The sequence below is a fragment of the Brevibacillus reuszeri genome (genome assembly GCF_001187725.1).
GTDB lineage: Bacteria > Bacillota > Bacilli > Brevibacillales > Brevibacillaceae > Brevibacillus > Brevibacillus reuszeri.
The window spans coordinates 1-57671 of sequence record NZ_LGIQ01000020.1; the positions used below are offsets into that span (position 1 = coordinate 1).

Annotated in this window: 48 protein-coding genes, 9 tRNA genes and 1 pseudogene (1 of these 58 running past the window's edge); 5 read left to right on the forward strand and 53 right to left on the reverse strand. The window is 47.8% G+C overall.

Annotation, left to right across the window (positions count from 1 at the left end; translation table 11 throughout):
• Nucleotides 1–250: 250 nt before the first annotated feature.
• The 9 genes from ADS79_RS33405 to ADS79_RS33450 all read right to left on the reverse strand — a co-directional run bounded on the left by ADS79_RS33405 (nt 251) and on the right by ADS79_RS33450 (nt 1407).
• A tRNA-Pro gene (locus tag ADS79_RS33405) sits at nt 251–327 on the reverse strand.
• Nucleotides 328–414: 87 nt separating this feature from the next.
• Nucleotides 415–488 (reverse strand) — tRNA-Arg (locus ADS79_RS33410).
• Nucleotides 489–621: 133 nt separating this feature from the next.
• Nucleotides 622–708: transfer RNA gene (locus tag ADS79_RS33420), tRNA-Leu, on the reverse strand.
• Between the two features lie 22 nt (nt 709–730).
• A tRNA-Lys gene (locus ADS79_RS33425) sits at nt 731–806 on the reverse strand.
• A gap of 43 nt (nt 807–849) precedes the next feature.
• Nucleotides 850–926 (reverse strand) — tRNA-Asp (locus ADS79_RS33430).
• A 5-nt stretch (nt 927–931) separates the two neighbouring features.
• A tRNA-Met gene (locus tag ADS79_RS33435) sits at nt 932–1008 on the reverse strand.
• Nucleotides 1009–1037: 29 nt separating this feature from the next.
• Nucleotides 1038–1113, reverse strand: a tRNA-Val gene (locus ADS79_RS33440).
• Between the two features lie 112 nt (nt 1114–1225).
• Nucleotides 1226–1302: transfer RNA gene (locus ADS79_RS33445), tRNA-Glu, on the reverse strand.
• A 12-nt stretch (nt 1303–1314) separates the two neighbouring features.
• A tRNA-Ser gene (locus tag ADS79_RS33450) sits at nt 1315–1407 on the reverse strand.
• 434 nt (nt 1408–1841) lie between these two features.
• On the opposite strand from ADS79_RS33450, the gene ADS79_RS33455 reads away from it, so the two are divergent.
• Nucleotides 1842–2261, forward strand: a complete 420-nt coding sequence (locus ADS79_RS33455; RefSeq protein ID WP_049742815.1) for a GNAT family N-acetyltransferase — start codon at nt 1842–1844, stop codon at nt 2259–2261.
• A 55-nt stretch (nt 2262–2316) separates the two neighbouring features.
• Here ADS79_RS33455 and ADS79_RS33460 read toward each other — a convergent pair whose 3' ends face one another.
• From ADS79_RS33460 to ADS79_RS33490, 7 genes are all read right to left on the reverse strand, one after another.
• Nucleotides 2317–3081: a type III pantothenate kinase gene (locus ADS79_RS33460; RefSeq protein ID WP_049742816.1), complete on the reverse strand. Its 765-nt coding sequence runs from the start codon at nt 3079–3081 to the stop codon at nt 2317–2319.
• 12 nt (nt 3082–3093) lie between these two features.
• On the reverse strand, nt 3094–3942 hold the full coding sequence (gene nadC / locus ADS79_RS33465) for a carboxylating nicotinate-nucleotide diphosphorylase (RefSeq protein WP_049742817.1): 849 nt from the start codon (nt 3940–3942) through the stop codon (nt 3094–3096).
• A complete protein-coding gene (gene nadB / locus ADS79_RS33470; RefSeq protein ID WP_049742818.1) occupies nt 3929–5551 on the reverse strand; it encodes an L-aspartate oxidase in 1623 nt (540 codons plus the stop codon). Before nadB ends, nadC begins: the two co-directional genes overlap by 14 nt.
• Nucleotides 5552–5690: 139 nt before the next feature.
• Nucleotides 5691–6116: a Fur family transcriptional regulator gene (locus tag ADS79_RS33475; RefSeq protein WP_049742819.1), complete on the reverse strand. Its 426-nt coding sequence runs from the start codon at nt 6114–6116 to the stop codon at nt 5691–5693.
• Between the two features lie 38 nt (nt 6117–6154).
• Nucleotides 6155–6994 (reverse strand): metal ABC transporter permease, encoded by an 840-nt coding sequence (locus ADS79_RS33480; protein ID WP_049742820.1) that lies wholly within the window; start codon nt 6992–6994, stop codon nt 6155–6157.
• Nucleotides 6995–7027: 33 nt separating this feature from the next.
• Nucleotides 7028–7798, reverse strand: coding sequence for a metal ABC transporter ATP-binding protein (locus ADS79_RS33485; protein WP_049742821.1), 771 nt, complete (start codon nt 7796–7798; stop codon nt 7028–7030).
• 150 nt (nt 7799–7948) lie between these two features.
• Nucleotides 7949–8926, reverse strand: a complete 978-nt coding sequence (locus tag ADS79_RS33490) for a metal ABC transporter substrate-binding protein (protein ID WP_049742822.1) — start codon at nt 8924–8926, stop codon at nt 7949–7951.
• A gap of 193 nt (nt 8927–9119) precedes the next feature.
• Here ADS79_RS33490 and ADS79_RS33495 point away from each other — a divergent pair, with 193 nt between their 5' ends.
• From ADS79_RS33495 to ADS79_RS33505, 3 genes are all read left to right on the forward strand, one after another.
• Nucleotides 9120–9608 carry a PCYCGC motif-containing (lipo)protein gene (locus ADS79_RS33495; RefSeq protein ID WP_049742910.1) on the forward strand — a complete coding sequence of 163 codons (489 nt, stop codon included), beginning with the start codon at nt 9120–9122 and terminating at the stop codon, nt 9606–9608.
• A gap of 150 nt (nt 9609–9758) precedes the next feature.
• A complete protein-coding gene (locus ADS79_RS33500; RefSeq protein ID WP_049742823.1) occupies nt 9759–10094 on the forward strand; it encodes a PadR family transcriptional regulator in 336 nt (111 codons plus the stop codon).
• The gene (locus tag ADS79_RS33505; protein ID WP_049742824.1) at nt 10091–11380 is read left to right on the forward strand and encodes an FtsW/RodA/SpoVE family cell cycle protein; all 1290 of its coding nucleotides are present in this window, start codon (nt 10091–10093) and stop codon (nt 11378–11380) included. Before ADS79_RS33500 ends, ADS79_RS33505 begins: the two co-directional genes overlap by 4 nt.
• Before the next feature lie 81 nt (nt 11381–11461).
• On the opposite strand, the gene nadA is transcribed toward ADS79_RS33505, so the two are convergent.
• From nadA to ADS79_RS33585, 16 genes are all read right to left on the reverse strand, one after another.
• Nucleotides 11462–12406: a quinolinate synthase NadA gene (nadA, locus tag ADS79_RS33510; protein ID WP_049742825.1), complete on the reverse strand. Its 945-nt coding sequence runs from the start codon at nt 12404–12406 to the stop codon at nt 11462–11464.
• 130 nt (nt 12407–12536) lie between these two features.
• Nucleotides 12537–13397, reverse strand: coding sequence for a Cof-type HAD-IIB family hydrolase (locus ADS79_RS33515; protein ID WP_049742826.1), 861 nt, complete (start codon nt 13395–13397; stop codon nt 12537–12539).
• A 73-nt stretch (nt 13398–13470) separates the two neighbouring features.
• On the reverse strand, nt 13471–15453 hold the full coding sequence (ftsH, locus tag ADS79_RS33520; RefSeq protein ID WP_049742827.1) for an ATP-dependent zinc metalloprotease FtsH: 1983 nt from the start codon (nt 15451–15453) through the stop codon (nt 13471–13473).
• A gap of 69 nt (nt 15454–15522) precedes the next feature.
• Nucleotides 15523–16062 (reverse strand): hypoxanthine phosphoribosyltransferase, encoded by a 540-nt coding sequence (hpt, locus tag ADS79_RS33525; protein ID WP_049742828.1) that lies wholly within the window; start codon nt 16060–16062, stop codon nt 15523–15525.
• On the reverse strand, nt 16059–17486 hold the full coding sequence (gene tilS / locus ADS79_RS33530; protein ID WP_049742829.1) for a tRNA lysidine(34) synthetase TilS: 1428 nt from the start codon (nt 17484–17486) through the stop codon (nt 16059–16061). The genes hpt and tilS overlap by 4 nt, the downstream gene beginning before the upstream one ends.
• On the reverse strand, nt 17458–17910 hold the full coding sequence (locus tag ADS79_RS33535) for a threonine/serine exporter family protein (protein ID WP_049742830.1): 453 nt from the start codon (nt 17908–17910) through the stop codon (nt 17458–17460). Before ADS79_RS33535 ends, tilS begins: the two co-directional genes overlap by 29 nt.
• Before the next feature lie 6 nt (nt 17911–17916).
• Nucleotides 17917–18666, reverse strand: coding sequence for a threonine/serine exporter family protein (locus tag ADS79_RS33540; RefSeq protein WP_049742831.1), 750 nt, complete (start codon nt 18664–18666; stop codon nt 17917–17919).
• Nucleotides 18667–18680: 14 nt separating this feature from the next.
• Complete coding sequence (locus tag ADS79_RS33545) at nt 18681–19637, reverse strand: serine/threonine protein kinase (protein WP_236700187.1); 957 nt, start codon at nt 19635–19637, stop codon at nt 18681–18683.
• Nucleotides 19597–20358, reverse strand: a complete 762-nt coding sequence (locus ADS79_RS33550; RefSeq protein WP_049742833.1) for a vWA domain-containing protein — start codon at nt 20356–20358, stop codon at nt 19597–19599. The genes ADS79_RS33545 and ADS79_RS33550 overlap by 41 nt, the downstream gene beginning before the upstream one ends.
• A 64-nt stretch (nt 20359–20422) precedes the next feature.
• Nucleotides 20423–22897, reverse strand: coding sequence for a stage II sporulation protein E (gene spoIIE, locus ADS79_RS33555; RefSeq protein WP_049742834.1), 2475 nt, complete (start codon nt 22895–22897; stop codon nt 20423–20425).
• A gap of 289 nt (nt 22898–23186) precedes the next feature.
• Entirely contained in the window at nt 23187–23552 is a 366-nt protein-coding gene (locus ADS79_RS33560; RefSeq protein WP_049742835.1) for a S1 RNA-binding domain-containing protein, read from the reverse strand.
• Between the two features lie 44 nt (nt 23553–23596).
• Entirely contained in the window at nt 23597–23905 is a 309-nt protein-coding gene (locus tag ADS79_RS33565) for a septum formation initiator family protein (RefSeq protein WP_049742836.1), read from the reverse strand.
• Between the two features lie 17 nt (nt 23906–23922).
• Entirely contained in the window at nt 23923–24495 is a 573-nt protein-coding gene (gene yabQ / locus ADS79_RS33570; RefSeq protein WP_049742837.1) for a spore cortex biosynthesis protein YabQ, read from the reverse strand.
• On the reverse strand, nt 24492–24776 hold the full coding sequence (gene yabP, locus ADS79_RS33575) for a sporulation protein YabP (protein WP_049742838.1): 285 nt from the start codon (nt 24774–24776) through the stop codon (nt 24492–24494). The genes yabQ and yabP overlap by 4 nt, the downstream gene beginning before the upstream one ends.
• A 102-nt stretch (nt 24777–24878) precedes the next feature.
• Complete coding sequence (locus tag ADS79_RS33580; RefSeq protein ID WP_049742839.1) at nt 24879–26918, reverse strand: copper amine oxidase N-terminal domain-containing protein; 2040 nt, start codon at nt 26916–26918, stop codon at nt 24879–24881.
• Nucleotides 26919–27058: 140 nt separating this feature from the next.
• The gene (locus ADS79_RS33585; RefSeq protein WP_049742840.1) at nt 27059–28852 is read right to left on the reverse strand and encodes an SgrR family transcriptional regulator; all 1794 of its coding nucleotides are present in this window, start codon (nt 28850–28852) and stop codon (nt 27059–27061) included.
• 103 nt (nt 28853–28955) lie between these two features.
• Here ADS79_RS33585 and ADS79_RS33590 point away from each other — a divergent pair, with 103 nt between their 5' ends.
• Complete coding sequence (locus ADS79_RS33590) at nt 28956–30242, forward strand: MDR family MFS transporter (protein WP_049742841.1); 1287 nt, start codon at nt 28956–28958, stop codon at nt 30240–30242.
• 26 nt (nt 30243–30268) lie between these two features.
• Here the strand turns inward: ADS79_RS33590 and ADS79_RS33595 are convergent, their stop codons facing one another.
• The 21 genes and pseudogenes from ADS79_RS33595 to glmU form a co-directional block, all read right to left on the reverse strand.
• Nucleotides 30269–32413: a GDYXXLXY domain-containing protein gene (locus ADS79_RS33595; protein ID WP_236700188.1), complete on the reverse strand. Its 2145-nt coding sequence runs from the start codon at nt 32411–32413 to the stop codon at nt 30269–30271.
• A gap of 71 nt (nt 32414–32484) precedes the next feature.
• Nucleotides 32485–34581: a sigma-54 interaction domain-containing protein gene (locus tag ADS79_RS33600; RefSeq protein WP_049742842.1), complete on the reverse strand. Its 2097-nt coding sequence runs from the start codon at nt 34579–34581 to the stop codon at nt 32485–32487.
• A 141-nt stretch (nt 34582–34722) separates the two neighbouring features.
• Nucleotides 34723–36129 carry an APC family permease gene (locus ADS79_RS33605; RefSeq protein WP_049742843.1) on the reverse strand — a complete coding sequence of 469 codons (1407 nt, stop codon included), beginning with the start codon at nt 36127–36129 and terminating at the stop codon, nt 34723–34725.
• A 119-nt stretch (nt 36130–36248) separates the two neighbouring features.
• The gene (locus tag ADS79_RS33610) at nt 36249–37700 is read right to left on the reverse strand and encodes an NAD-dependent succinate-semialdehyde dehydrogenase (protein WP_049742844.1); all 1452 of its coding nucleotides are present in this window, start codon (nt 37698–37700) and stop codon (nt 36249–36251) included.
• A gap of 12 nt (nt 37701–37712) precedes the next feature.
• Nucleotides 37713–39071 (reverse strand): glutamine synthetase family protein, encoded by a 1359-nt coding sequence (locus tag ADS79_RS33615; protein WP_049742845.1) that lies wholly within the window; start codon nt 39069–39071, stop codon nt 37713–37715.
• A 24-nt stretch (nt 39072–39095) separates the two neighbouring features.
• Nucleotides 39096–39857: an SDR family NAD(P)-dependent oxidoreductase gene (locus ADS79_RS33620; protein ID WP_049742846.1), complete on the reverse strand. Its 762-nt coding sequence runs from the start codon at nt 39855–39857 to the stop codon at nt 39096–39098.
• A gap of 1 nt (nt 39858) precedes the next feature.
• Nucleotides 39859–40965 (reverse strand): M20 family metallopeptidase, encoded by a 1107-nt coding sequence (locus tag ADS79_RS33625; protein ID WP_049742847.1) that lies wholly within the window; start codon nt 40963–40965, stop codon nt 39859–39861.
• Nucleotides 40966–41296: 331 nt separating this feature from the next.
• The gene (locus tag ADS79_RS33630) at nt 41297–41596 is read right to left on the reverse strand and encodes an RNA-binding S4 domain-containing protein (protein ID WP_049742848.1); all 300 of its coding nucleotides are present in this window, start codon (nt 41594–41596) and stop codon (nt 41297–41299) included.
• Nucleotides 41597–41599: 3 nt separating this feature from the next.
• Complete coding sequence (gene yabN / locus ADS79_RS33635) at nt 41600–43087, reverse strand: bifunctional methyltransferase/pyrophosphohydrolase YabN (RefSeq protein WP_049742849.1); 1488 nt, start codon at nt 43085–43087, stop codon at nt 41600–41602.
• Nucleotides 43088–43101: 14 nt separating this feature from the next.
• Nucleotides 43102–44766, reverse strand: a complete 1665-nt coding sequence (locus ADS79_RS33640) for a putative polysaccharide biosynthesis protein (RefSeq protein WP_049742850.1) — start codon at nt 44764–44766, stop codon at nt 43102–43104.
• Nucleotides 44767–45217: 451 nt separating this feature from the next.
• Nucleotides 45218–45418: pseudogene (locus ADS79_RS33645) on the reverse strand (transposase); the annotation flags it as partial.
• A gap of 260 nt (nt 45419–45678) precedes the next feature.
• The gene (locus tag ADS79_RS33650; RefSeq protein WP_141261123.1) at nt 45679–46371 is read right to left on the reverse strand and encodes a hypothetical protein; all 693 of its coding nucleotides are present in this window, start codon (nt 46369–46371) and stop codon (nt 45679–45681) included.
• 63 nt (nt 46372–46434) lie between these two features.
• Nucleotides 46435–47250, reverse strand: coding sequence for a M23 family metallopeptidase (locus ADS79_RS33655; protein WP_049742852.1), 816 nt, complete (start codon nt 47248–47250; stop codon nt 46435–46437).
• Between the two features lie 865 nt (nt 47251–48115).
• Nucleotides 48116–48658, reverse strand: a complete 543-nt coding sequence (gene spoVT / locus ADS79_RS33660; RefSeq protein WP_049742853.1) for a stage V sporulation protein T — start codon at nt 48656–48658, stop codon at nt 48116–48118.
• 243 nt (nt 48659–48901) lie between these two features.
• Nucleotides 48902–49972, reverse strand: coding sequence for a peptidylprolyl isomerase (locus ADS79_RS33665; protein WP_049742854.1), 1071 nt, complete (start codon nt 49970–49972; stop codon nt 48902–48904).
• Between the two features lie 31 nt (nt 49973–50003).
• Entirely contained in the window at nt 50004–53561 is a 3558-nt protein-coding gene (gene mfd / locus ADS79_RS33670; protein ID WP_049742855.1) for a transcription-repair coupling factor, read from the reverse strand.
• Between the two features lie 217 nt (nt 53562–53778).
• Nucleotides 53779–54009, reverse strand: coding sequence for an anti-sigma-F factor Fin (locus tag ADS79_RS33675; protein ID WP_049742856.1), 231 nt, complete (start codon nt 54007–54009; stop codon nt 53779–53781).
• A 106-nt stretch (nt 54010–54115) separates the two neighbouring features.
• Entirely contained in the window at nt 54116–54685 is a 570-nt protein-coding gene (pth, locus tag ADS79_RS33680) for an aminoacyl-tRNA hydrolase (RefSeq protein ID WP_049742857.1), read from the reverse strand.
• A gap of 100 nt (nt 54686–54785) precedes the next feature.
• Entirely contained in the window at nt 54786–55409 is a 624-nt protein-coding gene (locus ADS79_RS33685) for a 50S ribosomal protein L25 (protein ID WP_049742858.1), read from the reverse strand.
• A gap of 91 nt (nt 55410–55500) precedes the next feature.
• Complete coding sequence (locus ADS79_RS33690) at nt 55501–56451, reverse strand: ribose-phosphate diphosphokinase (protein WP_049742859.1); 951 nt, start codon at nt 56449–56451, stop codon at nt 55501–55503.
• Between the two features lie 22 nt (nt 56452–56473).
• Nucleotides 56474–57671, reverse strand: partial view of a bifunctional UDP-N-acetylglucosamine diphosphorylase/glucosamine-1-phosphate N-acetyltransferase GlmU gene (gene glmU / locus ADS79_RS33695; protein ID WP_049742860.1) — the 3' portion only. The gene runs 188 nt beyond the window's last position; the window shows 1198 of its 1386 coding nt (coding positions 189–1386); the start codon falls outside the window, past its right edge — the gene reads right to left on this strand; the stop codon is at nt 56474–56476.

A 57671-nucleotide genomic window follows, 5' to 3' on the forward strand; every position in this document is an offset into this window, starting at 1 on the left:
GGCAAATCATTTAATGATAGACTCATTAACGCTTTCGCTGTTCAGTTTTCAAAGAGCATTTTTAGTTCTGCTAAAACAGCAGGAATTTCATCTTATCACATCCGACACTCATTGTCAAACACTTTTTCGGATGTTTTTTGATCATCCGTTCCTTCCTTTCGGAATTCACAGAACCTAATCCTATCACTTTCACTTCAACATTGTCAACCTCTTTTTTAACTGAGACTAAACAATTTCAAAAGAAAGTTCATGGTCGGGAAGACAGGATTCGAACCTGCGACCCCTTGGTCCCAAGCCAAGTACTCTACCAAGCTGAGCTACTTCCCGATAATAAAATTTGTTTTGGTTGTGGGGCCCCCGAAAAGTACTCGGAATAGGCTACAACGCTCTTCTTCACTTTTTGGGGTGTAGAAGCGTGCCCTGAGAGATTCGAACTCCCGACCTTTTGATTCGTAGTCAAACGCTCTATCCAGCTGAGCTAAGGGCACATGTTATGGAGCGGACGAAGGGTCTCGAACCCTCGACCTTCGCCTTGGCAAGGCGACGCTCTACCAATTGAGCNTTCCCCGAAAAGTACTCGGAATAATACGCTACAAAGCATTACTTCACTTTTTGGGGTAATGGTGCGGTCAAGAGGACTTGAACCTCCACGGTGTTGCCACCACTGGCACCTGAAGCCAGCGCGTCTGCCAATTCCGCCATGACCGCATATTCACTTTAGGTTAAAAACTGGTGAGCCATGAAGGACTCGAACCTTCGACCCTCTGATTAAAAGTCAGATGCTCTACCAACTGAGCTAATGGCTCGTGCTATGTTGTATCCCGCCATTTCGAACCAGTAGGTTAAAAATGGCGGAGCTGACGGGACTCGAACCCGCGACCTCCGGTGTGACAGACCGGCGTGAACTCCAACTTCACCACAGCTCCATATTTGGTTGCGGGAGCAGGATTTGAACCTGCGACCTTCGGGTTATGAGCCCGACGAGCTACCGAGCTGCTCCATCCCGCGACGTTATTATCAACTTATTAGTAAATAAGTGGTGGAGGCTGACGGGATCGAACCGCCGACCCTCTGCTTGTAAGGCAGATGCTCTCCCAGCTGAGCTAAGCCTCCAAATGCCCCAAAAAGTGAAGTGCAGCGTTGCAGCAACACCGAGTACTTTTCGGGGACCCCAACAACTGAAAGATAAAGAAATCATTAGCTTCACTTTGTAGGGTTTTTTATATGGTGACCCGTAGGGGATTCGAACCCCTGTATGACAGCGTGAAAGGCTGCTGTGTTAAACCGCTTCACCAACGGGCCATGTAAGTGGTATGGCGGATGGAGTGGGATTTGAACCCACGAGACGGGTCGACCCCGCCTACACGATTTCCAATCGTGCTCCTTCGGCCGCTCGGACATCCATCCACAATCTATACAAAGTGGATCGAGTTGATCCAACTTATTGTTGCCTTCCAGATCTCAAATGTTATCACGTTTTCTTTTCAAAAGCAAGAGCTTTTTTAAATCTGTTTAAAAAGTTCATCGTGATAAAACTTCTCTGCTAGGCACAATAGCCATTGTATCCTCTCAAGTATCTGCTGTCAACGAAAAGATGATAAAAAAACCATACCTTTTTTACACGGCCTTAATAGCCACGAAATTATCATTACCAATGGTCCCGATAAATACCCGTGATTCTTTCCCTTACAAGTGCTCTTTTCCAGGATTATTCTCTTATCTAACCGCATATGGACTAACAAGGCAGACAAACATGGACTCCGCTAAAGGAGGTGATCCAGATCATTCTTGCCAGATCACCTAAACGCTATGATGATTAGCATAGGAAAGGAAGTGTTCTTATGACTCTTATCCGTAAAGCCACTCCACAAGACTCTACAGCCGTCTGTCGAATCGATGCCATGATTCTCGGCAATACAAGCCGCTCCACCGAGCTATGTACTGCCATCGCAGCTGGTCAATGCTACGTCGCTTCTTTTGATATGGATGTCATCGGTTTCGCTATTATGAATCAATCCTTTTTTAATCAAAGTTTTGTCTCACTAATCATGGTTCACCCACAGTATCAAAAGCACGGTGTTGGCGCCGATCTCCTTTTATATTTGGAATCGATCTGCCCCACCGACAAACTGTTTACCTCCACCAATCTCTCCAACAAGCGAATGCAGCGGCTTTGTAACAAGCTGGGCTATGATTACAGCGGAACAATTACGCATCTCGACCAGGCCGATCCGGAATTATTTTATTGCAAAACGGTCTAGAAAGTCCAAAAATAGCCGGAGCATATCGCGCCCCGGCTGTTTTTCATTTCAATCCCTATTGATTCCGCTCGTAGATCAAGCGAAGCCCTTTTAACGTAAGAATCGAATCAACCACATGGATACACTCGGTTTCATCGGAAACGATCGATGCCAATCCCCCGGTGGCTACTACCGTTGGTTTGGTCCCGAATTCGGCAATGATCCTGCGTACGATCCCCTCCACTTGCCCCACAAACCCATAGTAAATCCCCGACTGCATAGCAGTAGTGGTGTTTCGACCTACGACGCTGGCAGGCTTCGCAATCTCGATTCGTGGCAGCTTGTCTGCACGGCTGAACAACGCTTCCGTGGATATCCCGATCCCCGGCGCAATCGCTCCACCCAAGTATTGCCCCCGCTCATCTACATAGCAAAAGGTAGTCGCAGTCCCGAAATCCACAACGATCACAGGTGTCCCGTAATGATGGATAGCCGCAACCGAATTGACAATCCGGTCAGACCCTACTTCGCGGGGATATTCGTATTTAATATTCAGCCCCGTTTTGATACCTGGTCCGACAATCAGCGGTTTTTGCTGAAGATATTTGACACACGTCCGCTCAATCGTATCGTTTAACGGCGGCACTACTGAGGAAATGATGATCCCGCTCACCTGATCAAGCGACAGCTCAACACTGTCAAAAAGACTTTTTACTAGCATGCCATACTCGTCTTCCGTCTTTTGGCGATCGGTTGCAAACCGCCAATGATGCCGCAGTAAATCACGCTCATACAAACCCATGACCACGTTGGAATTGCCGATATCGATCACCAGTAACATAACAATGGCTCCTTACCGTTTCCGCGTATTCAAATCTAGACTGATATCAAACGCCTTCACCGAGTGCGTCAAGGCTCCAACGGAAATAATATCGACACCGGTTCTGGCAATCGCCCCAATCGTGTCCAGGTTCACCCCACCAGACGCTTCGACCAAAGCACGTCCGTCGATGAGCTGTACCGCTTCCACCATTTGCTCATTCGACATGTTGTCCAGCATAATGATATCCGCCCCAGCATCGAGCGCTTCTTGTACTTGCCCTAGTGACTCTGCCTCGACCTCAATGGTCATCGTGTGTGGAATGGCTGCACGAGCTGCCGCGACAGCCTGCGCAATACCACCGGCGCCTTTGATATGATTGTCCTTGATCATGACCGCGTCATACAAGGCGAATCGATGGTTATAGCCTCCACCGACGCGAACGGCGTACTTTTCCAAAAAGCGCAGTCCTGGTGTAGTTTTACGCGTATCGACGACCCGCGCATTTGTACCAGCTACCGCAGCCGTATACTCGCCCGTTTTCGTTGCAATGGCAGAAAGGCGTTGCAGCAAATTCAGTGCAAGACGCTCCCCGCTCAAAATGGAGCGAACCGAACCGCTCACCTCGGCGATTTGGTCGCCAACCTCTACACGCGTCCCCTCTTCCACTTTAGCTGTAAATACCAGATCAGGGTCCACCGTCCCGAACACCTGCTGGGCAATCGGCAATCCAGCTACAATCCCCGTCTCCTTGGCATACAAAATCCCGATTCCCTGTTCCGTCTCGGGGATCGTACTCATCGTGGTAACATCGCCAAAACCTACGTCCTCGTGCAGCCATTCCTCGATTTTTCGTCCCAACTCGCGCTTATTCCACATCATCCTGGTCACTCTCCTCCTGAACCCCTTCGTTCATTGCTTGTATCAAGTGCTTTCGCCAGATTAAATCGTCCTTGTTAGGGAAATCAATGCGGTAATGCCCACCCCGGCTTTCCTCGCGCATCAGTGCCGCTTTGGTTGTGAGCACCGCAGCATTTAACAAATTGAGGAATTCAAACGCCTCTTTTTCATCATTTTGAAAATGATAATACTGCTCCATCCGCTCCAGCTCTGCCAGAGCTTTGGTCAGCCCTTTTTCATGGCGTTTTACACTGACATGTCGGAGCATCAGCTTTTGCAGCTTGATTCGTTGCTGACGCGTATTAAATCTGCGAGGCTCGCGTCGTTCGGAAGTCACGGAAAGCTCATGAATGACCGGATGCTCTGGCAGCTCCTTGATTCGCTCCGAGATCCGATGCCCAAACACTACAGCTTCTGACAACGAATTGCTCGCCAATCGGTTCGCACCGTGTACACCCGTGCACGAAGCCTCACCGCAGGCAAACAGACGTTTCGTCGAGGTTTCGCCATGCAGATCCGTCTGGACTCCGCCCATGATGTAATGACAGGCAGGTGCTACGGGTATCCAGTCCGTCACCATGTCCAGGCCGTATTGCAGGCAAAAGTTATAAATCGTTGGAAAGCGATGCTTAATCAATTCCTCGGATTCATGCGTAATATCCAAATACACAAACGAGGCATTCGTCTGTTCCATCTCCGAAACGATCGCCCGCGCTACGATATCGCGAGGAGCCAGCTCCTTTTGCGGATGGTATTTTTCCATAAATCGCTCGCCATTACTATTCCGCAGAATGGCCCCTTCCCCGCGAACCGCCTCAGAAATAAGAAACCGCGGTGCTCCCGGATAGTAGAGCGCCGTAGGGTGAAACTGAATAAACTCAACATCCTTGATCCGCGCCCCAGCTCGATAGGCGATCCCGATTCCATCTGCTGTGGCAATATCCGGATTCGTCGTGTAGCGATAAAGCTGACCGGCTCCCCCTGTTGCGAGCACAGTCGCTTTTGCCTCCAGAAAAAACAGTTCTCCACCTGGCTTCTGTACGATCACTCCTACAGACTCGCCATCTTGCGTGATGACATCTATTGCAAAATGATGCTCCAGCACGTGAATGTTGGGCTGCTCCTTGACCCGAGCAGACAGGGCACGTACGATTTCTGCCCCTGTCGCATCCCCATTCGCATGCAAAATACGCCGCTTACTGTGCGCTCCCTCTTGGGTCAGCTCGTAGCGGCCTTGTTCATCTCGGTCAAATTCTGTTCCATATGCAATCAGTTCTTTCAAGCGGTCTGGACCTTCATGCACCAGTACTTCCACTGCCGAAAACGAGCTCAGACCCGCTCCAGCAATCAACGTATCTTGGCGATGAAGCGCAGGCGAATCCGACTTTGCCGTCACGGCCGCGATTCCACCTTGTGCCCAGCGCGTATTGCTATCATCCAATCCCTTTTTGCTAATTAATACGACATCAGCATATTCGCTTGTTTGCAGCGCCGTATACAAGCCGGCGATGCCTGCTCCAATGACGGCCACATCGGTTTTCATTCGCGGCAGAGCTTGCAAATCAAAGTCCACAATATAGCGGGGAATCATAAGTGTCCCTTCTCTCCATGTATTAAAAGGTTCAAGAAAAAACGGATGATTTCCCACTCATTATAGCAAATCAAAGCTGGAAGAAAACGAAAAAAGAGCATCTGCCAAAACAGATACTCCCTTTTGAAAAAACGTTCATTTAGTTTGTATGAGAAACGCAATCTTTGCATGTTCCATATACTTCGAATTTGTGGCCAGTCACCTCGAAATCATCAGGTACCGCAGCCATGATGTTCATTGGACAGCCTGGCAGCGACGAGGTTTTTCCACACTCCGTACAGATGACATGGTGATGATGATGACCGTCTGCCGAACAGGCCAATCGGAATTTACCTTCGCCATCCAGCTCCGTTTCCTCCAAGATCCCCAGCTCAACAAAAGTGGAGATGTTGCGATAAACGGTATCAAAACTGAGTGTAGGATACAGCTCCTTGATTCGCTCCATAATATCCTTGGCTGAGAGATATCGCTTTTCTGCGGCGCAGATGCGAATCATCTCCTCCCGCTTGCCGGTATATTTGAATCCATTGTCCTTCAATATTTGTAGCGCTTCTTCTACTTTCATCGACAAACACTCCTTCCTTTTGTCTTATCCAGATGATCTTATCGCAAAAGAACCCGTAGCTTTTTGGCCCCTAACACGACAAGCAAAATCAATACTGCCATCAATACAATTGTACCACCAGATGCCCAGTCCAGTAGATAGGCAAAATATAAACCACTTAATACCGAGATTTCGGCAAAAAGAATGGAGAAAAAGATCGTCTGGCGAAAGCTTCCCGCAATTTGCAAGCTAGCGGCAACCGGGAGCGTAATCAGTGCCGAGATCAAGAGTACACCGACAATGCGCATGGAAGCGGCAATCGTCAATGCTACCAATACCATAAACCATAAGTTGATGGAACGTCTAGCCACTCCTGACACCCGAGCGAACTCTTCGTCAAAGGAAACGGCAAACAATTCTTTGTAAATCAGTATAACTGTACCTAAAACAACTACTGCTACACCGACCAGTGCATACAGGTCTTCGATGGAGACCGTCACAATTTTACCAAATAAGTACGAGTACAAGTCGGCATTGAATCCATCCGCAACACTGATCAATACGGTGAAAAGCCCCAAGCCAGTCGACAATATAATCGGAATCGCCAAGTCCTGGTAAGCCTTGTACACCTTGCGCAGGCGCTCAATAAACAGCGAGCCTACTACAGCAAATAGCATGCCGAAGAACAACGGATTCACTGCCGAGAATAAAGCTACCTTCTTGGATACCAGCATCCCCGCCGCTACCCCGGAAAGCGTCACGTGCGACAAACCATCTGCCATCATGGACAAACGACGCACAATGAGAAATGTCCCGAGTACCGGACAAATGAGTCCAATTAAAATCCCTGAAAACAGGGTATACCGCAAAAAATCATACTGCCACCAATCAGCAAGCATGGTCATACTCCCTCTTTTAACGTGTTTACGGGCTTAGTGATGATGAGACAACAGCTTCATCGAGCCCCCGTACATGCTTTCCAAAATCTTTTCCTGGTTATGCTCAAAGTCATGTGCGGTTCCATGGAAGTGAATTTTCTTCTGCACACAGGCAACCTTGTTCACCCACTGGGTCATCACACCGACATCATGGCTGACAATCATCATCGTCAATCCATTTTCTTCCTTCAAAGAGCGCAGCAAGCCGTAAAACTGCTCGATCGATTCCTGATCGACACCCACAGTCGGCTCATCCAAAATCAACAGCTCCGGCTCAGCCACCAGGGCACGCGCAATAAATACACGCTGCAGCTGACCACCAGACAGGCTGCCAATCCGCTGATCGAGCTTTGCTGTTAAGCCCACTCGCTCTACGGCATTCTTCACACTCTCGTGATGACGAGCAGTCAATCTGCGAAACAGCCCTACCTTGCCGACGAGACCCGAAGCCACGACCTCGCGCACTGTCGCAGGGAATCCGCCCGCACCATGTGCCACCTGCTGTGCGACGTAACCAATGCGGTTCCACTCCCGGAATCTGGCTAAAGGCTGTCCAAAAAGCTCTACAGTTCCTTTGGTTGGCGACAGCAAGCCGAGAATCAGCTTCATCAAGGTGGACTTCCCTGATCCATTCGGACCGACGATGCCCACAAAATCCCCACGCTCCAGCGTGAAGCCGACCTCATCAAGAACTACTTTGTCTTCATATTGAAAGGAAACTCCTGTGAGCTTGACGACAGGCATTCCTTGCGTTATCCGTTCCATGAATCAATCATTCCTTAAATCGGATTTGTTCTGATTTGATTTCATCCTACTACGATTTGCAACCAATCACAAGCCTATCTTGGGCAAAAAACACTTGGCGGCGATAAAAGAATGCCGCTCCTACTGAAGCGACATTCCTCTTTCGTTACTTTATTTTAATGCTGTCCGCAATGTTTCCAGATTATCACGCATAATCGACAAATAATCGCGATTTGCCTTGATGTCGTCCTGTGTCAAACCTTCCAACGGATTGAGTGTAGCTGTTTTCACTCCCGCTTCTTTGGCAATCACCTCAGCTACTTTTGGCGATACCAATGTCTCAAACAGGACGTAGGAAATGTTGTGCTCTTTGACATGCTCCACCAGGTTTTTCAACTGCGATGGAGATGGCTCATCGGCAGGATTTACTCCAGAAATCGCTACCTGTAAAAGTCCATAACGACTTGCCAAATATCCGAAGGCACTATGCGACACCATAAATTCTTTTTTGGATGTTTGGGTGACCATGTCTTTGAAATCTTTATCCAGCTGATCAAGATCGCTTGCGAGCTGTTCATAGTTCTTTTCATAATCGGCAGCGTGCGCTTGGTCTTTTTGCACCAGCGTTGTTTTAATTTTTTCTGCCTGTGCCTTTAGCTTGGTTGGGTCGAGCCACACGTGCGGATCGAATTCACCGTGGTCATGATCATGCGCCTCCTCGGCGTGCTCTTCGGCTTTCCCCTCTTCCTCGTGCTCATGGGCAGCTGCATGCAGCAAATCCATACCTTCTGTAGCATTGACGATGACGGTCTTGTTCTTGTCTAGATTCCCGACCGCCTTATCTACCCACACTTCTAAGCCGCTTCCATTGAATGCAAATATGTCAGCGCCAGCGAGTGCTACCATGTCTTTAGCGGTTGGCTCATAATCATGCGGCTCCACCCCTGCTGGAACGAGATTGGTCACGTCAATATGATCGCCGCCAATGCGCTTGGCTGCATACTCCAATGGATAAATCGTCGTATACACTTTTGGTTTTGCCGCGGTTTGACCGTTCGCTTGTGGCGTACTCGCTGCCTCTTTTGCTCCGCAGCCTGCCAAGCTCACCGCTGTCACTAAACTTATCATAGCCAAAAGGCTCTTTTTCATCTCTGGTCTCCTCCTACCCTAATTCAAAATCATTCCGATTTACATCGATCTCGTTTTTCATTATACGGACAGGTGCCCAAAAAGTAAATAGGATTTATTCCGATTTAATTGGAATATGTAAACTGGCTTTGGCATAGCTACACATTTCCTCCATAGGATTGTGATAATATAGGGGGTAGGGGGTATGTCCACAATGAAACGTAAATCATGGTTAGCCATTAGTATCGTCACCGCATCCCTTCTCACTGGTTGTGGCGCTACCGATAATGCCAGCAATGAACATGATCACACACAGCACGCCGCAAACGGTGATCTACAGGAGAAGACGGCTTCGATCGATCAGCTACCCAAATTTCTGGATAATCAGGACCCAGTCATCATCGAGTCCTACAAAATTGCTGGCGCCAATCGTGAATTGCTTACATCCATTCCTTGCTACTGCGGATGTGGAGAGAGTGCCGGACATCAGCACAACGGCAACTGCTTCATCAAAGAAGAGTTGTCCGATGGCGCCATCGTTTGGGACGATCATGGCACCCGCTGCGGAGTTTGTATGGAGATCGCTGTCATTTCCTCCAAGCTAAAACAAGCAGGGAAAACACCATTAGAGATTCGCAACTACATAGATAACACCTACAAAGAAGGCTATGGCAAACCGACACCTACACCTATGCCTTCGTAAACTCTCAGTCACTCTTAGAAAGGCTTCCGGTAATCGAATCGGGAGCTTTTTTTCGTATTGAAGCCAATATGCTTGTCAAACGATGCCATTTTGTTTTAGAATCATACCTAGATATTCTATGTATCGGATTTCTATGTATAGGAGGTCGCTATGAAAATTAACAAGGAATTGATGAAGGGCAGCACGGTCATCCTGATTTTGACCCTGCTGGAGCAAAAGCCGATGTACGGTTACGAGATGAGCAAGGCTATGGAGAAGAGCTCGAATGGGGTCCTCTCGCTCAAGGAAGGAACGCTCTATCCGATCCTCCACACGCTGGAATCAGACGGAATGGTCCATTCGTATTGGAGTGAGGGCGACGGGGAAAGGAAGCGGAAATACTACGAGATTACCCCAGAAGGCAAAAAACAGCTGCAGGATAAAAAACAGGAGTGGGTCACTTTTCGTACAGCCGTAGATCATGTACTGGGGGGCGGACAGGCATGAAGACAAAGGAAAAGATCAACCATTACATACAGCTTGTCTGTAAACAAATCCGCAATAAAGAAGTACATCCCTCGATTACGCTTGAACTGGAGAATCATATTGCCGACAAAATCGAAGACTTTCGCTCCATAGGGATGGGGGAAAAAGAATCAGTAGAAAAAGCGATAGCAGCCATGGGAGATCCCACTACATTAGGACGCCAGCTTCATCAGGCACATAAGCCTCGCATGGAGTGGGGAATATTTGGACTTGCAGCCGCTTTGATTGGGTTTGGACTGTTTTCCATGTATTCGATCAACATCTCCCGAGATGAAGGTGGGCTGCTTGAACGACAGCTGATCGGGGTGCTGCTTGGAAGCGTGGCTTTCATCGCGATCCTCTTTGCTGATTACACCAAACTCAAACGATACAGTAAGCATCTGTATCTTCTGACTCTGCTGCTTATGCTGTATACATGGCTAACAGGTACTGCTGTGAATGGGGAGCCCCAATTCATGCTTGGAAGCTCGCGTATCAATATTTTTGCCATCGCCCCGTTCCTTCTTATTGTGTCACTCGCAGGTATCTTATCCGAATGGAACTGGAAAGCACTATACTCTTTTATGAAAATCGTTGCTATTTTTGCTCTACCTCTACTCGTGCTGCTAGGAGGAAATAACACCTTTTCGCTCCTGTTGTATCTCGTTGGGTCTCTTGTGCTCATCCTCACTTCCAAGGCATACCGACGAATCATTCTATCTTTTTTAGCTATTTCGATTCCTATCGTTGCAAGCTTGTTTTATTTTTCTATGAGCCATCACCACTGGGAGAGACTTCACAGCTTTCTTGACCCTTATGCCGATCCAAACGGCAGAGGATACGTACTCGTACAATCCATGAAGGCTCTATCCTCCGCAGGACTCTGGGGCAATGGCTTCGGCTCACCCCTGGATGCACTCCCTGATATCGAATCTGACTTCATCTTCACCTATTTGGTGTACAGCTTTGGCTTGGTAGCCGGGGCGGCACTGGTGCTGATCGGAGTCATCCTGTTTGCCCGTCTGCTTCGCGCGACAAAACTGGTAAAGGACCGTTACGGCTTCCTGCTTCTGTCTGGCTGGATGGCCCTCTTTTTCACTCCGTTTTTCTGGAGTATTTTCATGACCATCGGACTTGTGCCACCTACCTCCGCTACCTTGCCATTCGTCAGCAACGGAATCGTGCACCTCGTCCTGCAAATGGCACTGATTGGGCTGGTTCTCAATGTTTATCGCCGCAAGGATATCATGCAGCTAACCAAACAATAGAGATATCGCATACAAAAAGGGAGTGGAGCCTGCAAGCGGCTCTACTCCCTGCTTTTTTCTATAGATGAACCTGTTACTTATTTACGCCGGAGCAACTTCCAGCATGCGCTCCAAAGAAGCACGCGCAGCATCTGCCACATCTTTTGGAACAAAAATCTCTGGCTTCATATTTTCCAGTGCTTCTACACATTTTTTCAGGTTGTTTACCTTCATGTTCGGGCAAACGAGATACTTGGAAGCAAAAATAAACTTTTTATCCGGGCTGTCTTTTTCCAGCATATAACGGGTGCCATCCTCAGTACCGATGATAAATTCCTTGTGGGACGATTCACGGCAGTATTTGAGGATTCCTGTCGTAGAACCGACATAATCGGCCAAAGAAACAACCTCAGGACGACACTCCGGATGCACGACAACGACGGCTTCCGGGTGCTGCTGCTTCAACGTCATGATGTCTTCTACAGACAGCTGGTCATGCGTATTGCAGTAGCCTTCCCAAATAATCATTTTCTTGTCTGTAAACTGCGAGACATAATGGCCCAGGTTTTTATCCGGGACCCAAATGATCTCATCGCTGTCTACAGACTCGATCACCTGCTTCGCGTTGGACGACGTACAGCAGATGTAGGTCTCTGCTTTGACATCAGCAGAAGTATTGATATAAGCCACTACCTTCGCATTTGGATGCTGTGCTTTCAGCTTGCGAAGACCCTCCACATTCACCATGTCGGCCATCGGACAGCCTGCTCGTTCATCAGGGATGATTACTGTCTTTTGGGGATTGAGAATTTTTGCACTTTCTCCCATGAAATGAACTCCACAGAACAAAATCACATCTGCATCGGTTTCTTTCGCCTTTTGAGCCAAGCCAAAAGAGTCCCCGATAAAGTCAGCTACTTCCTGAATCTCTGGACGTTGATAAAAGTGAGCAAGAATAATGGCGTTTCTCTCTTTCTTCAGCTGCATCAGCCGTTCACGTAACTCAGCGTTTCGCTGGGCTTTTTTTTCTAACGCTAAAGCGTCCATGGAAAAAATCCCCCTACGGTGGTGTCATAATTTACGGTCATTGTAAGCTGATTACCTAGCCTTGTCAATGTATCGGGTATGCCTATACAAAAAACCGACCTTCTCCAGATCGGTTTTTACATGCTTATTCTTATTTGCCGATGATGTGTTCACGAATAAATGTAGCGACACCGTCTTCATTATGGTGTGGAGCGATATATTTCGCCAGCTGTTTGATTTCCTCGGACGCATTTTCCATCGCCACTGAATACCCGGCCCCAGTCAACGCTTCCCTATCGTTTTCTGCATCACCAAAAGCCATGACCTTCTCGGGCTCTACGTCCCACTTGTCGCAAAAATAACGCAGACCCTCCCATTTGGAAACGCCCTGTGGGATGACCTCGATGTTGTTGCTTCCCGAAGAAGTGATGGTCGCACGTGTACTCCACGGTTCCAGCTCCTGGCGAACCCACTCCAATTTTTCCGGATTGCTGTGCCAGATAAAGATTTTTACGATCTCACTTTCTCCGGAGTTCACCTTCTCCACCATTTCTGCCAAGGGAACGATACGAGCCAGCTTGTAAAAAGCAAATCTACGCATGAGCATGCCTTCGACCGAGATATCTTCCTCTATCAGCTTTTCCAGTCGATCACGGTCTTCTTTCACCATCAAGCGACTACTAGCTGTATCGTGCAGCTCGTAGTATATCGGCTCCGCTCTCAGCTTATCAAGCATATCCATTACGATATCCTTTGGCAGCGAAATACGCTGAACCAACGTCCCGTCTGCCTCGTACAATGTTGCTCCATTACTGCACACATACCCGTCAAAAGGAAAGGAATCGATAGGGATTTGTGCCGATCCATACGTTCTGCCTGTAGACAAAACCAGTTTACAGCCCTGCTCTCTTAGTTGACGACACGCTTCCTTGGTAACCTCTGTCATTTGTGAGTCCTTGTTTAACAAGGTTCCATCCATATCAAAAGCAGCCAAGCCCGGTGTGAGTAGCATTCGTTCTCCCCCTCGTTCTCCTTTTTTGTATCAATATCATTCATGTGAAAAAAAGGAGCACCTGAGGCGCCCCTTATTGTTTCGGTTCTTCTTTTGTATCTTCTTGCTTTTGTTCCGTTCCTTGTTCTTGAACGGTCTCTTGAACTGCATCTTCTTGAACTGGTTCTTGTTTCGACAAAATGTTGACTACCACATCTTTTGTCTCGAGTGGGTCATTTGTCATTTCACCAGTTTCGATGAGTTGTTTGATTTGTTCTGCATCCAACGTCTCTACACGAAGCAGAGTGTTGGCAATCAGATCGAGCTTGTCACGATGTGTAGTCAACAGATCTGTACACTTCGTGTAGCACTCGTTAATAATATTACGCATTTCCTGATCAATCTCGTAAGCGATCTGATCGGAGTAGTTGCGCTCGTTGCCATAATCGCGACCCAGGAATACCTGTCCCTGGCTCTTACCGAACTGCATCGGACCGAGCTTGCTCATACCGTATTCGGTAATCATGCTGCGAGCGATAGCAGTCGCGCGCTGGAAGTCATTGTGAGCACCGGTACTAATATCACCGAGCACGATTTCTTCAGCAACACGTCCACCCAACAGACCAACGATCTTATCAAGCAGGTCAGTCTTGGTAGCAAAGAAACGGTCTTCTTTTGGCAGCATCACTGTGTATCCACCGGCTTGGCCACGCGGAATGATTGTCACCTTATGTACCATTTCTGCATTTCTCAGGTAGTAGCCGATAATCGTATGACCAGCTTCGTGAAACGCAACCAGGCGTCTTTCGTCTTCGCTAACCACACGAGACTTTTTCGCCGGACCGGCAATTACGCGGTCAATGGCTTCGTCCACTTCCAACATATTAATTTGCTTTTTGTTTTTGCGAGCTGTCAAAAGAGCTGCCTCGTTCAAGAGGTTCTCCAGATCAGCACCTGTGAAGCCCGAAGTACCGCGAGCGATCACATCCAGCTTCACGTCCTCACCAAGTGGCTTGTTGCGGGCATGTACCTTGAGCACCGCTTCACGACCCTTGATGTCAGGGCGATCTACTGTAATTTGACGGTCAAAGCGTCCCGGACGAAGAAGGGCCGGGTCGAGAATGTCAGGTCGGTTTGTCGCAGCCACCATGATGATGCCTTCGTTTCCACCGAAACCGTCCATTTCAACGAGCAACTGGTTGAGAGTTTGCTCACGCTCATCGTGGCCGCCGCCGAGTCCAGCTCCGCGTTGACGACCAACCGCGTCAATCTCGTCAATAAAGATAATGCAAGGTGCATTTTTCTTTGCATTTTCAAACAGGTCACGCACGCGGGATGCACCCACCCCGACGAACATCTCCACAAAGTCAGAACCAGAGATGCTGAAGAACGGAACACCTGCTTCACCGGCAACCGCACGAGCGAGCAAGGTTTTACCTGTACCTGGAGGACCTACAAGCAGGACCCCTTTAGGAATACGGGCACCAACAGCGTTAAATTTGCGCGGGTCTTTCAGGAAGTCAACGACTTCTTCCAGCTCCGCTTTCTCTTCGTCTGCACCCGCTACATCGTCGAATGTAACGCGTTTCTTCTCTTCATTGTAAAGCTTCGCGCGGCTTTTACCGAAGTTCATCACTCGGCTTCCGCCACCCTGGGCATTATTCAAAAGGAAGAAAAACAGAATGAAAATGATGACAAACGGGATGATGGAAGTCAGGAACGTGAGCCAAATGCTATTACCCTCGGCCGGATTGACCTCTACCTTCTTCATTTTTTGTTCATCAATCTTCGCTTCTACCAAAGAGATAATATCAGAGTCATACAAAAACACGTTGGTAAAGAATTTGTTGCTTTCCTGTCCCGGAATTGCCTTGGCTAACGTACCTTCGATGCGGTATGTACCGTTCTCTGGTCGAATAGACAACTCAGTAATGTTGTCGGCCTTCAGCTGTACCCGGAAATCCTGATATGTAAGTTTCCCAACCTTATCAGTACCGGAGAGGATGAAATTCACGATCCCGACCGTGACAAGAAAAATCAGTAGGTAGAACCCGGTATTACGAAAAAAGCGATTCATGCCTTACCTCCTCTCACGAACAGACACTTTTCACATTTTATCATAGTAAGCACAGTCTCCACAACAAACCTACTTCGTGTAGACTTCAGGCTTCAAAACCCCAATGTACGGCAGATTGCGATATTTCTCGGAATAATCCAAGCCATATCCGACAACGAATTCGTCAGGAATATCGTAGCCGCTGTAATCAGGAGACAAATCCACCTTGCGACGCTCTGGCTTGTTCAGGAGAGTCACCACTTTTACAGATGCTGCCTCACGATGGCGCAACAGCTCAAGCAGTCGGCTTAGCGTGAGTCCGCTGTCCATGATATCCTCTACTACCAGTACGTGCCTGTTTTGCACGGAGGCATCCAGATCCTTCAGGATTTTCACCTGGCCAGAAGACTCTGTTCCGCTTCCGTAGCTGGAAACAGCCATGAAGTCCATCTCGCAAGGAATGTCCATGTGACGGATCAGGTCAGCCATAAACACAACTGCACCTTTCAGCACGCAGATGACCAAAGGATTTTTATCCCGATATTCTGCAGCCAGCATCTTGCCCAATTCCTGTACCTTGTCTGCGATTTCTTTCTCTGATAGCAAAATCTTCTCGATGTCTTGATTCATGAAAAAACCTCCCGCCAATCTTCTCCAAACTCTATCCGCACGTGTAGAAAACGCCTGGTCTGTTCACTCACTGGCGCTACGGCGGAACGGCGCACGCCCGGTACCAAAATCACCTCATCGCCCGCCGTTAATAGCGGAAGTTTGTCCCGCCAGACTCTCGGGAATTTGGCATCAATCAGTAAATCCTTCAGCTTTTTTCCATCTGCTGAGCCAAACAGGGTGAGGCGGTCTCCAGGTTTTCGGTTACGCAAATACAGCGCTCCAGGCAAATGATCAGCATCAAATACCGCTTCATTCTTCGGAAGTCGCTCCAAATCCATGGGACCCTCAAGGTAAGTAATATGTACCGTGGCCTTGCTCTCATCGATCCAGGTAGTACCCGGAACGGCGAGTTCGTAACAATACGTATGTATGCGATCTTCCCGCCCACTACAACGAAAAAGAATTCGTCCGTACATCCGGCTGACAACCATCTGCCCGGGCAAATGCAATTCCGCAGAAGGACGACTTCCCCCTAGCATGTGCAAAACGGTCTCCACATGCTGCGAAGACCATTCGGTTTGTTTTGAGAGATAACTTAATATTAGAGTAATCATTCTCCTTTGTAAAGCAACGTCACAAGTTTGAAACTTGTCTTTGTCGATCACAATTGCGTCCTGTTTTGTCTCCATTGTGACCTGCTCCAAATGCTCGCGTGCCAGCTTCACCAGAAAGGCCTCGTCCTGCCCGATTGCCGCTGCTGCTTCTATAATATGCTCGCGGTAGCGATCATTGACCTTCGCCAGTAGCGGCATCACATCCAACCGCAGCAAATTACGCGTGTACTTGCGTGATCGGTTGCTGCTGTCCTCTCGTGGCTCCAGTTCATTTTCCAGACAGTAGGCTTCCAGTTCTTTGCGGGTTTTATGCAGAAGCGGCCGAATCAGTTCCATATTGCTTTCCTCAAGTGGACGCCGCTTCGCCATTCCAGACAACCCATGGAGCCTTGTCCCGCGTACGAAGCGAAAAAGGATCGTCTCTACCTGATCATCGGCATGATGGGCCACTGCCAGCTTGGTCGCATTGTACTTGGTCCCTACTTCTCGATACAAGCGATAGCGAATTTCGCGGCTGGCTTCCTGTCCTCCCAATCCCGTTTGTTCCATATAAGCGGGCACGTCATACTCAAACAGGTGAAAGGTGACGCCGAGCCTTTTGCACAGCTCCTCTGCATACCGTGCATCCTGCTTCGCCTCTTCCCCGCGAAACATATGGTTAACGTGCACAGCATGAAGCTTCCAACCGTAATGATAGTTTTCATTCAGAGTCGCCAAGATATGCAAAAGAGCTGTAGAATCATTTCCACCTGAAACGCCTACAACTACAGCTTCACCTGGAATCAGCAATTTTTCTGATTCAATCTCGTTGCGTACGTCTGCCAGCATGACGTGCTCCTCTCCAAATCGTCAACACAGAAATGCCAAACATCAGTCCAGAAGCGATAGCTCCTGCTACCATCATCGTCTTGGTAGCGAGTGTAATACCCTCTACATAATCATTATTCACAAAGGCCAGCATGGATTTGTAGGCCAATGATCCTGGAACGAGCGGGATAATTCCCGCAACGCTAAAATTAGTAGAAGGGACACGCAAAATGATGGATAGTAACTGGCTTAACAAGGATACAACCGCAGCAGCAACAAAGGTGGACAACAATACCTCCGCACCCAGTGTAGGAAGATAGGAAAAGACCAGAAATCCGATCATCCCCGCCAGTCCCCCTGCAAAGATCGTACGAACTGGAACGTTGAACAGAACACACCACGCGGTTGATGAAATCAGGCTAAGCACCATACCCTGCAGCAACATCCGGGCTCACCTCATAAACCAAAGAATAATAGCTGTAGCGACCGCGACGGAAACAGCTGTCAGCATCGCTTCCACTCCGCGCGAGACTCCCGCAACCAAATCCCCCGCCATCAAATCACGCAACGAGTTGGTAATCGCGATACCAGGGAACATCGGGAGCATCGCACCAATAATAATGATGCTAATGTGCAGCTGTGGAAATATCGTCACAGAAAGTAATGCGAATAATCCTCCCAATAAAGCCGCAGAAAACTCCGTAAAAAACTTCATTCGTACAAACTGTTCCAAATATTCCTGACTCAGGTTGACGATCAGACCTGCCAAAGCGGCCGGAGCAAGATCGTACCAGGTTCCACCAACCAGCATAGAAAAGGAGCCGCTGGCAATCGTGGCTGCAAAGTGCTGCATCCATTTGGGATACAGCGGCTTTTTTTGATCAATTTCACGCAGGGTCAAATACGCTTGCTCCAGATTGATGCCACCACCGACAAATTTTCTGGAAACATCGTTGACCAGTGTAATTTTGTTTAGATTGGTTGTTCTTCTCGGAGTGCGAACCATACGTGTATGGTCCTGCCCCTTGCAGCGAAATGACAAAATGATGCTTGTCGGCGTAGCCGAGCTGTTGACATCATCCATTCCCGCTGCCTGTGCTATCAGCGCCATCGTCTCTTCTGTCCGGTAGGTCTCTCCACCGTTCTTCAAAATAATTGAGCCAGCCAATAAGCATGTATCCATCACCAAATCTGAGGACACGACTGTCACACCCTTCACATGAACCATGCATAATACAAAGTTCCAGCCAAAAGCAGCAAAGAGGCAACAAACAGGCCACTGATTCCTTTGCCCGCGTGTTTGGATGCCTGCTTTGGTTTCTGCATAGCAGCAACAGTCTGCTCTCGCAGAATAGCCAGCAGCTCTGCTCTCATTTCCCCCGCCGTTGCGAACTTTCCGTGAAAGGCCTTTAGAAGAGACACTCGATAGGGGTATAGTCTGTCACTTTTCCGTATTATATCACAGAGCAATGTCGTCTCGCGCGGGTCGCTCAAGCTACTTTTCCACGATTCCTTGTCAACCATAAGTCGCACCATCATGACAGCCGCCGAGAACAGATCATAACCAATTTCTGCACGTCTGTCTCCAGCATGCCAGGCAGCACGATCATACTCTTCGGTGAATTGGCGAACGGCATTGCCCAGCTTGGTAACTCCCCCGAAATCGATCAGACGTACCTGCTTGTCAGACTTTGTCACCATGATATTCTCTGGCTTCAGATCGCCAAATACCCAGCCGTGCTTGTGAAGAATGTCGAGACGGGCGAGCAGTTGGACAATCATCACTGCCACCCACTCAGTCCCAGCCCGCCGTATATAATGGTCCAGCTGCTCCCCATCCAGATATTCCATAGCATAAAACGTACAGGGCTTGCCGTTTAAGACCAGATCATCTACATCACACAGGAGCGGTCCCACTCGGGAATCCCGCCCCTGCTGTACGCTTTTTAGCACGTTTACTTCCATTAAGATATCCATGCCTTCGAGCCCGACTTTAACCGCGCGCATTGCGCCACTCTGAGAGGTTAAATATACAGCCCCGTTCGCACCACGCCCCAGCTCCCTTAGGACGTGATACTTTTTTTTGTTCCATTTGCCCTGAAAATACTTCGGCAAATCAGGGATATTCACTTTAGAAGACATGGTCACGCAAGCTTCCGTTGTGATCGTCATCCTCTTCCATGCTTGCATAGCGGTCAGCTAACGGCTGAGGGAGCTTTACCTGCTCAAACAAAGCAATCGCTTCGACAATGGCTGGACCAGTAGGAGTAATACCGCTCATCGCTAAATCACTGGTGATTTGATGGGCCTGCTCCACTTTTTCTGTCCACGGAATACGAATGTCCAAATATTTATGTTTTCCCGGGAAAGAGCCAACCGCCATTCTGCTCTGTCCGCTTCGCGAATGCAGACTGATGCTAAAATCATGGATCGCCTGTTGAACCGCAGACAGCTTGGGCTTCATGCTTCCTGAGGTATCTACCAGCATAACGACGTTGAGACTGCTTTTTTCGCCCAGCTCATCCACCATCCCCGCAACCTGAACTCTTTTCTCCGGAGCCAGCTCGTCTATCCCGGAATCGCCCAAAATCTCTTTCAATTCTTTATTGACGACTTGGTGAATGGTTCGTGTCATCGCTTTGCGCGTCAGCATCTGTACCGTTTGTGCCAATTGCTGCGGATAGACAATATCACACAGGCCGCCCCCCGCTTCCGCTATATCCCGAATCTCACGTTCTCCCTTTTCACCCAGCTCACTTTTGTCGATGACGCCAATCACATTGACGGTAATACCCTGCTCTCTTGCCAGGGAGGCTGCAGCAACTGGACTCATGCCAGAATTCGAGCAGCCATCGGTTACCACCAAAATTTGTTTAAGTGTCGCTTCTTTCACAAATAATCTCCCCATTCTGCCTGTTTTAGCAACAGTATCGACGGGGAGATCAGAAAACATACTCTTAACTTACAATCCGTGGACGCTCCAGCTTCGGCATACCGTGGACCTGAATGGCTGCCCATTGAGGAACGAATCGGTCGATCCGCGCCACGAGCACGGTCATGTCATCGACGATCTTTCCGGAGTGCTGCCGTATGACCTTCTCCAGCAAAAGATCTGCTACTTCTTGCGGATCATCGGTTTCCAGCTCACTAATAATCCGCTTCATCCACACCTGCCGATTCTCGATGTGCCGTGGAGCCTCGTAGATGCCATCCGACATCATGATAAGCAGATCACCAGGCTTGAGCATCCGGGAGACAACATCTACCTCGATTTCGTCTAAAATGCCTACTGGCAAATTGTTCGCTGTGATCGTAATGACGTCATGACTTCTTTTCACAAAGCTGGGGGTAGAGCCAATTTTAATAAACCGGGTGTGAGCAGTTTGGAGGTCAATCAAAGCTAGGTCAACAGTGGCAAACATCTCCTCTGTCGAGCGCAGGGCGAGCACTGAATTCACCGTTTTGATCGATATTTTTTCGTCCATTCCTGAGCGCAACAGCTGCTGGAGCATATCGAGAGCAGACTGGCTCTCCAGGGAGGCTCGCTCTCCATTTCCCATCCCGTCACTAATCGCCAGGGCCATCTTTCCATTCCCCAAGTCCATCGTGCGGAAGCTGTCACCGGATAACAGCTTGCCGTCCTTGGCAGCACCAGCTACTCCGATATCAATCTCAAACGTTTTGGCAGAGGCGAGGCACATGGTGCAAGAGCCGTCTTTTTGCGCTTCACAATGCCGCTGCCTGACCACGATATTCTCTCCCAGTATTTCCGTCAGCATGGGTGCCACGATCTTGGCACACTCATCCCGTCCATAGCAGGTAGGCTGGCTGATTTCGATATCCACCTTGCCTTCCTCCAAGCTGTGTATGTCAACGCGGCGTACGGAAAGACCCAGCCCCTCCAGCGCCTTCGATACTTGCTTCTCCTGTAAGCTCAGCTCCATGCCCTCCCGTTGGATTTCCCGGGCAAAGTCACTCATGACACGCGAAACCCCTGACAGCTGATCAGCAACGAGCTTGCGGCTTTCCTTTACCTGCTTTTTCAATTGATCAAACGACTGCTGGCGATCGTACTCCTGCTCGATTACAGTCATCACTTTTTCCGTTTTCACGCATTTGCGTTCCCAATCTCGTGGCGGCGTTACGCCAGCAAGCGTACCATTTTCATACACCTTATCCATAAGGAAGCGCATACCTTCGTAGGTAGCCTGCATATCCTTTTCCCAGCACTGTTCTTTTTTCCAGCACTTCTGGCATGTGAATTCAGTTACGCGACTGAGGAAGGCATCTGCCTGCTCCTCGATCTCATCACGATCTGCCGTCAGGGCAAAGCTGTGGGACAACTGCGTGAACAAATCGGAAAACTGCTGGATTTTCCCTGCAGTGACATCACGGACACGACGCATGTATTCCTGATGGGATTGCAGATTTTCGGGTGTCCCGGGAATAAATCGAGCAACCTTTTTCCATAGTGCTGCCGGTGTCAAAATAAAGAGGGCAATCGAAATCGAAGTTTCAACCAATGAGAAGTAAAGCGTCTCTTCTGCACCGCCATAAATCGCAAGGATGGCGGAACCAATCAAAAGCCCTGCGGAAACCCCTACTTTTCCGCCCTCCTTCAGCAGGCCAGCCAAAAGCCCGGAGAAGGCCAGTAAATTAATTTGCAAAAGTGCACTGACATTTGCCAGACTGAGAATAAGACCAGTCACCACGCCAACAGCGGCACCTATCGTGCCACCTCCGACGAAGGCAAAGACAAGGAGCAAATAGCGTGAGAGCACATGCTCCATCGATATTCCCTCTACCATCCAATCAACCGTCCCTGTCATTAAGGAAGCCAGCAAAATGACCAAGGACACGATCTCTTCGTTTTTTAACGGTTCATACGGCTTTGCCAGATGGATGATTGAGAGCGACTGGATGAAAATTAGCGTAAGAACGAACCCAAGTACTGCTTCGACTGCCACCATCACCAGCTCATATGTATTTACCTGGTTGGTCAATGCTGCATAGAGCAAATGACTGATGAATACCGTTACTACAACCAGAATGGGCGTACGGGAGAAATCCTTCCTGCGCGTCCGCTCCATGATCCTGCACACAACGAGCGACAATACCACACTCAGAATGGTTTGGAGACCAACGGGAACGGATTGCGTAAAGGCGCCCAAAATCAGGGCAAATCCTGTTGTTAGAATACAATCACGACGGATATAAAACATGACGATGAAATAAGGTATGACAAAAGGGGTCAGTTCTTCGAGAATTAGCGCACGTCCGAGCAAAAAGCCCATCAATAGCGGGAGAACATTCCATTTCTGTATAGCATCCGCTACCTTTTCTCCCCACGTCCGTGTAGTTGTATCCATTCGTTCAGAAACTTGCCTGGTCCATACCTGCCCGGCTCCAGTCACATTTTTGTTTGCGATCATTTCGTACCACCCCGTTCTTGTTCAATGTGTTTCTCAATTATACGGAGGTGATATTGTAAAATTTGTCAAAAAACCAAATCGTATTCACAGAATCGTGCGACAAATTCATTAACGCATTTGGACAAAAAAAACCGACGTTATGGCGGATAACGTCGGCTGACAGGTGATTCGCGCTTTGCGAAACGGGCTTACGATACGTATTCGTCATTGCTTTCAAATGCCCTTCCTGAATTTGCAGTAAAATACACTTTTCATAAAGAAAGAAAAATCACAATTTTCCGAATTAAACTCACCGACCGCGTCCCTTTTTGTCCCCGCTCTTTTTCAGTGGGGATTGGCGGTCCTCGCTTTCTTTTAAAAAGCGATTTAATTTATCTTCAAAGCCTTCTCCGCGCTCACGTGAGCTTTTCGACGGCCGTTCTTTTTCCTGTGCTTTTTTAATCGACAAACCTATCTTGCCTTCGCGCATATTCAGTATCTTTACGATCACCTTGTCACCGATTTTCAAGAACTGATGAATGTCTTTGACATACACGTCAGATACCTCACTAATGTGGACAAGACCGGTCACATTCCCAGGCAACTCTACAAACGCGCCAAATTTCGTAATACCTGTCACTTTTCCTTCAAGTTTGCTTCCGACCTCGACTCCCATGTATGTGGAAAGCCTCCCTCTCCTCGAAGATCAGATAAGGCAACTTATTCTGGAATCACGTAGATACTCTCGCCCTGCTTGGTGTAGAAAATGCGTTTTCGCGCCAGCTCAGCCAAATACTCCTGGTCATTGAGTCGGCTGGCTTCGTAGCTGAGCTCCTCTTGCTTTTGCTGCAGAGACGCAGCCTCTTGCTTCAATGTATCCAGCTCGGTCTTCTTCTGTGCCAGCACACCACTCTGTACATACAGGGTATAGCCAGTCCAGACGAAGAAGCAGAGGACGAAAAAGAAAAAGAGCCTCATTCTGCGGCGTTGCCCTTTTCGATTTGTTGGCATGGTTTTCACTTTTCTCATAAGTAGGCCACCTCGTTTTACTCCCGCTTTCTCTTTGAGTGAAACCAATTCTTCCAATTGGTCCAAATTCCTGTTGTTTTCCCGAACATTTTTTTCCCCAAAACTTGACCCCATTTGGCAAACGGAGAAATGACAAAACGTGTCACTTTCCACAAAAAGCCTGTGATCGCAAGCAATACGGAATACAAAAATGCCAGCAACATCAGGATCACCCGATAAAGAAACAGCACGGGACGAACAACGAGGGTGTCAATGATTTGTATGATCGTTCGGTATAACCACTGACAGAATTTTATCACGCGGTGTAAAAAATGGATATACTTCTTACTACCTATTAAGAAATACAGCCACGCACCGAAGATCATTCCAAAAAAGATCGGGAAGCGAATGACTCCATCATTCACCTTTAAAAGGATATAAAAAACGGCACCCATGCTTCCCACCCAAAAGAGGATGTCGAAGATAAAAACGAGCCAAAGCGGCAGCCTGCTCTTCCCTTTGAAAACATGGTACGTATCAAATCCAATTCCCATTAATGCTCCACACGTCGACATGGCCAGCACCGTCTGCAGCTGGATAGTGATACTCACTTGAATAACTTGCCGAAGAATCCTCTCGACCGATCCCCGGCCTGCCCTTGCTCCAGATAGGCCATTTCATGAACAAGGCCCTCGATCGCCACTTCTCCGGTTTCCAAACTCAGATTTTTCATATGAAGATTTTGGCCACGTATCGTTAAAAAGCCGCCATCCGTCTCCAAGAGGAACTCTTCGCTGTCAAAGCTTTCGACGTTTTTCACTCCCGAAATCGCCAAGCTGCGTCGATTGATCATGACGATTTCGTGGCGTGGCCGCTTCATGTGGTCATTCATAATTACTCCCCCCTAACGTACCCTTCTTGTACAATCGTATGGGGAGGGATGTCCTTTTAGAACAAAAAACCCCGCCAATAAGCGGGGCTGTACCGGATTGCTCTATTTATAAACGGTGTAATTTCCGTTCACATAAATGATTTTGTAGCCTGTACGATCGGCAATCGTTTTGAGTGGCAGCGTCGGAATGTTGTTCTTCAGCTGAACCGCAGCCGGAAGTGTTACGTTTTGTCCGTTGATAGTGGCGACATTGGAACCTACTTTAAAGTTCATGACTGTACTTCCGCTTACGACTTTAGCCGTCGTTTTTGTGTAGGTGATTTGGAAGCCGAGTGCGTCACGGTAAAACGTAGTAGGAATCAGCGTGTTGCCATTGACAGTATAAGGAGCTACTGCAAGGGCTGTCGTTTTACCGGACTTGGTAAAGGACGCTACATCCACCTTGAAGCTCACACCGTTCAGTGCAACAATCGTCGTCGGACGAGCAAACAGTAGTCCTTTTTCCTCAGAGGTATACACACCGATGCTGTATACGCCCGCAGTCGCCGGATTCACGATTCCTGCTGTTTCCGCGATATTTACCTGAACAGCGGTTTGTGCCGGAATATCCTGAGAAGGATAAATAATGAGATTTTGGCCACGCACACCTACATAGTTGGCAGCCACGCCGTTTACCGTCACCGTGTTTGCTGGCAAATAGGCTGGTGCACGGAATCCGACAGGAAGTACGACCTCAACGAACCCTTGGGCACGTGGAATCGAAACTCCCAGACCTTTAATACCGATCTGCAAGCCAGCAGGCGTAGAAGCTGTTGCTCTTGTGAGACCGATGGTTGCCAACGAATTATCTACCGTGACAGGGGTAGGTGCTGCCGCACCAGTAATCTGGAAGTCTTTGGAGCGATACGTCTTGCCATCGACTTTGGCTGTGATGTTATAAAATCCTGCTGTTCTCGGGTTGGTAATATAGGCATCCTGGGTAAAGCGGATCGTTACGCTGTCTGTTGTCTTGAATCCACTTGGCGTACGGAAACTAACCCTGCTTCCACTCGTAGACAAGTTCGACACCTGGTCTCCGTTTACCGTTACATTATAAGCGGAGAGTACAGGCGGCACCATGTCTGCTGTTGGGAAGTCAATTTGAATGTCTGTATTCGAATACAGTCTTTCGGATAGCTCCAAATCAAACGTGTAGCTGGCACGTGCTCCTGCCTTGTAATCGGACATCCCCACGGAGAACGAAGAGGAGCTGGACGAAGAACCGGTCACCTCTACATCTTTGGACTTATACTCCTTATCATCGTATTCAATGATGAAGGTATAATATTTGTCTGCCTTTGATGGATTCACGATTCCTGCTGATTTTGAGAATTCTACATCAATATAGTTGTCTCCATCTACTCGGCTTGGAATCTCGATACGAACTGTATTATTAGACAGAATGGATAGATAATCGACCTTCTCTCCATTTACGCGAACATCAGACTTGCTGATGCTCTTCGGAAGCATGTCCTTGGTCGGGAAATTGACGTAAATGTACTTGCCCTCTTTGAGCTTTGTCTTGGAAGCGAGGCTTATCTTACCCAACGTCAGAGAGGTTGCCGCACCTGTGTCTTTGTTGCTAAGCGAGACTCCGAATTTTCCGCTGCTGCTGCTACTGCTCGAGGATTTGCCAATACTGATTTTTTCATTTTTAAAGGTATTCTCGGCACTTGTTTTTACACCGATCGAATAACTGCCCTTTTCGTCAGGGTTAGTTACTTTATCGATGGTCAGTACGAGGGTTGTGCCTTTTTTGATCTTTTCGTCTACTTCGATATCGACCGTTGTTTTAGTCGCATCCACACTGTAAATCGCGATCTTGTCGCCATAGTCATCTTCAAGTGTGACATCCTTCTTTTTCAGGTTCTTGTCTACCTCATATCCAGAAGGGAATTTAACAGTGATCGTGCCGCCCGCTTTCAGTTCCTTGTCGATCTCGAACTCAATTGTATATTCTGTTTGCTCGTCTACACCCGTATCGTCCGCCGAAACCTCTTCAACGGTAAGTGCATGTGCAGCATTCGGCACCAAGACAAATGGGCTAGCCAACACCGATGTTGCCAGCAGTAATGAAATTCCTTTTTTCGCGCTCTTGTTCAACGGTAACTCCTCCCTTTTCCGTGAAAAACGCCCGTGACGTCTTTCAAAAAATTGGATGTGACCGCTTGCGGTCAGCACAACACAGCCAAGACTGTGATCTGCAATTCCTTCTATGATAGGAAAAGTTCGACAAAAAAAGGTTACAGACTGGTAACGAATGGCTTTACCCATAGCCTAGAAAAGTCGATCCAGCCAAAGGAATCAACAGCAATTCCCTGCAAGGCGGGATGATAGCGATCTCTGCGTTTTACATGATAAATAAACGTTAACCAAAGCTCCTCCCTAAGCATATCCTCCATTTTTTCAAGCGCCTTCATCCGTCTCTGGCGATCTGCCAATCCGAGAATCTCTGTCATGCGCCGATCGACTATTGCACGTCTTTCGTCATCCAGAAATCGATAGACCATCGTACATGTGTTTTTGTATATCTCAATGAGGCCCAGCTCGACATCTCGTTGCAGCACTTCACCCATCATGGCCATATCTGCACAGCGATCTGGATAATCGGACAAAAACTCGGCTTTATTGATGGACATTACTTGTAGCGAGATACCGATCCGTTCGCACCGCTGCTTGAACCAGTCTGCTTCATCATCGCATTTTTTCCCTTCTCCATAAAACAGTGTCAGCGTCTCTCCCTGATAAGCGCTTTGCTTCAACCAGCCGCGCGCCTCCTCTAAAGAAGAGGCTTCAAAATCCATCATGCGGCTCCTCTCTGGCAAAAAGCTGCCTGCAGGAGAGAACCTTACTTTTCCCAAATCACGGATCATCTCAACTGGATTGATCAGCTGCTTGATTGCTTGCCGAAAAGCAAAATCATGATGGATGCCAGGCTTTCGAAAATTGAAATTCAAGTAATGACAGCCTTGCTCCTGAAACTCCAGATCTTTGCTGTTTTCGCTTTGCTCAAGTGAATCTGTCCCCGCCTCCACCTCAGTAAGCTGGTATCGCAGCTCGGCATATGACGTTGTGCCCGGCGCTCTCCAAATTTCCACCCGATCCAGGAGAGCTCTCTCCCGGTAATACTCCTCAAATGCTCCAAGCACCAATCGGGACTCAGTAAATTCAATCATGCGAAAAGGTCCTGTCCCAATGATTCCCTGCTCCGAAAAAGGTACATCACATGGCAAAATGGACAAGCCGATCGATGCAATCAAATGTAGAAAGAAGCCGTTTGGTTTGCGCAGATGAAAAAGTATCGTCTGGTCGTTAGGCAGCTCCATCGACTCAATATCCTCCACCTGCCAGCAAAAGGGGGAATCGAGCTCAATTAATCGCTCGACCGTATGCACAACATCGGCTCCAGTAAAGATTCTTCCATGATGAAACCGTACTTTCTTTCGTAAATAAAACGTCCAGACGGTCAAATCCTCGCTACTTTCCCAGTCATGTGCCAGCTGCGGAATAAAGTCCTCTGTAACTGGATCGTACATGACCAGCGTATGGCAAATTTGCCGGATAAAATGGCTCTCGGCTGAAACAGCTACAAATGCCGGATCTATTGTTGAAAAAGCGCGATTACGTGGAATTCGCAGGACATCGAGATGCTGATTCTTATCACGCTCAGCTACAAAGCCAAATTGACTGTCCCAAATGGCTTGAAGCTGAAGCTTGATTTGGACAGGCACATTTTTATGCTGCAACAGCTCGACCGCTTCTTTAACTTTCCCTTCCCTGAGCAGAGTATGGAAGGTATCCGTCACAAAGCTGCCGATATCGCACATGATCGTGAGTGTCGAATGATTCCCCCGTCCAACACCTGCCTTCCAACGCAACAGTCCTTCTTTTTCCCACTTGCGCAAAATCAGCTTTACATTACGAAGAGTACAGCAAAGCAGCTCAGCTAAATCCTGAATTCGGATCGTTTGCTCCTTGCCACTCTCCCACTCGGTTAGGCCAAACAGCAGTTGCATAAAGTGTTGGTTGCTTTTCATGCGCTCTCCCGTTCCATAAAAGGTGAAATTCACAATCGAATCTTACCCTTTTTCTTCCCCTTTTCATAGCTACAATTAGAGAAAAACGAAGGGTGGTCCGCACATGAACTTTTCCGATCTGCATCCCAACATCCGTATTCGCATTGTGACTTCCTTTCTGACACGGCTTGTTGGAATGATGATCTTTCCGTTTATGGCCATCTATTTTTCAGACAAGCTGGGGCAAGCATTAGCAGGTGTTTTGCTATTTGTTACGATTTGCGCCCAAATTTTGATGGGCTTTTATGGAGGCTATTTAGCTGACCGCTGGGGCAGAAAAAAGGTGATGGTGTACGGACAATGGGCCCAGTGCTTTGCCTTTGTCATTATGGCGTTGGCCAATTCTCCGTGGTTGGATTCGGCATGGCTCACCTTTGTGATGATGCTCGTTCAAAACGCGAGCAATGGAATGATCAACCCTGCCGCAGATGCGATGCTGATTGATGTCAGTACAAAAGAAAATCGAACCTTTATGTACAGTATTAACTATTGGGCGACCAATTTGTCTATCGCGATCGGGTCAGTCTTTGGCGGTCTTTTGTTTGCCACTCATCGCTTCGAGCTGCTCTCTGTATTAACGCTCGTCAGTATGTTCACTCTTTTTTTGACTGCCTATTATATGCAGGAGTCCTATCACAACATCGCTTCCAGCAATCCTCCCGTAAACGGAACAGGTATCATCAAGGATCTGATCAACAGCTACAAGCAGGTAATGACAGATCGCCGATTTTTGCTGTTTTCACTAGGAGGTCTGTTCATTTTTTCAATCGAATTTCAAACCTCCAATTATGTGGCTGTCAGGCTAGCCAAAGAATTTGTCCCACAGCACATCCATTTATGGGACTGGTTTTCCTTTGAACTAACAGGAATCAAGGTATTTGGCTTCATACAACTGGAAAACACACTTCTTATCGTTTGTTTGTCTCTCATCGTTACCAAGCTGATCAAGTATATGCCCGAAGCATCTGCCCTGCATTTCAGCGCCCTTTTTTATATCGTCGGGTATGCAGTGATAGCCTACAGCAATTCACTCGTCATCATTACGCTTGCCATGCTTTTGGCTACGATTGGTGAATTGATTCATATCCCGACACGCCAGACGTATTTGGCGCAGCTTGTACGAGACGATGCTCGCAGCTCCTATATGGCCGTGAATGGATTAGTGCTGCAAGGTGCCAGGATCATGGGCTCCATTGCCATCAGTATGGGTGCCCTCCTGCCTTCTATGGTTATGGCAATCTTGTTTTTGATTATGGGGCTTACCGGACTTTTACTAGTGCGAAATGTGGTCAATCAGCTGACGCTACAGCATACGCCGAACCCCCCTCATGCCAAAGAAGCTGCTCAGTGAATCGAGCAGCTTCCCTTCCTTACTCTTTATTGAGGCGTCAAGCTCTCCAGCAGAGCATCGCCTTTGCTACCTACTTTTATTATCGCATATCTCGCGGTTCGTTCGACTTCACGACCGGTTCCTTCTGGGACAAAAAAGCTTTCGATCCCATACTCGATCCGTTGGTAGCCGAGTGTTTTCCCGTTGATGATGACATCTGACGCTTGTTTTTCATACGGTCGATTCCACACGCCGTCTTGTTCGTAGTAGCCGCTGTATTCGTGAACCCCGTTGTCATTTTTCCTCAGCACAACCCTAAGCTTTTTCCCTGACTCCAAATCTGTATCAGGCAAGGTAGCGATCGTATAAGACAGCCGCACATAATCGCCTTGCAAAAGGGAGCGCGGGTCCACAGGCGCCAGCTCGAGCTTGACTGTCGTTCCGTTGGCAAGAATCGACTCGCTATTCCACACTTGATAGCCAATAATCGCAAATTGCAGCAGAATGGTGGCACCAAGAAGCAGTCGCTTATGTTTGTGGGCAAAAAATGCTGGCTGTAGGGGCACTTCTTCTTTGGTGCGACGATCAAGCCAGTAGCTGACCACAAAGAACACCAGGCTGAGCAGAAATAACGAGAGCGACTTATGGAGCAAGCTCCAGAGGAAGTCGTAGTATTTCATCAATAAAAAGGCGAACCAAAAGGCAAGGACGATTCCAAAATCCACTCGCCTGTTTCGATGCAGCGTATGATAGAGCATATACGTGCTAAAGCCGAAAAACACCAGGTTAACCGCCACATTCATAGTTAGGCCGTACGAATTCGTCTCCGTCAGCGCTAAAAAACTGAGCAGCGCATAAACCAAAGAGCTGTTTTGCAAAACCACTGGCAGACGCGGAAGGAAATACATCGCTAGCTGTGTGACAACAAAAATCAACATAATGGTCTCTTCCTGTACCGCAGATTGATGCAGCTCAAAAAACAGGACGAGCAGAAAGGCTAGCTGGGTCAATAATCGCGCTGGAATACTGGATAAAGTAAACCACGCATATAGAAGCACAGCCAAGAAAACGATCCAGTAATAGCCTTCCAAAAAGAGAGAGGAGCCGGTTGCGAGAATATATCCCATCGTGAGCAGGGTATACCTCACCGTAGCATTCATTTTGGAGTAGAACAGGACTGGCGCAACAAAGCCGATTAAGGACAAGAAGAAAATAAAATTTACGACGGTTTCTTCATCCATAATAAAGAAAAGCAGACCCGACAGCGAGATCGCACCGATCAGGGACGCAATCGTTGTGACAAGAACCGTAAACGCCTCTTGAAAAAACCGGACCCAGCCGCTCTGTTGATAAGGCGATTCCTGGCGCAGCCATTTGATACCTGCCACTGCCCCCCATACAAGCGCCGCCGCTAACAACAGCGCAATCAGGAAAAAGCCCTCCGAATAATGCTGCAGCATGAACCAAAAGAAATTTGCCAGTAAAAACAGGGCCAGGAATGCCGATGTGACGATTAGCAAACCGCGATTTGGCAGCCCTTTTAAAAAGGTGATAAACAAGCCTGCTCCCACCAACATATACAAAAGCTCTGGAAATGGGCCATACACATCGATAAAAGTGGAATTGAACAGACTTATCTGAAAGACAAAAAAGGATAAGTAGTAGATCGGGCGCGAGTGCAGTCTCCCTGTCGAGGTGAGCCAGAATAACGCGATATTCACTAATGCGATCAGCCAATAAATCATGAACCACCATTCATCCTCGTATGTCACATGAACGACAGAGGGCTGGAGGAAAAAACAGATGGCCAGGTGCGCGAGAACATAGCTAATCACATAAAAGGGCTGGTAACGGGTCCGTATGGCAAATAGCAGATTAGGAATGAACCAGACGATAAAGAGCATGTAGCTATCCGCGTGGGAATTGTAAATTTGTCCCATCAGCGCAACACTCAGCCCAAATGCCAATCCCCCTGCCACCAGAAGCCAATTACTAATGAACGAGTGCCGCTTGAATACGAATGATCCGCCATAAGACATAAGATAAAAAAGAACCAGTACCGCAGCACTTACGCCGATTTTTCCCCATCGATCCAGCGCAGGCCAATTCGAGGCGAAAAAATAAAACAAGGCTGAAAGCAAAAGCGAAATGGCTAGGAAGTAACCCATACGCACTCCTCTTTGTTGCAGCATTTGTTACCACATCCTTTCTTTTCGCTTTTCTTCCCCTCCATTATATCCCTTTTTTACATAAAGACAGTAGTCTAGTCTTCTTGCTCTTGATTCTTTATATATGCGTATCCCCTTGTCGTCAGTTGGCAACCTGCTCGGCCAATCTGTACGTTGACCAATCCTTTTTCGCGGAGAAGATCGACCTGCTTGCGTATCAGACTCTCAGTCAGGAGAATCCCTCTTTCTCGGGCCAGCTTGATAAGGTTTTTCCGGCCAGTGTGCAGCCCTTTGATTTTGGCTTCTAAAATCAGTTCTAACAGGAGTCTCTCGACGTCTAACTCTGCATAATCAGCAGGCACTAGCTTTTGACCAGATGAATCGTTGGTTTCTATCAGCGGTGCCGTTTTCTCACTCGTGCTCGCTGCCTGATTGATCGAGTCCCCGATGCTAAACGGCAAGTCCTCGATTTGCAGGTCTCCCTCGTTCATAATGGATAAATATTCGATCGTGTTTTCCAGCTCTCTGATATTGCCCGGCCACTGATACTGCGTAATAGCCGCCATGATTGGCTCTGGCAATTCTGCAAGCACCTTCTTCTTCTTCAAAAAGTGTTGGACCAAATAAGGAATATCTTCTTTGCGCTCCCGAAGCGGTGGTACCTCGATTTGCAAAACCTTGAGCCGATAGTAGAGATCTTCACGGAATTTGTCTTCCTTCATCATCGTAACCAGATTGCGGTTGGTTGCAGCTATGACGCGGACATCAACCGGCAGCACCTTGGTTCCCCCAACTTTAATAATCTCCTTTTGCTGAACGACGCGAAGCAGTCTGGTTTGCAGGTGAGGAGATATGTCGCCGATCTCATCCAAAAAGATCGTCCCTCTGTGCGCTTGTTCAAACAGGCCAGGCTTGCCTCCTTTTTTCGCGCCAGTGAAAGCTCCATCTTCATATCCAAACAGCTCGGTTTCCAATAATGACTCAGGGAGCGCGCTGCAATTGACTGCGACAAAAGGAAAATTGGCGCGTAGTGACGCGTTATGCAGAGAGTGGGCAAACAGCTCCTTGCCCGTTCCGTTTTCACCCAATATGAGGACGCCCAAATCATTCGGAGCCATTCGCTGTGCGCGGCTTACTAGCCGCTTCATGAGAGGCGAATTCGTGACAATGTCAGAAAAGTGGAAGCGTGCCGTATGTCCATTTGTGCGAAGCTGAGTCCGTAGCTTGAGCTCGAGTTCCTCTACTTCTTTGGCGATCTTGAACGTAATGACGCCTTCCGCAACGTTGCCGCGACTCAAAATCTTCATATTATTAACCAGAATATTCTGGCTTCGAATCGTAATTAATTGATTTTGTAAATCCTTGTCTAAGAAGCTGGTATCAATCCTCATTTCTCTTAATACCAAGCGTATATCGCGATTGGCTACACGAGAAAAGGGAAGCGCCAAAATTTCCTCCGCTACTTTGTTGAGAAAGGTAATCTTTCCTCGCTCATCATACGTAACGACACCGTCCTGCACCATGTTCAGTGTTTCCTCAAACAGGTTCTTGGTGTGAATTAAGCCTTGCATCGTCGCTTGCAAGCCCTGGCTCCGCGAGACGATATTTTTCGCATATTCGTTTAAGATCAGTGTCGTTTCATGATTGAGCAGGTGAAAGCGCGTCAGCATCTCGACCATCGTACTAATATCAACGACCCGTTCGCCCAGATCAATGACGTGCTCGATATGAGATGGAACATAACTGCGCTCACCTGGTGTAATCGCAATTGCCGCTTTTGGCAACTCAGGAACATCAGGATAGCACGGCAGCAGATTGACATTTCTGAGCCCTAATTCATAGATCAACGAAATCGTCTCCACAGCAGAATCGCGCTCATCATTGACCACCATGTAATTTCCGTCGGGTAGATTTTTGATCTTTTCCCATCCTGCTTTGGACAGTGTACGGCCGATAATTTGTACCTCCGTCCGCTTATTGATCACAGCAGGTGAAGAGCGGGTAAAAATAATGTGGGAACTAACCAAAATCAAGTCGACATCTTGCGCCATACTCTCTTCATAACGGCCTGCAGCCATCGGGATGAAGGTAATATACGCTCCCCAAAGAGCCGTCAGCTGATCACAGATTTGTTGACTGGTTGCTTCATATCCAGCAATGATGGCAACTTTTATGTTTGAAATGGGAAACACCCCCGTAAGCTGATCGCATCTATTCTTTTCTTTGTATCAAAGAAAAAACTTCACATATTTTCATATATGAAGGAAAGAAACGATCCCACCATGCACCTTTTCGCTGCTGGCTCTATTTAGTTGTAACATAATTCTGTTTTCTTATACATCCCTAAGTGTTGGAGGCACTTCTTTGTAGCCTTTTGATTTCACTGCGCCCAGAATAATGCCGATCGCCATCCACACAAAGCCCACCAGGAAGGTTTTTGAGTCAAAACCCGACCAAACAAACGCGATAATGCTAAAACCGATGGCAGGTAGTAAGCAGTATTTCAGGAAGCCCTTCGTACCACGTTGGCGTTTTTTGATAAAGAAGTAGGCAAATACGGTAATGTTCAACAGCATGAATGAGGTGAGCGCGCCAAAGTTCAAAAGCTGCACGATCGCTTCAATCGAAACGGTAACGGCAACGATCAGCGTAACGATCCCGACAAAGATCGTCGCATTGAACGGTGTCTTGTATTGCGGATGGATTTTGCCCAAGACCCCTGAAAACGGCAGCAGCTTGTCTCTGCTCATCGAATAAATAATTCGGGAGATCGCGGATTGTATCGCGAGCGCGTTCGCCACACCTACCGCGAGAACGCCCACGATGATGAACGTATAGTAGAGCCAGTCCCCACCGACCTCTCTTGCGATATCAAACATCGCCATGTCAGGGTCCAAATTCTCGTATTGTGGATGAGCCAGTGCTGCTACATAGGTCTGGACAACAAACAACAAACCGATGATCAGAAGAGACGACACGGTAGCTCTTCCGACTGTTTTGACCGGATTTTTGACCTCCTCTGACAACGTACTGATGACGTCAAAGCCTAAAAATCCTAGAACCGCAATCGAGGTAGCTGTTGCGAGAAAGCCAAGGTCCATTTTGTCTGCCTGGAACAATGGCTCCAAAGAAAATCCACCTGCGCCATGACCATCGATAAAGACGTACTTTACAGCAAAAAAGATAAAGAGTGCGAGAATGATTAGCTCCATGGCAAGGAAAATCCGGTTGGCAATCGCAGTCAGCGTAATTCCGCGCGCGATAATGAATGTATTGATGATTGTAAATATCAGAATAATTAAATAAATAGGGATAGATGGAACGATTCGGTTCAGCCACAATGCTGCAAAGCCTGTCAGCAGCGCCGGACACATAATGTAATCAATCATAATCAGCCAGCCCGTTACAAATCCCACATGTGGGTTCAAGCCCCGCTGTACATAGGAATAGACAGAGCCTGAAATGGGAAACTCTCTGCTCATCGTATTGTAGCTCAATGCCGTGAACACCATCGCGACGATCCCGATCATGTATACGAACGGAACCATCCCAAAGCTCGAACCCGCTACAAGTCCATATACCTCAATCGGTGCAATCGGCAGCATCGTGATTAAGCCATAAATGATGAGGTCCTTTAACGTCAGTCCGCGATGCAGCTCCTGCTTATACCCGAACTTCTCGGTATCATGGCCTGTTTCCGTGTTGCCCTGATTCAATTCTGCGCTCGAAATACTTCCCATACGCCATTCCCACCTTATTTGAGATGTTCTGTAGTCAAAAGTGAAGCGGGTACAGACTGGCTTGCTGCCACCCGCTCACTCGACCACTGTCTGTCAGTTCATTGCCTCGTTTGCTCGGTCTACAGGGTCAACGCAACGTATTTGGACTCCAGGTACTCATCCAAGCCGTGACGGCCGCCTTCTCTGCCCATACCGCTTTCCTTTACCCCGCCGAACGGAGCTTGGACATAGGCAAGCGACGTGCCATTCACACCGATGTTTCCCGTCTCCAATTCCTGGATCACGCGGTAGATACGTGCTGCGTCTTTTGTGTAAAAATAGGCAGCCAATCCATATGGCGTGTTGTTTGCGCGCTGCAATACCTCTGCCTCATCCTTGAACGAAAGAATTGGGGCTACTGGTCCAAAAATCTCTTCGTGAGTGATGTCCATCTCAGGCGTTACATGATCGAGTACAGTCGGCGCATAAAAGCTTCCTTTTTGATATACGTCTTCTTCTAAGCGCTTGCCGCCTGTCAGCACTTTGGCACCTTTGGCAACCGCGTCGTTGACCAATGCCTCTACCTTTTTGACAGCTCCCTGATCAATCAACGGACCAACATCTGCGTCCGGCTGTGTGCCGATATCTACTTTCAAACCACTGACCAGCTCTACGATTTTTTCAGCTAACTGCTCGCGAATATCTTCATGTGCATAGATCAGGTTGATGCCATTACATACCTGACCGCAGTTTTCAAACTTGTTGTCCACGATATCGCGTGCCGCTTTGTCCAAATCGGCATCTGGGAAGACGATCACGGGTGAGTTGCCGCCCAGCTCCAGTCCGAGCTTTTTGACCGTTTTTGCCGCTTGCTCCATCAGCAGCTTGCCTACCTCAGTAGAGCCTGTGAAAGAAACCTTGCGCACGCGAGAATCGTTCATCAGTACCGTTCCAATCACATTGGAGCTGCCGGTTACCAGGTTCGCTACCCCTTTTGGCAGGTTCGTATCCATCAGAAGCTCAAACAAGGCTACTGCGATAAGCGAGGTGGTGCTCGCCGGCTTCAAGATCGCCGTGCAACCCGCAGCAAGCGCTGGCGCTACCTTGCGCATCAGCGTAGCAGCAGGAAAGTTCATCGGAGTGATCAGCCCGACAACACCGACTGGCTCCCGATATACCAACAGCTGCTGGCCTGGATTCGAGGAGGGAATGATTTCTCCGTAAGCGCGCTTCGCCTCTTCGGCATACCAGCGAAGAATTTCAACCGATCCTGCGATTTCTCCCCTTGCCTCTTTGAGGGCTTTCCCTTGCTCCTGCGAGAGAAGCTGTGCCAATTCTTCTTTATGCAAAAGAATGCGCTCTCCCCATGCTAGCAAATAGTCGCCCCTTTGCTTTGCGGTTAGCCGTGACCAGCTTGGAAGCGCCTGACTGGCTGCATCCACCGCACCTGTGACCAATTCCTCGGTGAGACTGGGAACATGGCCGATCACTTCACCCGTTGCCGGATTGTGTACCGCAACGACCTGATCGGTTTCTATCTTTTCACCATTAATCCAGTTATGATTCCAACGGTTTAATTGACCGACAGTCATTTGTTTCTCCTCCTAAATAAATTCGAAGTACTTCTTTCTCTCCCAATCCGTAACAGCACTCAAGAAGTCCTGAAGCTCGTTTTGCGCTGCCTGCAAGTAGTGATCAAACACGTCTTCGCCCAGCAATTCTTTTACGCGCTCACTCTTTTCAAACAGGCGGATCGCATCAAACAGGTTAGTGGGGAGTCTCGGAACTGGCTGATCGGCCGCATTTCCACTCACTGGCTGTGGAATGTCGATTTTATTCTCGATCCCGTACATTCCGGATGCCATCATCGCAGTAAGCACCAGATAGTGGTTCGCATCTGCTCCGGGGATTCGGTTTTCAAAGCGACTGGACTTGCCTTTACCGTCATAGCGGAAGGATGTACTACGGTTATCAATCCCCCAGCTGACGGTATTCGGTGCACCGGAGCCAAAGCTGCTGAGGCGCTTGTAGGAATTGACGTAAGGGGCATACATCAGCATCATCTCAGGTGCCAGCTCCAGCATACCGCCCAAGAAGTAGCGACCAAGCTGCGAAAGCCCGTACTCCATGGAAGGATCGTAGAAGAGATTATTTTTTTCTTCGGTATCCCACAGGCTGATATGGGTATGTCCGCTGCTCCCGGAATCATTGGCATCCTGCTTCGCCATGAAGGTCGCCATTAAATTGTTCAGTGCTGCAATTTCCTTGATGCCATTTTTATAAATCGCCGTGCGGTCTGCCATCTCCAAGACCTCGGCATAGCGAACATTCAGCTCGATCTGACCATTTCCCCACTCCCCTTTGAGAGCTTCAATAGGTACTCCTACCGCCTCCAAATTGCGGGTCAGCTGGCTGAGGAACCAGTCATCCACTGTCAGACGATAGAGAGAGTAGTCGATCGGATACTCAAACAGCGGTGTCAAATTGTTGTAGTTCTTTTCGCGCACGGAGGAAGAGGTCTCCCGGAACACATAAAATTCGATCTCAGAAGCTGCCTTCGCCATGAAGCCTTGTTCCCGTGCCTTGTTGATTTGCCGTTTCAGCATATTGCGCGGCGCGATGGAAACGTCCGAGCCATCTTTATTTTGCAAATCAGCAAGGACAAACGCCGTTTTGCTTTGCCATGGATACGGACGAAGTGTCGACAGATCCGGCACCGTTTTCATGTCATGTACGCCTGTATCCCAGTTGCAGAACTTGAAGCCACCAAAGTTCAAGCTGACATCCCAAGCCAGATTGAGTGCGCATGTATGAATCCCGTCCTTGGCATCCTCAATAAAATAGGACGCCGGCACGCGCTTTCCAAACAGCTTGCCTTGCATGTCCACACCAGCAATGATGATCGTATCAATCTCACCTTGTGCTTCCAGTTCTTTCAGACGGTTCATATCCAGCCTTGTCATATCTGATTCGCCCCCCGAATTTATTTAGTGGATTGTCCAACCGCCATCGACGAACAGCGTCGCACCCGTCACGTACTCTGACTCAGCCTTTGCCAGGAACAGCACAGCATTGGCGATATCGTTAGGCGTTGCCACACGTCCTACAGGAACACGATCGAGAATCCATGCTTTAATCTCCGGATTTTCTAAACCTTTTGCTGTAAACGGCGTTTCCACGACACCTGGAGCAACGCTGTTGACCGTAATGCCATGTGGGGCAAGCTCAAGCGCGATCGCTTTGGTCAGCAAATTCAGGCCACCCTTGGAGGAGTTGTAGTGTGGCTGGCAGTGCCCGCTACTGGATACGATACGATGGGCCTCTACGGACGTAATATTGATAATCCGGCCGCGCGTATTCGATTTGATCATTTCCTTGGCTGCCGCTTGCGAGCACAGGAACGGCGCCTTCAGATTCACGTCATGCACCAGGTCCCACTCTTCCTCCTCGATCTCCAGAAACGTAGAGAATTTGACGATTCCTGCGTTGTTGATCAAAATGTCGAGCTTTCCAAAATGCTCGATCGTTTGTGCAATCATGCTCTCGACTTCCGCTTTTTTCGTCACGTTTACTTTGACGACAAACGCGTTGTCACCTTGTGGGGAGAGGGAAACCGTCTCGTTTGCTCCATCCACGTTAATGTCTGCGATCACTACTTTTGCCCCTTCAGCCAAAAATTGCAGGGCAATCGCACGCCCATTCCCAGAACCTGCACCAGTTACGATAGCTACCTTGTCACGAAAGCTCATGTCACTCATCCTTTGTTTTCGAATTTTTAGTCAATTTCTTCAAAATATCTTTGTACACGTACAAAGAGCTAATTTCGACATACTCATCGGGTCCATGATGATTCGCACCAACCGGCCCAAATTCGACAGCAGGTATCCCTTTTGCTGCATAAAAGCGTGTATCTGCTGAGCCGTCTTGTCCAAAGAGAACAGCTTGGTCTCCAGCAAGCTCCTGCGCAACTTCACATAATTTTCTAACAAATTTATCGTCGCTTTTTGTTTCGACAGGTACACCGCGAAATGGAACCTCGATCTCTGCATCAGGGAGTAGCGCTCTGATCTGATCCAATATTTCTTCTGGATTTTGTCCAGGCAGGTAGCGAATATCGATCCCCATGGTACATAAATCAGGCACCTGATTATATACTTTTCCAGCCTCGATCTTCGCCAGATTAATAGATGGCTGCTTGAAGTACGTCGTGCTTTCCTGAAAAACGTCCAACGATACGATGGAATGGTAGTGCTCCATCGCTTTTAAGATGGCGTTTGTGCCCAGCCACGGTCTGCTGCCATGGGCTGCTTTTCCTTTTACCTCAACCTTCAGCTGCAGTATTCCTTTGGCATGGACACCGATCTTAAAATTGGTTGGCTCCCCGCAAATGACCAAATCTCCTAGCACGCCTTGCTGAACCAGAAAGCCGCTGCCCAGCTCGCCACCTGTTTCTTCATCTGGAACCAATGCCAATATCACTTTGCAATTCGGAGGCGCCTGGACTAATTCAGCCATTAGCATCATCATCGCGGCTACTGCCCCCAGCATGTCATAGCTACCACGTCCATAAAGTCGCCCATCCACTGTCCGCGGATGGAACAGCTCCGGCTGCCCAGGCACGACATCAAGATGTCCGTTCAAGATGAGAGTAGACTCTCCTTCGCCTACGGTAGCTACCACGCTCTTTAGCCCCTGATTTTCATAAACATCGACATGCACTCCATGGCTACGCAACCAGTCGCAACAATACTCTGCACTTTGATTGACCCGTTCAGCATTTGTCGTCTCAAAGCGAATCAATCTACTGGCTAATGCTTCGATGGATTCTTCAAAATAATAGACTTGTTCGTTTTTCATCTCTACTTTATCCAGTTGTCATTCCACCTCAGTTAATCTTAATTTGGTTTAATGGCAATACTGGACTTTGCAATCTGCATACCAACCCAAAATATCCGATTATTCTACACTTACAATCAGGCTAATCAGGTTCATTCTTTCGTTTAACCTAATTAACCCAATTACCTACATTTTTTTGTACGCATTTTTTGTCGAAGAATATCGCCACCTTTCTATGTAGTTAAAAGGAAGTATAATATGAGTTTTCCGAAAAATCTAACCAACAAAAAAGAATAGGCATCCAGACTTTCATCTGATTGCCTATCCTTCTCGTGCCTCTTGTACTTATGGGCTATTCTTTACCCTTGATGTAAGCTTCCTCTTCTTTTTCGTCACGCGGCACTGGCACTTCTCCGATAACCGTGTAGAGTGATGCTGCTTCTTCCTTGCGCGGGTTTTCTTTGATGTCTTCTACCTTTACACTCACAATCTTTTGACCAAAGCGGATAGCCAGCTTGTCGCCGATTTTTACGTTGCTGGATGCTTTTGCCGGACGATCGTTGATTTCCACGCGTGCCTTGTCGCATACTTCTTTTGCCAGCGTACGTCTTTTGATCAAGCGCGATACTTTTAAATACTTGTCCAGTCTCATGGATTATTCTCTCCCTTTCGCGTGGTGCTTGGCTTCCTCCCACCACTTGTCCATCTCCTGCAAATCCGTCTCTTCGAATGAACGGCCTGCTTCCTGGAGCTTTTGTTCGATATAGGAAAAACGCTTTTTAAATTTGGTGTTTGTTAAGGCCAGTGCCTCTTCCGGATCGAGCCCTAGGAATCGCGCCACATTCACAACGGCAAACAGCAGGTCGCCCAGCTCCCCCGCTCGTTCATCCTCGGATGCCTCCTGGAGCTCACGGTATTCCTCGTCTACCTTAGCATAAACGTCGGCAATATCATCCCAGTCAAAGCCCACATGTGCAGCCTTTTTCTGCAGCTTGTAGGCGTACATCAGCGCAGGCAGATCCCGCGGGATACCAGCCAATTGCGACTGGGTCGTGACATCGATTCCTTTTGCCGCTTTTTCCTGTGCCTTGATTTCCTGCCAATTTGCTAAAGCTTCTTCGGAATCCTCGGCGCTTTTTTCTCCGAATACATGCGGATGACGGCGAACCAGCTTTTCGTTCAGGGTAGCGATGACATCATCGACCGTGAAGTACCCTTCCTCGGCGGCCATCTGGGAATGAAGCATGATCTGCATCAACAGATCGCCCAGCTCCTCGCACATGGCATCCGGGTCTTCGTCATCAATCGTTTCCAGTACTTCATACGTCTCTTCGATCAGGTTTTTGCGGATACTCTGATGCGTTTGCTCCCGATCCCACGGACAACCATCCGGACTGCGCAGAACCGCGACGATTTCTTTCAAATGGGAGAACTGACGGTAAGCTACCCGCTCATCTTTTGCAGGCGGAACATAGACCAGTGACAGATTGCCAAAATGGTCCAGTCGATCGAGCTCAAACAAAGGGACGGTATCTATTCGTTCTTCCCCTTTTACCCCCACTGCTGTCGCAACCGTCACCAGGTAGTCATCAGGCAGTACATCCATCAGGGTCAGCTTGACGTCGGATGCAATAAACACGTCATACACCTGCGCGATAATCGTATGTAAGCCAGGAGAAATCTGATGCGCAGCCAAGGCAGTACCATCGAGCAAGGTAAAGCCTTCAATCGGATCAATTTTCAAACGCGCAAACAGCGGATCAATAAAGCTCTGTCCCCCGCCAATCTCGATGTCTACACCTCTTGCCGGACCGTTTTCCAGCAAAAGCTGAACCGTGCGCTCAGCCACAAGTGGATGACCAGGAACCGCGTAAACGATCCCTTCTTCTTGCGCTGCTTTTGTCAACAATCGTTCCACAATCTCCTCATATACTTCAGCAAAGGCGTCATGCTGTTCATACACAGCATCAAACGACTCATACGTCACACCCTCCGTTGCCAATTGTGTAACGACCGGATGCTCCTGCGTGCGCAGATACAAATGAGATGCCTGCTTGAGCGTGCGGTAAATCCCGTATGGAAGCTGGTCTAGATCACCTGCACCCAAGCCTACTACTGTAAGCGTATTTTTTGCTGTTCCCACTGGGCTTGCCCTCCTTACTGATTGCGTTCAACTACAGTTCGTTCCTTAGGAAGGAATTGGAATTTGGTTAAAAGCGCTGCAATACGCTTGCCTTTTGGCAAAAAGTGAATGTCATTTCGCGTCAAGCCACCGGTTTTTAATAACGCCAGCAAATAGACAACAGCTCCGGCTCCGACAGCGATCAGACCTACGATGGTATGAAATAAACGCTCAGAGGTAACCACTTTTCCGAACAGTGCGGCTGCTCCCCATTCTACCACCAACACCACCACTGACATCATGATGACCGAGATAAATGGCCTCAGCGCTGTTTGACGCAGACCGATTTTGGCCCCGGTATACTTTTTCACCGCAAGCACGTTCAAGCCCATTGCGACCAGATACGCGAGCACTGTGGACAATGCCGCACCTGCAATTCCCCACAAGGGAACGAGTGCTAAATTGAGGACAAGCTTTACAACTACCCCGATAAACAAATTGCGCGCAGGTCGCATCACTCGGCCCATTCCTTGCAAAATTCCCGCACTCGCAATACTGAGCGTGGCAAAAATAATCGTGAACGACTGGATCGCAAGCGCCTGTGTTCCTTTATCATCTCCGTAAAGCATCACGTTGATGGGCTCAGCCAGCAGCGCGAGGCCAAAGGAAGCGGGCAAACCAAGCAAGAAAGTCAGGCGAATCGCTACTTCTGAACGATTGGCAATCAGCTTGTTTTGCCGTTGTGCCGCTGCTTCACTAATGGCAGGTACTAATGCCAGGGAAAGTGAGGTCGCAAAGAACGTCCCAAACTGAATGAGCGGCTGCCCGCGGTCAAACGCACCTTTTGCCAGCTTGGCCAAATCTTCATGCATTCCGCTCCACTGGAGCATGTTCACGACTGTCACTGAGTCTACAAGTGGAACGAGCGGAAGCACCAATGCTCCCATACAGATCGGCAGTGCATAATACAACAAGCTTTGCAGCACCTGACGATTCGTCCACGCACTTACACCTGAAGACTGTACTTGAGTGGTAGTAATCGGAAGCAGGTTATGCTTGTCCTTTCTCCAATACCACAGCAATACGAGAACAGCGGCCACACCGCCGGGGAATGCTGCAAAGACTGCACCGGTTCCCGCCAAATAAGCATCTTGATACACATTCATTGCCCAAAATGCGGACAATAAAATAAATACAACGCGAATTAACTGCTCAGCGACTTGTGAAACACCTGTGGGCATCATATTTTGATGTCCTTGAAAATAACCTCGTAAAATAGCTGCCATCGGTACTAACGGTAACGACCAGGCTACCGCCCGAAGCGGTGTAGTCAAATGCTGATCGCCCATAAACGTGGCAATAAGAGGGGCTCCTGAATACAACAGGAGAAAGAAAAAGAAGCCGAGGATCACGAGTGATATACTGGCAACGCGAAATGCTCTGCGTGCCCCGATTACATCACCAACTGCCACACGCTCCGAGACGATCTTGGAGATGGCAATCGGAAAACCTGCGGTCGCCAAAATCAGGAGAGTCGTGTATAGCGGGTATACTTGCATGTATACGTACAAACCGATGTCACCGGCAATATTTTGGTACGGAATGCGGTATACTGCGCCCAAAAGCTTGGAGACAAGACCGGCAACCCCGAGAATCGCGGCGCCTTTCACAAATTGAACAGATGCCTTTTCTTGACCCATGTGCGTGAAATTTCTCCTCTCCAACCAGAAACTTCGTCCATTATACCACAAGAAAACATCGATCGAGGTCTCCCCAAGGAGGAGCGACCGCGTTTTTGCGGAAGGTTGACATGCACACCAGAATTCATAAGCGGCGCGCTTATAAATTCTTATACATTTAGAAAACCTCTATCGAGGCTAATCAAGATGAGCGATCGCGATTTAGCCGATGAACAAAGACGTCTTTCTTCTTGAAAGGCGTCAGATTGTTGAGAAACCCCATACATTCTGGGGTTTCTTATTTTGGGTATCGTCTTTTTTTAATGAAGAGTATCGGTTTTATCTATTCTTTCGCCCTTAACCTTGCTTCGCAAGGTAGAGGGCGATCTTTTTCATATTCTGTACCGCTGCGGTCATGAGTGCTTGCTCGGTAACATTCCGTATCCCCCTCAAACGGCAATAGCGAAACCACCAAAAATATCATTTTAAATAAAATCAAGGGATCAATGGCAGGACGTCCATTATCCTCGCAGTAATAAGGGCGAACTTTATCCAAGATAAACGAAAAGTCGATATATTTATCTATTTTGCGGAGCATGTGGTCTTGAGGAACGAGTTGCTCAATGGAAACAAACTCGTACGCTGTTTGTTTATCTTTATTTGAACGTAACATTACGATCACCTACCGTTAAAGTTTACCTATATTATAAAATATTAACGCGGTGTCGTATTGAAACATTTGGGCATTAAGAAAGGCTGCCGACTTTATCGACAGCCTGAGGCTGGTCTTTGACCAAGCCCTTTTTTATTTCCCTCACTGCTTAATCTTCCTTTTGAAATCACAAAAATCTCCCAACCTTTCTAAGACTAATTGTAGTTTCGAGGTTGAGAGTTTACACAGATTATTTTACAGACTTTAGTAGTGTTCGTAATTTAATGCTCAAATAACGTAGAAAGCTCTTCTAGCGTTAATTTTCTTACTTCATCAGTTGTTAGAACAGAAAAAATGAAATCTCTGGAATTTTCCTCCTCTTTAGTAGCAGGATTGGGTAGTAGTTCCCCCTCAGAAGTGTTAAAACGTTGGTTAAATTTTTCAAAGTTCGTGTTCCCCTCCATGGATACTTTCATATTCTTAATCTGTCCGTTTTGTAGTAATAGTTCATACTGAGCTGTTACAGTTATACTTTCACTACTGTATTTATCAATTGAAATATTTGTTACTGTATATTTCTTTGCCGGCAGCACACCTTCTTTTAATAACTTGATATACTCTTGGTATTCTGGATGAAGTGTTGAAAGATTATTTTGCAAACGCTGTTTAGCTTCTGGATGTATATGCCAAGTGATAAAAGAATATCTTTGTAATAAATCTTCCTCTGTTTTCACAGTAAAGAGTGTTGGCCATTCAGATTCCAATTTTTGAATTAATATAGATAGTACTGATTCAGGAGATTTTATACGATCAATAATTTCCGACTTTTTCTTGTAGTCAACCTTCGAAACTGCCATGTTCGGTGTCTTTTCCCCCAGATTGCTGGATGTTTTAACAGTCTCGGCAGAACATGCCATTAAGCCAACTGCAAGGGGAATTAAGAGAAACAGCTTGCGCGCGTTAATAATAATCAACCTCCCTAGAATAGGAATAGCGAACCTAATTCGGCTCGCCATAAAAAGTTAATAGAATTTTCTCTATTTCCTAGCTTTTTCCTTTGCTTCTTCGAAGATTTTTTCATATTCTTCATCGGAAATATTAAAATCACTTTTCAATTTAGTTACTGTTCGTTCCGATTCATCGAGCGAATCGAACCAATTATCAAACTCTTTTTCACCAACATAATTGATAAGAATTTGATCGAAGTATAAATCAGGATTATCATAGTCTCCATGCTCATGTACAATTTCATTTTCTTCTACATCGTTACTTGCTGTAAGGGCAAAGGAAGAAAGGAATCTCGGCCAAAAATAAACTGGGTTTATAGTTTCTTCCTTACGGTCGGTAAAAATAGGATTTTGACTCTTAGCATCATTTATATCAAAATGCAAATGGTACGGAACACCACCAGTGTTTCCGGAAGTTGCAATAGTATCTCCCTCATACACTGTATCGTATTGACTTACTAATCTGGAGTTCTTTTTTAAATGAAGATAACGTGTATAAAGTGGTTTACCGTTCATAGCTTTATCATCATGCTCAATAACAATCACTTGTGTCCCGTCACTAAAATTACCTGACATAACTACTTCACCATCTGCTACTGCGTAAACCAGCTCTAGATAAACACTAATGTCTATTCCTACATGATAGGGATTCCTTTCACCTACCCTCGGTTCACCGTATTTACCTTTGATAGTACGATATCCATCTCCACTTGTTGGCCAGGTCCATCCATAATTTTTATAAATGTTATCCGGATCTGCAAATGGTTTTACTTCTGCTGCACTTACGATTCCAGCCATTCCAAGAGACAGTACTACTGTGGCTAATCCAACTTTTAAATATCTCACACGTTACACCCCCCAAATATTGTAATATAACCCAATATCATACATTTAAATCAATTGGGTGTCTATTGAAATTATCCCTTATTTTCCCTTTTGTGAAAACCGCAATCTTTTATCCCTGTAAACGCTAAACAAAAAGTTGACCATTTTTGGGGCAAACGCTCAGCTTTGAGTTGACCACCTACGATGCTTCATTTCACACAGAGTAGCATTTTATTTCCTGCGCCAATGCTCGTCAAGGATAAAGGGTAAACCCCTTGCTACGCAAGTCCTTGGCGATCCTCAGCTCAGCAAAAACGTTTGCTAATAGGTGTGAAAATGATGATGTGTGTTAAGTCTTCCAGGTGGGTAACTTTATGATGAGCAAAATGGTCAACATTTTGGCGAGCGTTCACATATCCCTACTTCGCCAACTCACAAGGTTTTGAGTCGAGGAAATGTATCGCCAAAGAAGTTGAAAAATGGATGCAAAAATTTCCTCCGCTACTTTGTTCAGAAATGTAATCTTTCTCCTTCTCCTGAACCACTGTACAGGTATTCGAGGGGAAAGAACATTGCTTGTCAATCACGAGTGGAAGGTTCTAACTAGCCAGGACAGAGAAGCATTTTTCAAGCTTCGGGATTCGAGCAGTTCTCTAAGAAAACCTCTATCGAGGCCTCCTCAAGGAGGAGCGACCGCGTTTTTGCGGAAGGTTTACATGCGCTCCAGAATTCATAAGCGGCGCGCTTATAAATTCTTATACGTTTAGAAAACCTGGCTACGCCAGGCCTTTTGGCGCGGTTGCACTTACACTGGATAGTAATTTATAAGTTCTTATCTGTACAAGAAAAACAGCCCCGACATGCGAGGCTGTTTCTTTTTTTGCACCTATTGTTCCATCTGTTTGGCGAGGAAGCCGGCTGCTGTTTCAGCCATTTTCATCTCCAGATCACTCATTTTGGTGGATTCATTTTTGTTGAGCAGAATGACCGACCCGATTGGATCGCCACCTGCCACAATAGGGGCTACCACGAATGATCCGTACGTCTCATTCATATCACGACAAATTTCATAAGACCCTGCATTTTTTTCCAAACGTGTTTTTCTTTCCTCCAAGCTCTTTTCCACGATACTGCCAATCGCTTTTTCCAGGTATTCTTTTTTCGACGCACCTGATACCGCAATTACGCTGTCCCTATCCGAAATCAATACCGTATGATTCAAGCTCTCATACAGAGAGTCAGCGTATTCTTTTGCGAAATCTCCCAGTTCTCCAATCGGCGAATACTTCTTGAGAATGACTTCTCCGTCACGATCCACAAAAATCTCAAGCGGGTCGCCTTCACGAATGCGTAGTGTACGACGAATCTCCTTGGGAATCACGACCCTGCCGAGGTCGTCAATTCGACGAACGATACCAGTTGCTTTCATGTCATGTTGCCTCGCTTTCCCTGAGAAGTGGGTAGTGAAATGAATGGGTGTTGGTTGGTTAGCTGTATTTTTTCCTGAAATTCTAATTTTAACTATGCGTGACGGTTGTAATTTTTTCCAGATTGTTTTAGTTACTCTCCCCCGGGTGGTAGCGAGTGATTATAGTATTTGCCCACACTTGAAGAATATGCGAGAAAACGAAAAAACAGGGAGAATTGCCTCCCTGTTTTTTTATGAACGCATTTATTTAGCTGCTGGTTGTTTAGCCTCAGGTACGTTGTACTTGGTGATGAGCTTGTCCAGCTCGTTTTTACCAAATTCGTCATAGCCTTTTTCCAGTGCACTTGCACGGAGCTGGTCCTTCATTTCGTCAAACGTTTTTTCTTTGCGTTCTTCTACTTTAATAATGTGGTAACCATAATCCGTTTTGACCGGTGGTCCCACTTCTCCAACCTTTTGGTTCAGGGATGCCTCTTTAAACTCAGGCACCCACCCAGTTACATCAGCATTTGCATACAGGCCGCCGTTTTCCTTGCTGCCTGGATCATCCGTAAATTCCTTCGCAAGCGTTGCGAAGTCCTCCCCTTTTTTCAGGCGAGCTTCCAGATCGTTAGCCAGCTTTAATGCTTCCTCTGGCGTACGTTTTTCTGTAGAGATCAGGATATGACGAACAGAAGCAGTCGTACGGGACGCTTTGTCCATACTGTCATAAATTGGCTTCAGTTTCTCGTCGTTAATGTCCTTTTTCAGCACATTGATCGAGTCGTTAATGAGCGCCATTTGGTTGACAACCTTGTCCTTGGTTACTCCTTGGCCTTCAATCAGCTTGGTAAACTTCGCTTCGTCTTTGCCCAGAAAGCCCATATACTGGCCTTTGATTTTTTCAAAGGTTTTCTCAGCCAAATCCTTGGATTCCTTTTGGATCGCAGCATCAGCGCGGGAAGCCAGAATCTTTGTTGCTGTGAACTCACGTGCAAAAGCTTTCAGCGCATCGTTATCGGCAATCTCAATCATGCCGCCTTGTTGCGGGTTCATGAAATTGATGACACGCAAAAATTCCTCGAACTCCTGACCTGTTACAGTACCTCCCTGATACTCCACAATTACTGCCTTAGGATCGACTGTAAACGGCAGAGTCAGTTTGGGAAATTGAGTCAACGGGTCATTGGCATCAGCTGCCTGGTTACCATTTTGACCTTCTGTCTGATTCGCTGGTGGTTGGTTAGACTGCGCATTTTCTTCTGCTTTACCGCATCCGGTCATGAGAGCCACGACCAATACAGCCGAAGATAAAATGGCTACAGAACGTTTCATAATTAAGGTTCTCCCTTCCTGGCAGGCCCAATCATTTGTCTAGGACATAGGGCTCTTTCGTACCAGTGTCTCGACGCACCTGATGGAATTGACGCAGCAGCTTTTCAACCAGCTGCACGCCTTCATCTTCTCTTAACCCTTTTACTTTAACAGCAATCGTGATCTGTTGTCCACCCGACAGGCCTACTCTTCTGCTCCAACTACTGGCAAGAGCGAACAAGGCTCCTCCATCAATGTTGTTGTTTTGGCTAGGATGCAGCAGCAGCTTGATCTCGTCCGGGTTCTTTTGACTGATTTCCGTAATGTGGTGCTCCAGGGCATATACACGCAATCTGGAAATCGTCAGGAGATTATCAACCGGCTTTGGTACAGGACCGAAGCGGTCGAGCAGCTCTTCTGCCAGATCATCCACATCCTCGAGCGTTGCGACTGCCACAAACTTTTTGTACATTTCAATTTTTTGTCGACTATCCGTAATGTACAGCGACGGAATGTACGCATCCAGCTGCAGATTAATTTCCACAGGGGTGACGCTCTCTTGTTTGACTTCGCCTTTCAGCTCGTCAATTGCATCCTTTAGCATCTGACTGTACAAATCAAATCCGACTGTGTTGATAAACCCGTGCTGCTCTGCCCCAAGCAAATTACCCGCTCCACGAATCGACAAGTCACGCATCGCGATCTTGAACCCGGAACCGAGCTCGGTAAATTCCTTGATGGCTTGGAGGCGTTTCTCTGCTACCTCCGTCAGGACCTTGTCGCGCTGATACGTAAAGTAGGCGTACGCGATCCGATTGGATCGACCGACACGTCCACGCAGCTGATACAGCTGGGACAAGCCCATTTTATCTGCATTGTAGATGATCAGCGTGTTTACATTCGGGATGTCCACACCTGTCTCAATAATCGTCGTGCTCACGAGCACGTCAAAGTTGCCTTCTAAAAAGTCGAGAATGACCCCTTCCAGCTCGCTCTCATTCATCTGTCCGTGCGCTACCGCGATGCGGGCATCAGGAACCAGCATGGAAATTTGCTCTGCCATCTGCTCGATTCCCTGGACCTGATTGTACAGGAAGAATACTTGACCATCACGGGCGAGCTCCCGTTCAATCGCTTCACGCACCAATGCCGGACTGTAATCCATAACATAAGTTTGCACCGGGAAACGATTTTCTGGAGGAGTTTCGATGACGGACAAGTCACGAACGCCCAGCATAGACATATGCAAGGTCCGTGGAATTGGCGTTGCTGTCAGCGTCATGACATCGACATTCGTTTTGATCTGCTTCAGTTTTTCCTTGTGGCTTACACCGAAGCGCTGCTCCTCATCCACGATGAGCAGACCCAGCTCGCGGAATTGCAGGTCTTTGGAGAGCAAGCGATGCGTACCGATAACGACATCGACTGTACCTTCCTTCAGTCCCTTCAGGGAAGCATTCTGTTCTTTGCGTGAACGGAAACGACTCAAAACCTCAACGCGAATCGGATATTCAGAGAACCGCTCGCGGAATGTTTCGTAATGCTGCTGAGCCAAAATCGTCGTCGGCACAAGAACGGCTACCTGCTTGCCATCCATGACTGCCTTAAAGGCTGCACGAATCGCTACCTCTGTTTTTCCGTAGCCTACGTCCCCACATACTAGACGATCCATCGGACGCTTTCGTTCCATGTCGGACTTGACCTCTGCAATCGCGCGCAGCTGATCCGGCGTTTCCTGGTACGGGAACATTGACTCAAACTCACGCTGTTCTGTCGTGTCCGTAGAAAAGGAATGACCGACAGCCGCTTCCCGCACAGCATACAGCTTGATCAAATCCTCCGCAATGTCTTTGACCGAGGATTGTACCTTGTTTTTGACACGCTTCCACTCACTGCCGCCCAAGCTGTAGATTTTGGGAGTAGCTTCTTCGCTCGCCACGTACTTCTGAACATGGTCGATCTGGTCAATCGGAACAAACAGGCTATCGCCCGCAGCGTATTGAATATGAAGATAATCTTTATGAATTCCGAGTATTTCCTTGGTTTCAATTCCAAGGTATTTTCCAATTCCGTGATTGACGTGCACGACATAATCGCCCGGCTTTAATTCCAGGTAGTTTTTGATCCGCTCGGCGTTGTTCATCGTTTGCTGAACTTTGCGCGCCTTGCGCTGCTTCGCTGTAAATACCTCTCCTTCGGTGATGACGATCAGCTTGTTTAGCGGAAGCTCAAAGCCTGTTTGCAGGTTGCCCAAAATGATCGTAGGACGACCAGGCGGCACCATTTCTACGGCGTCACCAAGGACATCTGCTTCCATCTCATAATCATGCAGGACGCGCTCCAGTCTTCTGGCACGCTCCATATCGGCTGCTACAAAAACGATTTGATCCTGCGATTTCTTCCAGCGCGCCAGCTCCGTTTTCAGCACATTCATTTGCCCGTGGAAATTTTGCATCGTACGACAGGTCAGATTGACGATATTTTGCGGCTGGGTCTTCGGGGACTGCCTCAGGAACAAGGACAAGTAAACAATTTGCCGCTTTTTGGTCATCACGATATCTTCGTACGTACGGGACAGGCTGAGATTGGCCATGTACTCACCCTGAATAATTCTGCCTGTGAGCCACTCCGCTTCTTCCTTTTGCAACTGGGCGGATGTATCCAAGACGCGAGAAGGCTCGTCAATAATAAGCAGGGTTTCTGCTGGCATGTAAGACAAAAGTGTATCCTCTGTCGGATAAATCACGGAGATGTAGGAATAAAGCTGCGGAAAGCGCTGACCCTGGCTCATTCTCTCTACATCTGTGCCGATACGCTCGACAACTTTTTCCTTGGCTCCGCCATCCTTTAGCTTGGCAACGGTTTCACCAAGCTTCTGCTCTAAGCGCACAGCGGATTCTTGAAGCAATGGCGTGGAAGCAAACATTTCCTTTGCAGGGCCGATCACATACGTCTGAACGGACTCCAGAGACCGCTGTGAAAGCATGTCAAAGGTACGGATCGAGTCCACTTCCACATCAAACAGCTCGATACGCACTGGCCATTCAGAGTCGATCGGATAAAGGTCAATGATGCCACCTCGAACACTCAGTTCTCCTTTTCTCTCCACCATATCGACGCGCTCGTAGCCAAGCTCAATACAGCGAAGCAAAAAGGCTTCGATGTCCAGCTCTTCACCGACAGCAAGCTTGATTTGCGATTCTCGCCAAACATGCGGGGGAACGACTAATCGGCGCAATCCTGCGAACGGCGCAACCAAAAAACCCGTAAAGCCCTGGGCCAAACGGTTGAATACATGAATTCTTTGGGCCAGCATTTCAGGACTGGCCACAGCAAGCTCTGAGCCGATCAGCTCGTTGCCTGGGTAGAGCAATACTTGATCGGGGTCAACCAGCTCGATCAAATCTTCGTATACTTTTTGCGCCTGGTACATGTTATGGGTCACAACGCAAACAGGGCGATCAGTCATCTGTTTTACTGCCGCCATAAGCGTCTGTCTGGCTGATCCTGCCAAACCGGAGACGAGTTGTTCGTGTAGTCCCTTTTCCAGACCAGCCACGATCGTCCCGATATTTGTGTCCTGTTTCATCGGGTTAATGATGACTTGCATTCACTAATCCCCTCTCTCATTCTTCTCGGGTAAAAACCTCGACCAGGACTATTCATGGCAAGGTGTTTGCGTGTAGCTTAAAAGTTGTTATGCATTTCAGAAAGTTTATCTAGAGACGATTCGCTAAGATAACCGAATGGGTCGACCATGCGAAAAGAAGCCTTAGCTCCCCAAGCTAAGACCTTGTCAGTGCAAGCCTTCCAAAATGTGTATCCACTTATTGAAGCGGGCTTCCAACTAGCGAGAGCTCTGGATTTTGATTCAGCGCTTCACGACAATAATCGCATGTGATGCTGACAACCGTATCTCCACTCTGTTCTCTCGATATTATAAGAGCACGTTCCTCTGGGGTCAAGGAATCAAACCCGAGCTGCGCTTCTGTCACTTGTGCTTCATCAAATTCGGCGATCTTCATACCGCAACAACGGCACGTATATCGTATGCTCATGTATATGCCACCCCCATACTATTCATATCGATTAGTATGGTCTCTTCGATAGCAAATCATACTAGAGGCACACGTGTCCCTTAGGATATGGAGAATTTCATGCAGATTACTTTTTCAAGCTGTTATAGTGATTCATCACTTTAACAAATGGCTCCCTTGTCCACATGGCGGCCGCATCTGCTGCAAGAGTAACTGCCTCGGTTATATCGGCTCTCTCGGCAGCAGGAAAGGCTTGAAGCACATAATCACTGACACTTCTGCCTGGCTCAGGGCGACTGATCCCTACCTTGATCCGCTTGAAATCCTGCGTACCCAAGTGCGCGATCATGGACTTGATGCCGTTATGTCCTCCAGCACTGCCTTTTTCACGCAAGCGGAGCTGCCCTGTTGGCAAATCAAGATCATCAAAGATGACGACCAGTTCATCCGGGATTAGCTTGTAAAATTTCAGAATTTCCGCGACGGATTCGCCGGATAAGTTCATGTACGTCTGCGGCTTAACCAGAAGCACCTTTTCCGCTTCCAGTCTTCCCTCGCCTACAAGCGCGCGGAACTTGTTCTGCGTAACAGGGATTCCCCATTTCTCGCTAATCTTATCTATGGCCATAAATCCAGCATTATGTCTCGTATCTTCATATTTTTTGCCAGGGTTGCCCAATCCGATGATCACTTTCACTTCTTGCTCCCTCCTAATCTCCCCTCATTGTACTAGAATGGCCTCGCGAACAAAAGAAAAAGGCTCAGATGAATCACCCTGAGCCCTTCTTCGTCATTGGCTACACTTTTTTTGCTTGCTCGGTTTCCGATGCTGCCTGTTCAGCAACCTCAGCAGCAGCATGCTGTGCTTCAATCGACTCCTCCGACTTCGCTTTAACCGGCAATACACTGATCAGTACCTCTGTCATATCTAACCCCAGCTCTACCCCTGGAGGAATCTGCAAATCACTGACCAACACCACATCGCCGATATGGAAGCCATCCACGTCTACCGTAAACGTCTCAGGAATGTTTCCTGGCAGGCAGCTGACCTCTACGCTATGTCGAACGAGCGTTGCGACTCCCAGCTCCGGATCTCCTGTCATGAGGACCGGAACCGTCGTGTGAATCTTTTCATTCATGTTGATCTTTTTAAAGTCGGCATGTAGGATATTTCCCATTAACGGGTGACGCTGCAGCTCGTACACCATCACATCATGCGAGCTGCCATCTACGGTTAATCGAAAAGGTTTGTTCGTCGCCTGATGGCGAAGAGCAGCATCCAAATCCTTGCCCAAGACCTGGATGGTCTGATTGCCCATATCGCTGCCGTAAACAATAGCAGGTACCCACCCATTTCTCCGCAATGCCTTAATGGTGTTGCCCGTGCCTAGAGCGCGCGATTGTGCCTGTATCGCTTCCACAAAAAAACCTCCTTCAGACCGCTAGTAAAAGTTTCCTCACTAGCTTGTCCATCGGAGGTTTATTTCAATCCCCTAAAAGGGGATGGCTTGATTAATCAAATAGCTTGCTTACAGACAGCTCTTCGTGTACGCGAATAATCGCTTCACCGATGATTGGCGCAACGGACAGAACCGTAATTTTATCAATCAGTTTATCTTCTGTCAGCGGGATCGAGTTGGTTACGATCAGCTCGCGAATCTTCGAGTTGGCGATGCGCTCGATAGCTGGTCCAGACAGAACTGGATGTGTGCAGCATGCGTATACTTCACGAGCACCAGCTTCAACCAGTGCACTCGCAGCGAGTGTGATGGTTCCAGCTGTATCGATGATATCGTCAATGATGATTGCTGTCTTGCCTTCAATGTTCCCTACGATATTCATAACCTCAGCTACGTTTGGCTCAGGACGACGTTTGTCGATAATGGCAATTGGCGCTTCCAGACGCTCAGCCAATTTGCGGGCACGAGTAACCCCACCATGGTCAGGAGATACAACCACGATGTCCGAGAGGCCTTTTTCAGAGAAGTGTTTACCCAAGATTGGTACTCCCAGCAGGTGATCCACAGGGATGTCGAAAAACCCTTGGATTTGTGTAGCATGCAGGTCCATTGTGATGACACGTTGTGCCCCTGCAGTTTCGATCAAATTAGCAACCAGCTTGGCAGTGATCGGATCACGTGCGCGTGCTTTGCGATCTTGACGAGCATAGCCGTAGTAAGGAATCACCACGTTGATGCTTTTTGCAGAAGCGCGTTTGAGTGCGTCCACCATTACCAAAAGCTCCATCAGGTGTTCATTAACGGGAGCAGACGTTGGCTGAATAACAAATACGTCACAACCGCGAACGCTTTCATTCAATTTGATTTGGCATTCGCCGTCACTAAAGCGCACTGCTTGTGCGTTTCCGAGCGGTACACCAATGTGTTCAGCGATTTCTTTTGCCAGTTCTGGGTTTGCGTTGCACGTAAATACCTTCAGTTTTGGGTCGCGGTAGTTAGCCATGATCTTCTCTTAGAACCTCCCGTTATGATTGCTTTTTGCCCTTGCGAGGCATTTTGCTAGCGTAGTCTAATTTATTTACCTGACGCTCACGTGCAATCGCAAGCGCATTATCTGGTACATCCTGATTGATTGTCGAGCCTGCAGCAACGTATGCATTTTGTCCCACTGTAACCGGAGCAACCAAATTGGTATTGCAACCAATGAATGCCCCATCCTGCACAATGGTTTTATGCTTGACGGCACCATCGTAATTGACAGTAATGGTTCCGCAGCCAATATTGACTCCGTCACCAATTTCCGCGTCACCTACGTAGCTAAGATGAGGGACCTTGCTTCCGTCACCAATTTTTGCATTTTTCAATTCTACGAAATCGCCGACCTTGGCTTTGCGTCCGATCTGTGTTCCCGGACGAATGTAGGCGTATGGACCAATCGCCGTTTCTGCATCGACACTTGCATCAACCATGACAGAGTACGTAATGGAAACACCATCAGCCATTTCGACATTGGTCAAATCGACTTGTGGACCGATGACGCAATCAGTACCAATGGTTGTCCGTCCGCGCAAGTGTGTACCTGGCTCGATTACGGTATCCGATCCGATGATCACATCCGCCTCGATGTACGTAGAGGAAGGATCAATAATCGTCACACCATTGCGCATATGCGTTGTCGCAATACGCTTACGCATGTACGTCTCGGCTTCAGACAGCTGCACGCGATCGTTGACACCCATCGTTTCATCTGGGTCCTTCGCTTCGAATGCGACGACTTTTTCACCAGCATCGCGTAAAATGGCGACGCAGTCTGTTACATAGTATTCACCTTGCACGTTGTCATTTTTCACTTCCGCCAAGGCTTTCCATAATTTTCGGTTGTCATAACAATATATTCCGGTATTAATCTCGCGGACCGCCCTTTCCTCATCGGAGGCGTCCTTATGTTCCACGATTCGCAATACTTCGCCCGACTCATTGCGCACGATGCGCCCATAACCAGTAGGATCAGGAAGCACGGCTGTCAAAACAGTCGCTGCCGCTTGCTGTTCCTCGTGATAGCGCAGCAAATCAGACAACGTCTGAGCAGACAAGAGAGGGACATCTCCGTACAAAAGAAACGTAGTGCCTTCTTTATCTTGTAAAAACGGCGCTGCCTTCGAAACGGCATGTGCCGTTCCCAACTGTTCTTCTTGCAGTGCATAAGTGATGTCCTCGCCTAGT

Coding starts and splice junctions, on each gene's coding strand:
- ADS79_RS33455 (WP_049742815.1), top strand. CDS start 1,842: ATGACTCTTATCCGTAAAGCCACTCCACAAGACTCTACAGCCGTCTGT.
- ADS79_RS33460 (WP_049742816.1), bottom strand. CDS start 3,081: ATGTTACTGGTGATCGATATCGGCAATTCCAACGTGGTCATGGGTTTG.
- nadC (WP_049742817.1), bottom strand. CDS start 3,942: ATGATGTGGAATAAGCGCGAGTTGGGACGAAAAATCGAGGAATGGCTG.
- nadB (WP_049742818.1), bottom strand. CDS start 5,551: ATGATTCCCCGCTATATTGTGGACTTTGATTTGCAAGCTCTGCCGCGA.
- ADS79_RS33475 (WP_049742819.1), bottom strand. CDS start 6,116: ATGAAAGTAGAAGAAGCGCTACAAATATTGAAGGACAATGGATTCAAA.
- ADS79_RS33480 (WP_049742820.1), bottom strand. CDS start 6,994: ATGCTTGCTGATTGGTGGCAGTATGATTTTTTGCGGTATACCCTGTTT.
- ADS79_RS33485 (WP_049742821.1), bottom strand. CDS start 7,798: ATGGAACGGATAACGCAAGGAATGCCTGTCGTCAAGCTCACAGGAGTT.
- ADS79_RS33490 (WP_049742822.1), bottom strand. CDS start 8,926: ATGAAAAAGAGCCTTTTGGCTATGATAAGTTTAGTGACAGCGGTGAGC.
- ADS79_RS33495 (WP_049742910.1), top strand. CDS start 9,120: ATGAAACGTAAATCATGGTTAGCCATTAGTATCGTCACCGCATCCCTT.
- ADS79_RS33500 (WP_049742823.1), top strand. CDS start 9,759: ATGAAAATTAACAAGGAATTGATGAAGGGCAGCACGGTCATCCTGATT.
- ADS79_RS33505 (WP_049742824.1), top strand. CDS start 10,091: ATGAAGACAAAGGAAAAGATCAACCATTACATACAGCTTGTCTGTAAA.
- nadA (WP_049742825.1), bottom strand. CDS start 12,406: ATGGACGCTTTAGCGTTAGAAAAAAAAGCCCAGCGAAACGCTGAGTTA.
- ADS79_RS33515 (WP_049742826.1), bottom strand. CDS start 13,397: ATGCTACTCACACCGGGCTTGGCTGCTTTTGATATGGATGGAACCTTG.
- ftsH (WP_049742827.1), bottom strand. CDS start 15,453: ATGAATCGCTTTTTTCGTAATACCGGGTTCTACCTACTGATTTTTCTT.
- hpt (WP_049742828.1), bottom strand. CDS start 16,062: ATGAATCAAGACATCGAGAAGATTTTGCTATCAGAGAAAGAAATCGCA.
- tilS (WP_049742829.1), bottom strand. CDS start 17,486: ATGCTGGCAGACGTACGCAACGAGATTGAATCAGAAAAATTGCTGATT.
- ADS79_RS33535 (WP_049742830.1), bottom strand. CDS start 17,910: ATGTTGCTGCAGGGTATGGTGCTTAGCCTGATTTCATCAACCGCGTGG.
- ADS79_RS33545 (WP_236700187.1), bottom strand. CDS start 19,637: ATGACGATCACAACGGAAGCTTGCGTGACCATGTCTTCTAAAGTGAAT.
- spoIIE (WP_049742834.1), bottom strand. CDS start 22,897: ATGATCGCAAACAAAAATGTGACTGGAGCCGGGCAGGTATGGACCAGG.
- ADS79_RS33560 (WP_049742835.1), bottom strand. CDS start 23,552: ATGGGAGTCGAGGTCGGAAGCAAACTTGAAGGAAAAGTGACAGGTATT.
- ADS79_RS33565 (WP_049742836.1), bottom strand. CDS start 23,905: ATGAGAAAAGTGAAAACCATGCCAACAAATCGAAAAGGGCAACGCCGC.
- yabP (WP_049742838.1), bottom strand. CDS start 24,776: ATGAATGACCACATGAAGCGGCCACGCCACGAAATCGTCATGATCAAT.
- ADS79_RS33585 (WP_049742840.1), bottom strand. CDS start 28,852: ATGAAAAGCAACCAACACTTTATGCAACTGCTGTTTGGCCTAACCGAG.
- ADS79_RS33590 (WP_049742841.1), top strand. CDS start 28,956: ATGAACTTTTCCGATCTGCATCCCAACATCCGTATTCGCATTGTGACT.
- ADS79_RS33595 (WP_236700188.1), bottom strand. CDS start 32,413: ATGCTGCAACAAAGAGGAGTGCGTATGGGTTACTTCCTAGCCATTTCG.
- ADS79_RS33605 (WP_049742843.1), bottom strand. CDS start 36,129: ATGGGAAGTATTTCGAGCGCAGAATTGAATCAGGGCAACACGGAAACA.
- ADS79_RS33610 (WP_049742844.1), bottom strand. CDS start 37,700: ATGACTGTCGGTCAATTAAACCGTTGGAATCATAACTGGATTAATGGT.
- ADS79_RS33615 (WP_049742845.1), bottom strand. CDS start 39,071: ATGACAAGGCTGGATATGAACCGTCTGAAAGAACTGGAAGCACAAGGT.
- ADS79_RS33620 (WP_049742846.1), bottom strand. CDS start 39,857: ATGAGCTTTCGTGACAAGGTAGCTATCGTAACTGGTGCAGGTTCTGGG.
- ADS79_RS33625 (WP_049742847.1), bottom strand. CDS start 40,965: ATGAAAAACGAACAAGTCTATTATTTTGAAGAATCCATCGAAGCATTA.
- ADS79_RS33630 (WP_049742848.1), bottom strand. CDS start 41,596: ATGAGACTGGACAAGTATTTAAAAGTATCGCGCTTGATCAAAAGACGT.
- ADS79_RS33640 (WP_049742850.1), bottom strand. CDS start 44,766: ATGGGTCAAGAAAAGGCATCTGTTCAATTTGTGAAAGGCGCCGCGATT.
- spoVT (WP_049742853.1), bottom strand. CDS start 48,658: ATGAAAGCAACTGGTATCGTTCGTCGAATTGACGACCTCGGCAGGGTC.
- ADS79_RS33665 (WP_049742854.1), bottom strand. CDS start 49,972: ATGAAACGTTCTGTAGCCATTTTATCTTCGGCTGTATTGGTCGTGGCT.
- mfd (WP_049742855.1), bottom strand. CDS start 53,561: ATGCAAGTCATCATTAACCCGATGAAACAGGACACAAATATCGGGACG.
- ADS79_RS33675 (WP_049742856.1), bottom strand. CDS start 54,009: ATGAGCATACGATATACGTGCCGTTGTTGCGGTATGAAGATCGCCGAA.
- ADS79_RS33690 (WP_049742859.1), bottom strand. CDS start 56,451: ATGGCTAACTACCGCGACCCAAAACTGAAGGTATTTACGTGCAACGCA.